Genomic DNA, 57,671 nt, shown 5'->3' with positions numbered 1-57,671 from the left:
GACGGAGACCATTCCTCCGGCCGCCCGAAAATCGTTCTCCTGTCCGAGGCGTTCGAGAACCTGATGCACAACCCAAGCATCGACGTCCGGCATTAAATCGTACGTTTCCGCCAGTGGAATGAATTGTCCGGGCATGAGCAGGCCTTTTGCATCATGGATTCGGAGCAACGCCTCGACCATCGGGGGGCGCGATTGTCCGAGGGCCTGGATCGTTTGGAATTCGAGAAAGAAGGTACCTTGCTCCAGCGCGCTGCGCACTCTGGCAAGGATCTCGAGCTCGCTGGACCCGGCGACCTCGTTTAGCTCGTCGGAATCCGTGAAGATATGGAACTGGTTACGCCCCTGGTTCTTCGCCACATAACAGGCCATATCGGCCTTTTGCAGCGCACGGTCAAGGGGCTCGGTGGCCGGCGTGAACATCGTCGCACCCACTGACACTGAAGACGAAATCGCGCCGTCGCCCCAGGGGATGCGGATGGAGGCGATATTTTGCATGAGCCGCGAAATGATGCCTGGCAGTTCCCTCCGGCCTACACCAGGCATGAACATGGCGAATTCGTCACCGCCCAGCCGCACGACCACATCGCTGCTACGTTGGTGACGGCGCAGCGCTTCACCCACCATGCGTAGCAGCTGATCGCCCGCGGCGTGGCCGGCACTGTCATTAACCAGCTTGAAGCGATCGAGGTCGAGCGCAATCAGTGCCGCCGTCTTCGGCCCGGCCGGATTACGGTGGCTGATACGCTCCTTCACAGCGCTTTCGAAGTGATGACGATTCGTCAGACCAGTCAGGTGGTCATGCGTCGCTTGATACTCGAGCTGGCGCTCATTAATTCGGTCGGCCGTGACGTCACTGAGTACATAAACGCTGCCGATTCGTACATGTTCGTCAAAATCCTTTTTTTCGATTTCGACGCTACGAATCCCTCCGTCGGCGCTTGCCAGAAGGAAAGATCCGGTGCGGATGGTGCTGGATGCGATGCGTTCCTTGAGGTCTTCCTGCGTTTGGATAAGAGAGATGTTCCGAACGTCCGCGTACACCGCCATGCAGTCATCCACCGGGCAGTCCTCGAGCGCCGCGCGGGGTAACCCAAGTATCTTGCACCCGGCGTCATTAATGAAGGTTATTTTCCCGGTAGGTGTAGTTGTGAGGACGCCTTCGCTGAGCGCTTCCAGCGTTATGCGATGGGTCTCCCTCCGTTGTTCAGCCAGATCCCGCTCGGCGCGGATCTGCTGATGTAGTGCGCGCGTCTTCTCCAGTTCTTCGTTCAGCAGGGCAAACTTGCGATCCCAGCCGGAGTCGCTCGATACCCAGACGATCACGACACCGGAACCTGCATCGTCAACGAAGGCTGTTGGGGCGCGAAAGGCCTTGCTTCTATGCCCACCGAACCGTTTAGCGTGATTCGCCAGGCGCAACGGCATAGGGACGGGTTCTGGTGTTCGCTGGGCACGAGCCAGCAGGTTCGTCACATCATCCGGGCCAAGATCCGAGCCATGTTCGAGCCAGGATGTGAGCGGTGTAGATGTGAGTTCCGCCGGTGACCGTTCGAGCCGCCTGGCGAGTGCCCGAGAGCAAGCTAAAATTGTTCCGCATGACGAAACCAGTAATGCGCATTCGTCGAGAGGGTCGTAGGCTTTCCGAAACAGGTCACTCATGTTCCGGTTGCCTCATTCGCACGGCCTGATTCACAGGCCATAGTATTCGCGACCTTGGGAACCCGCTGCGGTGCCCTCTGACAGAAAGAGTGTGACTTGGCAACCGGCGTGCCCTTGAGCGATCGATTCATCGATTCGGACCTTGCTGTACCCAAGGTTCTCCGCCGCGATGGTTCCGAAGACGTTGGAAGTCATCATGCAGAGTGAAGGACGACCCTTTACAGCGTTGCCGAAGGGACACGCGCGATTCCCAAAGATGATTTTGTCTGCGTCTATCGAGATGACGAAAAAATCGCCCTGAATGCGTCGTTTCAGATCGACGCATGCGGATGCGACCTGGACCGGATCCAACCGGAGTTGGCCGTAGGCATCCCGGTACTCCCGGTTTATCCATTCACCGATTGCCTGCCCCACGAGGCTGATGAAACCGGATGCCTCTTCCACTCCGACGGTCTTTTCCAGAGCGAAGGCTAGTTCCGATATCAATTTGCGCAGGAAAAGATCGCGCTCGAGCGATAAATCCAGCGCCTCGAGTTGTGACAGCGCGTCTGAGACTGCTTTGTGAGGCAGTTCGTCCGACATAGTGGCTCCGTCGCCTTGCATTTATCATTTGTAATGAGCGTGCAAAAGATGTGTACAAGGTTCGTTCGATCATACATAAAAAAGGGGACAAGCGTCGCTTGTCCCCGGCTGAAGCTGAAACGCCTCCAGCACAATGCTTTGCGGTTTGCTAGCCCCAGATGTCCGCAGTGATGCCGTTGTACCAGCCTTGCGTGTATCCGGCTTCGCGGGCACGGAATTCTTCGCTGGCTCCGGAGGGACTCACGCCGCCGGCACCTTCAACGCCGGACTGCGCTCCGTCCTTGTACTGGTATACCGCGGCCACGCTGATCCCGTGGTCCGGGGTCACCAAGCTATAGCAAGTATTGGCCGAGGAAGGATTCAACGGTTCCTGGTCAGCCAATTCGCGGACAACCGCCGCCGCAACGATCTTGCCCTGGTTGTTGGCTGAATGGCCGGACTTCGGCATGGCGCCGGCCACGCTGGCGTCGCCCAGGACGTAGATATTGGCGTCGGCCTCGGTCTTGAAGGTCTGCTGATTGACCGGCACCCAGCCTTCTTCGTTGACAAGCCCCGCGTCACGGACGATCTGTCCGGCCCGCTGGCGAGGAATAAAATTCATGACGTCGGCCTTGACGCGTTCAAATCCGCTGTCGGCACGGGCTGTTTTCTCGGCCACGTCTACAGTTTCGACCAGGCCGCCCTCAGACGCGGCTCGCCATTCGATCATTTCACCGTAGTGTTGAGCCCAGCCCTCTTCGAATAGCCCCTGCTTGGAGAAGCCGTCCTTGGCATCTAGCACGATGATCTTCGAGCGCGGCTTGTGCTGTTTGAAGTAGTGGGCGATCAGTGAGACCCGTTCGTAGGGTCCCGGAGGACAGCGGAAGGGGTTGGGCGGCGCGACCATTACGAACACGCCGCCATTCGGCATATCCTCCAGCTGGTCGCGCAGCAGGCGGGTCTGGTCGCCGGCCTTCCAGGCATGGGGAATCGCTTCCGCATCGGATTCGTCGATGCCCTCTACCGAATCGTAGTTGAAGTCGATGCCTGGAGACATGATCAGGCGGTCGTAGTCGACGCGGTCGCCACCTTGCAGGTGAACGCGACGGTTCTCGGCATCGACGGCCGTTACGCGGTCTGCCACCACCTCGATTCCATGATTGTTGCGCAGGCTGTCGTAGGTTTGAGCGATGTCGTCCATCGAGGCGAAACCACTGAGGACCCAATTGCTGCCGTAGCAGGTGTAATACGTGGCGTTGGGCTCGATCAGCGTAACCCGCAGGTTCGGCGAGAACTGCTTTAGGTACTTCGCGGCAGTGGCGCCGCCAGACCCGCCGCCGACCACCACCACATGGGCGCCGTTGGATGCTTGTGAATCGCCAGGTGCACAGCCAATGCCGGTGAATGTCGCGGCCCCGGTGATTCCGGCCACTTTGAGAAAACTGCGTCGCGTGAAATGACTCATGATCTATCCCCTGTTATTGATTGCCGAAGTGCGCTGCCATGGCGTCGATTTCTTCATCGGTGTACCCCTTGGCGTGACGATCCATGATCGTCCCGTCGCGCTGGCCATCCCGAAATGCGCGCATCTGGCTGGCGATCAGGTTTTCCGAAAGGGTGGACAAATTAGTGACGCCGTCGTTAGCACCTGCCGCGTTATGGCAAGCCTGACAGGAAGCGGCCATCAACTGGCCCCGAGTGATCTCGTCGTTGGCATCGGCGGCCACGGCTGGAGCCGCGCTGGTGAGCACGAGCGCGGAAAAGATGCCCGCAATGTAGGTACGTGTGTTCATGAACAGACTCCTCTGTATCGAATGGGCTGACTCATTGGGCGGCAGCTTTCGAAAACTGCCTTCATCCTCGGGTCCGGCTATATAGTCCAGACCTTTATCGCGCCGTCGGGATCAAGCCCGCTCGTTGCGCATTTCGGGAGCGTGGCCCGAGTTACCGGCGTGGACCCCCTGGCCCCCGGGAACGCGGGCGAAGCGCCCTGTATTTCGGCTTGGCAGCCATCCTGCTCTCTAAAAAGGCCTGCTCCCACGGAGCAGGCCGAAAGGAGAACAAACGTGGTAAACAGCCCTCCATTCGCTCGGAGAGCGCGGGCTTCCGGCCCGCACTGCCTTGGGCTTGTTAATCGACTTAACCGCGAAGAGCGGTTCCGACGGCACTTCCAGGCCCTGTCCATAGGTAAGACGATTCGCTGGTAGACGCGTGACCTGGAGAGAGGGGGCGCGCGGCTACCCGGGGACGAATTACCCTACGGAGGAGTAAGGCAATTAACATGCCATGTACGGCGGAGCGTGTGTGGCCGCGGGTCTCCATTCATAAATCTCTTTTTTAACGTGGATTTTCGTTGCAACGCTTTCGCAACAACAGCGCGCAACAGTGCAACGTATCGGGCCTCGCTCCGGCAGCCGGCAAAGTCCCTCACAGATGTCTGCAAATAGTTGCGGTGAAATAAATTCTGCATGTACCGTCCTGCTCGTCCCCACCAACGTCTTGTGGGGCGGGAGGCGACATGACCGGAACGGAATTGGCGAAGATATGCATTCGACACAGTCGAGACCCGCACATCATCGTCGACGATCAAGACAACGTAGTTTTCGGTAACCCTGCCTTCCACACCCTCTTCAATCTCCCGGAAAACGCCTCTCTTACCCTGGCCCAGTTGGGGCCCCTCGATCTGCGCCGAGCGCTGGATGATGCGAGTACGAACGCGCATGCCGGACCCATGGCGAACGTGGATTTCACGCTGTCCGTCGACCTTGACGGGGAGTCCCTGCCGTTGCGAGTTATCGAGCAGTCGGTGCGTATGCAGGGCGACGAGCGGCTGCGCTTGATCACCCTGCAGCCTTTGCGACGGCGGAGCGAAGAGTCGGAGACGGTGACCACGGCCCGGGCCTGGCCGTCGGAGACCTTGCGCTCGCTGGACAGCGAGTGCCGCAAGGCACTCGCGTTTGCGCGCAAGGTGGCCGGCAGTGACGTGCGAGTAGTCATTCTGGGCGAGTCCGGCACGGGCAAGACGCGTGTCGCCCGCGCCCTGCATCGGCACAGCCCGCGGGCGGGCAAACCCTTCGTCGAGGTGAACTGCGCCGCCATCCCGGAAGAACTCCTGGAATCCGAATTGTTCGGCCACGTTCGTGGGGCCTTCTCCGGAGCCGTGAATGACCGCGAGGGGCGGTTCGAGGCCGCCCACGCGGGTACATTGTTCTTGGACGAGATTGGGGAGATGAGCCCGAAGCTGCAGGCCAAGCTGCTGCGAGCGGTTCAGGACGGCACGTTCGAGCGAGTGGGTGAGAATCAGTCGCGGATCGTTGATGTGCGCGTCGTGGGCGCATCGAACAAGGATCTGCGGGCGCTCGTTGTTTCTGGTGAGTTTCGCAGCGACCTCTACTACCGCCTGGCCGTAGCGACGGTTTCCCTTCCGCCGCTGCGCGAACGCCCTCTTGACCTGCAGCAGGCGCTTGATCAGTTCGAGTCGGCCAATGAACTCCGTCTCGCGCCCGATCTGCGGAGCAAGCTGATGGCGTACTCTTGGCCCGGAAACTTTCGCGAGCTCGAGAACGCCTTCCAGTGCATGTGCCTGCGCTCACGCAACGGCGAGATTCGTGACTTCGAACTGTCCGATCCACTGGTGCAAGCGACCTCCGGTATCCAGTCGGCGGCCGCCAACCTGCCGTCGAATGATGGCGAAGGTGCCGACGCGATGAACTCGCCCGATGCGGTTTCCGGGGGCAGCCTGGCTCGTGCCTCTGAAGATGCAGAAGCCCGTCGCCTGCGCGAGGCCCTGATCGCGAACGCCGGAAATCGTACCCGCACTGCTCAGGAACTCGGGATGGATCGCTCGACCCTTTGGCGCAAGATGCATCGCCACAACCTGGCGTGAACCCTGCAGAAGCCGGTTGCCAAGGGGATTAGTTCGCCTTTCGGGTGTAGCGGTCGGTGAAGGCACAGCGGCCCTCCGGCAGCCAGGCCGGGAAGTCGTAGTAGCGCTCGAGTATCGGTTGGAGGACCTGCTCGTGGTAGGCGGTGAAGTCGAAGCCGTGGCCCTCGGCGAGCGACCATTCGACCCCGCGGATCGTGATCTCTTTGACCCGGACCTCGTCGAAGAAGGGCTCGACATGGTCCAGGTCCAGTTCGCCGCGCGTGGGCAGGTAGAGGAGGTTGGCGCCGTCCAGGGCGCGGAAGTCGGTGAGCAGATCGTCCTGGCGCCCGTAATGGGAGCCGGGCCCGAACACGCCAACCTCGCGCCCGGCGTAGTAGGCCAGTACCGCGGAGCGGGAGTAGCTGCGGGTGAACAGGTGCCAGTCGTCGTCATACCCGGCCACGGCCTCGGCGACGGATTCCGGCGCCAGGTAGAACACCGCGTCGGCGTAGCGGACCTGGCTCTTCAGCCATTCCACCGGCATCAGCGCGATGGTCAGGATGACCACGCCATGCAGAAGCGCGAGGGCACCCGAGAGCCAGGCACTGATGTTCAGCGCGCGTCCTGTCAGGAACAGCGCGGGTAGCAGCAGGAAGGGGGCGAAGGCGGCCAGCCAGTGCAACCCGATGCTCTTGAACGGGGCCAGCAGGGCGAAGACCAGCAGTGGGATCAGCCCGGCGGAGAGGAAGACGCCGAAGCGGTGCTCGCGGATGCCGATACCGAGGGCGCGCCACTGGCGAGCGTAGAACCACAGCAGCCAGGGCGTGAACAGATAAACCAGCAGCACCGCGTAGGTGAGCCAGTTGCCGGGATCGAAGCCGCCTTCGCCATGCCGGTTCACGACGTTGAACATCACGTTGTACCAGCAGTTGCCCCAGTTCCAGTACAGATTGACCGCGACCGCCGGGACCACGCCCAGGATGATCAGCAGCAGCCCGCGCCAGTGACGCGGCGCGAACAACAGGATGTGCAGCCCCAGCGCGATCCCTAGCAACACCGCGAAATACTTGGACAGGAACGCGAGCCCCAGCGCGAAGCCGGCCAGCAGGAACCACGCCGCACGCCCCGAGCGCAGGGCCTGCCAGGTCAGTGCGGTGGCCAGCAGGCTGAACAGGATCAGCGGGGTGTCGGTGGCGGTGATCACTGCGATGAAGAACAGCGGCATGAACAGCGCCAGCAGCGAGACCAGGCGTGCCCGAACCGGATCGGTATGCCGCCACCAGGCGAAGATCGCCAGGGCCGGGGCCATGGAGACGAAGATGCCCAGGGCCCGGATCGCCAGTGGGTGATCCGACAGTGGCAGGATCGCGCTGAGCCACCAGCCGATCATCGGTGGGTGGTCGTAGTAGCCGAGATCCGGGTTGCGTCCCCAGACCAGGAAATAGGCCTCGTCGCCGGTGATCGGCACCCACCAGGCCATCAGAATCTTCACCAGGAGGACGGCCAGCAGGATCGCGCCGTAGTGGCGAGCCAGCCAGGGCCAGGTGGGGCTTGGGTTGGTCACGCGGGGTGTTTCTCCGTGTCGGCTCCGTGGGCTGCGCGGAATTGACCCAGGCGCAGGAGATAGCCGCTGCGGGCCAGTTCGAGCATCGGCCGATCCGCCGTACTGTCGCCATACGCGGCGGTGATGTCCACGGTTTCCTCCGGTGGCAGGGTGGCGAGCCAGGCGGCCACGGCGGCCGGTTTGGCCGCGCCGCGGCAGTTGGTTCCATCCAGACGGCCCGTAACCCGCCCGGCGTCATCCACGGCGAGCCGCGAACTGACCACACCCTGGATGCCATGGCGTTCGGCCCATGGCCGCAACCAGACGTCCAGCGAGGCGGAGACGAGTACGCACTCGTCCCCGGCCGCCTGATGGGCCTGCAGAGCGCGCAAGCCGGCGGGCCGTAGCAGGCGATCCAGCTTGCGATCGGCGAACTCGCGCCCCTTGGCCTGCAGATGGGCCAGGGTCTCGCCGGCGAGCATTCGGGTTAGCACGGCCTCCTTGGCGTCCTGGTTGGACAGGCGCTTCAGCGCGAGGCCGGTCAGGGCCGGGACACAGGCGGGCAGGCGACGCAGGAATTCGCCGGTCCCCAGGGCATGGCGCAGGAACGGGAAGAGGCTGTCCCGCCGGGTCAGCGTGCCATCGAAATCGAACAGCACGATGCGCCGCGCGGGCCCGGATTGGTTGGGTGTGGAGCTCACGACTACAGCTTGAGGCGTTTGAACAGGTACTCGGGGATCAGGCGGATGATCGTCATGATGACCCACCACTTCCGGGGCAGGTAGGCGACCTCACGTCCGCGTCGCATGGCGCGGATGATGCCGCGGGCAACGGTCTCCGGTTCCGCCCACAGGGCCCCGGCACGGTTGAGGCCCTCGGTCATCGGCGTGCGCACGAAGCCCGGTTTGATGGTGACCACGTCCACGCCGCTGAAGAACAGGCGGTTGCGCAGGCCCTGCAGGTAGGTGGCCAGCATTCCCTTGGCGGTGCCGTAGGTGTAATTGCTCTGGCGTCCGCGATCGCCGGCGACCGAACCGATGGCGGCGATCACGCCACGCCCGCGCGCCTCGAAGTCCGGCGCGATACGGGCGAGCAGGGCGATGGCACTGGTGCCGTTCACATGGATCGCCTGCAGAGTCTCGTCCACGGAGGCGGCGCAGGCCGCCTGATCGGGCAGGGTGCCCCAGGCCAGCAGCACGCTGTCCACCTCGCCCAGGCCCTCCTGCGCCTGCTGCCAGAGGGCCGCGTGGCCGTCGCTGTCGGCCAGATCCGCAGTGGCGCCCAGGATGCGGGCGCCATCCGGGTCGTCGGCACGCACGCGCAGATCGGCGAGCAGGGCCTCCAGGGCCTCGGCGTCGCGGGCGACGCAGAACAGCCGCGCCCCCTGCTCCGCGAGATCGCGGGCGACCGCGCTGGCGATGGCCGAGGTGGCACCAAAGAGGACAACGTTTTTCATCGGGTTCATGCAGTCATCCTGCGCCAGAAGCCGGAGGAGAATTCGGGGTCTACATACTCGGCAAAGGTCTCCCAGTCGGGGAAGCCCTGACGGAAGACGGCCGCCGGCATGCGTGCGTCCTTCGCAGGGTACAGGGCACCGCCGGCCTCTTGCACGATCGCGTCGAGGCGCGCGAACAGGCGCTCGGTATCGCGGCCCTTCTCCGGGAAGTCCAGTGCCAGCGTGGCGCCCGGGCGCGGGAACGACAGCATGCCCGGCGCGGCGCTTGCGCCGAAGGTCTTGAGGACCGCAAGAAACGACCCCTGGCCGCTGGCGGCGATCGCGTCCAGCAGGGCTTGTACGCCGTCCTTCGCGGTATGAGGTGGCAGGACGCACTGGTACTGATAGAAGCCTTTGTGGCCGTAGATGCGGTTCCAGTGGCGGATCGCATCCAGCGGGAACAACCAGGGCAGATGATGGGCTGCACGCGGAGTGGCGTGCACCGGCTGTCGGTAATAGAGGTGATTGAAGGCGCGCAGCGTCAGGCGATTCACCAGAGAAACCGGCGGATCCAGCGGAATGCTGCGGCGGCGTTCACGATATTCGCTGCGCGAAGGCACGGTGGTGGCGTGGCGGGCGGCGCTATAGATACCCCGTCCGACGCGGCCATCCGGGCCCGGGTTCAGGCAGTCGATCCAGGCGACGGTGTAGGGCCACTCGCGTTCGGCTCGGGCGTTCAGTTCCCAGAAGGCGTCCAGGCTGTCGAAGCGCTGTGACCAGGCGCGCATCCAGGCCGTGCGTACCGGCATCAGTTGCAGGGTTACGGTCTCGATCAGTCCCGTCAGGCCCAGCCCGCCGACCGTGGCGGCGAACCAGTCGGGGGTGGCCTCTGGCGTGACTTCCATGACCTGGCCGTCCGAGCGCCGCAGGGTCAGCGCCCGCACGTGGTCACCAAAGCTCCCAGCCTGGTGATGATTCTTGCCGTGCACGTCATTGGCGACCGCGCCGCCCAGCGTCACGAAGCGGGTGCCGGGGACCACGGGGGGGAACCAGCCACGTGGAGCGGCAAAGCGCAGCAGCGCATCCAGAGACAGCCCGGCTTCGGCCGTGAGCTGTCCGGTGGTCGCGTCGAAGGCGATGAAGCGGTCCAGCCCCGGCGTGTGCAGCAACGAGGCCCCCGGGTTCAGGCAGACGTCTCCGTAGCTGCGCCCGAGGCCATGGGCGAGCAATGGGCGCGGAATGTCCAGGGGAAGCGGCTGGCCGCGGCGTGCAAGCGCGACCTCGGCGGCATGCTCGACCCGCGGGATGCGGTTCCAGCTGGCAGTCATGCAAGGCCTCCGGCGCCTTTCCCGTACCCGTCATTGCGAGGCCCCGCAGGGGCCGCGGCAATCTCCCGAAGCTGTTCCCGGCATCGGGGGATAACTCGCTGCACTCGCCCTTCGGGCCGGCCTGCGACCGTTCGACGCGCTACGCGCTTTTGTGCCCCGGCCCCCGCGGGGCCTCGCAATGACGGGGCTGTGGAATGTCGGTTGCGCACGACGATGTTGGGATGGCACCAGGAGAATCTTGCGGCCTCTGCGGCTCTGTGGCTTCGAACCTGTAGGAGCCCGGCCCTCCGGACGATTGGGGCATTGGTTGCACCCCATCGGCCAGCGGGCTGGCCTCCTACAGGGCTTCGCCATGACGTGGTGAGAGCGAGGCGCCTACGCATGGTGCTCGTCCGGGCGCTCGCGGCCGTGGGCCTCGGGGTTGGTAGCGAGCGCGATCAGGCCGAGGATCACCGCGAACCACAGGGTGGTGAAGCGGATCAGCATGGTGGCCGCGACCGCGTCGGCCGGCGGTATGTCGGCCCACAGCAGCAGGGCGACCATCACCGCTTCGGTCCCGCCCAGCCCCCCCGGCAGGAAGCTCAGCGCGCCGGCCAGCATGGCCAGAGCGAATACGAAGGCGGCGAAGGCGAAGCTGACCTCGAAGCCCATCGCATTGAGGATCCACCAGAACGCGAGGGCCTCGGCGCTCCAGGCAATTACGCTGAGGGCCGTGGCTCCGGCCAGCAGTCCGGGCCGATGGCAGCGCCGGGCCTGTAACAGGATCGTCGCGATATGGTGGAGGCTGCGCCATAGGCGCTGGCCCGGGCGGTCGCTGATGCGCTGCAGCCAGGCCAGCGGCCGCCGCCAGGACAGCACGATCAGCGCCGCGAGGATGAAGGCCGCGCCGGCCGCGATCAGCCAGGTGCCCTGGGCCACCAGGGTCAGCCCCAGCATCGACAGCAGCACCACCGCGATCAGGTCCGACAGGCGCTCGGAGACAAAGGCCGCGAAGCTGTCGGGATAGGGCAGCCCCCGGCGCTTGAGGAGGACGCCGCGCAGGGCCTCGCCAGCCTTGCCGGGGGTCGTGGTCAGGGCAAATCCGGAGATGTAAATGTGCAGGCTGGCGATCCAGGGCACCCGGTGATGCAGGGTGTGCAGGTAGAGCTGCCAGCGGGTGAAGCGCAACGAATAGTTCACCAGCGACAGCGCCAATGCCAGGGCCAGGCCGCCGATCCCGACCATTTTCAGGGCCCGCCAGACCTCGTCGGCCCCGGCCCACAGGGCAACCACCAGATAAAGCGCCACAGCCAGGATGATGGAGGCCATCACCGCGCGCAGGCGCCAGCCGGAGAGCAGGACGGCGCTCATGCGAGCACGGCGATAGTCACGCCCATCCAGACCGCGACCGTGGCCAGCAGGTGGGGATCGGTGACCAGGTCACGCGAGGTGTCGTTGCCGGCCCCCCGCGCATGCAGCAGGAACAGGTAGCGGAAGATCCCGTAGATCACGAACGGCAGGGTATAGATCAGCCCGTCCGTGCCGTGCAGGGCGATGGTCTCGGCGCTGACCGTGTAGAGCCCGTAGGCAAGCACGGTGCAGGCAGCGCTGATGGCAATGAACTGATCCAGCAGGCTGACGCTGTAGTCGTCGAGTACGCGGCGCGTACTTTCCTCATCCGGCACTCGCTCGATCGCAGCATCGGCGAGCTCCGCGCGGCGCTTGGAGAAGCCCAGAAACAGCGTCAGCATCAGGCCGCACAGCAACAGCCACTGCGAGGGATCGATGCCCAGGCCCAGGGTCCCGGCGAGGATGCGCAGCATGAAGCCGGCGGCGATGCTGAATACATCCAGGATCACGATGTGCTTGAGCGACCAGGAGTAGGCCACGTTCAGCACCAGGTAGGTCAGGATCAGTCCGATCACCCAGGTGCTGACCATCGCCGCGAGGATCAGCGCAATAACGGCTGCCGTCGCGAAGATGGCCCAGGCGGAAGAGATCGGGATCTTGCCGCTGGCGATCGGCCGATCGCGCTTGGTCGGGTGGCGGCGATCGGCCTCGACGTCCACGATGTCGTTCAGCACGTACACCGCGCTGGCGATGGCGCAGAACGCCAGAAAGGTGATGCTGGCCGCGAGCACGGTATCCGGCTCGCCCCACTCGTGCGCGAACACCACGCCGAGGAACACGAACCCGTTTTTGATGTACTGGTGCGGGCGCAGCAGTTTGATCAGCGAATGCAGCATACGGGCGGTCGTCCGTGAAGGTGATTGCAGTCTACTGACGCGTTCGATGCGTTACCATCGGCGGCGCTTCCATGCCGACGCGAATGCGCGGCCGACCCATTTGTCGAGTGACTGGAGAATCCCCATGTCCCGTGTTTCCCGATTCGTTTTTCCGGCCGTTCTTCTGGCCTCGCTTGTGCTGGTGAGCGGCTGCATGTCGGGCGGAGGCCCGGAGCCCGAGTTTGCCGAGGGTCAGCCGTTCCCCGAGCGCACCCTGAATGACCAGCACGGCAACCCGGTGGAGCTGCCGGGCAATGCCCGTGTCATCCTGAAGACTGTGGAGATGGCGCCCGCCGATATTGCCAATGCGGTGCTGGGCGAAATGAATGCCGAGGAACGTGAAGGCATCGTCTATATCGCCGATATCCACGAGATGCCGCCGCAGCCCATGCAGAACGTCGTTCTGCCGCGCATGCAGGCGCGCGACTACTCCATCGTGGTCACCAACAGTGAGGCCGATGCCGGCTTCCTGCCGCATGAGCGCGAACAGGTCACCGTGATCCTGCTGGATGACGAGGGCGTGGTCACCGGTGTCGGCCATGCCGGTAGTGAAGAGGCCCTGAAGGACATGCTCGCCAACGCCGGTGAATAGGCGTCGTCGCCTGACCGACCGGGTCCGGTTGCGGGTCTGACATGGCCTTCTTCCTGGGCCTGCTGACGGCCCTCGGGTTTGGTGCCGGCGACTTCTTCGGTGGGCTGGCCTCCCGGCGCATCCCGGCGCTGGTGGTCGCCTGCTACTCGCAGATCCTTGCAACCGCGGCCCTGCTGGTGATCGCCCTCCCGTTGGCCGGGCTGCCCGGAACGCAGGCCCTGGTCTGGGGTGGGGCCGCGGGGCTGGCTCTGGCGCTGGGCCTGCTGGCGTACTACCACGGGCTGGCCCAGGGTTCGATGGGTCTGGTGGCCGCCGTGACGGGTGTGATCTCGGCACTGGTGCCGCTGCTGGTCGGGCTTGCACTGGGCGAGGAGCCGGGTCTGCTTGCACTCGTTGGCATTGCCGCCATCGTGATCGCCATCGGGATGATTTCCGGCGGTTCGCGCAAGGCGAGCCCGCGGCGTCTGGATGAACCGGTACGTGGCCTGATGGCGCTGGCCCGGGGCCAGCACCCGGTACGCGGGCTGGTGGACGCGACGATCGCCGGGGTCTGCTTCGGTCTGATATTCGTGTTTCTGAACGAGGCGGAGGCCGGTTCGCCGCTGTGGCCGGTGGTGGCCACCTCGGCGGTGGGTGCGGTGACCCTGCTGGGGGTGATGCTGATCCGCCGCCCGCAGACCGGCATGAGTCGCTCGACCCTCGTGCTGCTGTCGCTGGCGGGTCTGCTTCAGGCCGCCGCGACCCTGGCCTTCGTAGTGGCCGTGCGCATGGGGCTTCTGTCCATCATCGCCGTCGCCGGGGCCTTGTCGCCGGCGCCGACCGCGCTGATGGCACGCTTCTTCCAGGCCGAACGTATGTCGCGGGTGCAGCTCGCCGGTTTTGTCTTTGCTCTCGCCGGCATCGTCCTGATCGTGCTGGGCGGTCCCGGATAGTCAGCGGTAGAGTCTGATAATCTCGGGGCGCGTGTCGTGATCCCCCACAGGAGGTGCAAGGTGTCTGAAGATCCGAAACCGGAAGTCGTGCGCAGTGATGTCAGTGAGCCTGCAGTGGGTCCGCGCAAGGACACCACCATGGTGACCGTGGTGTACGTCCTCTACCTGGTAAGTTTTCTGACCGCGCTTACGGCGATTGCCGGGATTATCATTGCCTATATCAAACGGGGCGAGAGTGATGCCGTCAGCGTCTCCCACTTCACCTACCAGATCCGCACCTTCTGGATCGGGCTGCTGTTCGCAGTCCTCGGTGTGATTACGTCCCCGATCGGGATCGGCTTCCTGATTCTGTTGGCCCTGCTCATCTGGATGCTGGTGCGCTGCATCAAGGGGCTGCTAGCGAACAACGACAACCGCGCCATCGAGCAGCCCGAAACCTGGCTCTGGTAAACGATCCCTGGCGTTCCTGAACGGCCTGCGTCGATGCGGGAGCGCCTGGAGCAGTACCAGGTACTGATCTACCTGGTCACAATTGCCCTGGGACTTATTCTGGGGCTGGCCGCCCCGGAGGCGAGTGCCTGGCTGGATGTCGTGCTCTGGCCGGTGCTGGGGTTGCTGCTGTACGCCACGTTCACGCAGACGCCGCTCGTCCGCCTGAGCGAGGCCTTCCGCGAGCTGCGCCTGCTGGTCGCCGCGGTTATTGGCAACTTCGTCGTCATCCCATTGCTGGTCTGGGCGATCCTCCAGGTGGCCCCGGGCGATGCGGCGATCCTGCTGGGCATCGCACTGGTCCTGCTGGTGCCCTGCACCGACTGGTTCATCACCTTTACCCATCTGGGGGGCGGCGATACCCGTCGGGCCATCGCCTTCTCCCCGATCTCGCTGCTTCTGCAGCTGGCGCTTTTGCCGCTCTACCTGTGGCTGTTCTTTGGCGGGGAATTCACCGAAACACTCGCCGGTGGCGACGTGCTCAAGGCGTTTGTGGGCCTGATCCTGGTGCCGTTGGTCGCGGCCTGGTTCACCGAACGTTGGGCGGGCGACGCCCCCGTCCGCGAGCGCCTGATTGCGGGATTGGCCTGGTTCCCGGTTCCACTGCTGGCGCTGGTGGTGTTCATTATCGCCGCCTCGCAGGTCCATACGGTGCTGGATGGGGCCGGTGTCCTTCTGCCCCTGTTGATGATCTTTGGCGGCTTCCTGGTACTGGCGCCACTTTTTGCATGGATGCTGGCCCGAGCGTTCCGTCTGCCGGTGGCGCAGGGCCGCGTTCTCGCCTTTAGCTTCGGTTCGCGCAACTCGTTCGTGATATTGCCCATCGCCCTGGCTTTGCCGCAGGGACTGGAGCTCGCCGTGGTTGTGGTGGTGTTCCAGTCCCTGGTCGAACTGGTGGGTATGGCGCTGTACCTGTGGTGGGTACCACGCCACCTGTTCCCCGAACCGATCCGGCCGGTTTCGGTTAAGGGGCGCTAGTTCCTTTACTCGTACGCGGAAGTGGAAGGCGTCGGAAATTCGACGCTGTCTCGTTGGCAGTTGTATTTCAGTTGTCACGGGTTTTTGACGAATCCGTTCTATACTCCAAAACGTGATGAGGGTCTCCCCGGGACCGGGGAGCCAGGGATTATTGCGGGCACTGGGAGAAGACCATGTCCGGATCAGGAAAGATCAACGGGGCCCTGTGGCCGGCACTGCCCAGCGCGATGTTCCGCGCTGGCGGAGAGGCACGGGATCTGAGTGCGGAGGTGTTCCGCTTCTGCTCCACGGGCGCGCCGCGTGACGTCGCCTGGCTGGAGGCGGGCGGCCACGCCTGGGAGGCCCTGCGGTCCCTTTCCAGTGCTTGGCAGTTGCGTCGTGTGAGCCTTCCGTTGTCCGAGCCGTGGCCCGATCTAAACGGGGTGCGGGTGGGGCTGCTGGATCTTGGCCATCCCCTTCCCTCGCAACTCATCGATTTTGTGCATGCACACCAGCACGTCAAATGGATCGCCCTGGTCCATCCCGGCCTGCTGCCGAGTCCGGTGTTCCGCGACTTGATCCGTGAAAGCTGCTACGACTTCCACACCCTTCCCCTGGATCAGGCGCGCCTGGAGGTCACCCTGGGCCGTGCCTGTGGCATGGCTGTCCTGGAGACACCCAGCGACCCCGCAGGGACACCGCCCCTGGTGGTGGAAGGGCGGCCCATCATCGGCCACAGCGCCCCTATGCTGGCGCTTGCGCGGCAATTGAAACGCGTCGCGGGGTCGGATGCTTCGGTGCTCTTCCAGGGCGAAAGCGGGACCGGAAAGGAGCTGGCGGCTCAGACGGTACACCGCCAATCGCGCCGGGCGGATGGCCCGTTTGTGGCTGTCAATTGCGGGGCGTTGCCAGCCCAGTTGATCCAGTCCGAGCTGTTTGGTCACGAGGCGGGGGCGTTTACCGGTGCCGCCCGACGCAAGATCGGGCAGCTGGAATTGGCCAACGGTGGGACCCTGTTGCTCGACGAGATCGGTGATCTCGGGCTCGAGTTGCAGGTGAATCTGCTGCGCTTCCTGCAGGAGGGGACATTGTTGCGGGTGGGTGGGCTGCAGCCGATTCAGGTCGATGTGCGGGTGCTGGCCGCGACCCACATCGACTTGCTGAAGGCCGTGGAGGCTGGGCGTTTCCGTGAAGATCTCTACTACCGCCTCAACGTGATCCAGCTGGATGTACCCCCGCTGCGGGATCGCGGGACGGACCTCATGGAACTGGCCCGTTTCTATTTCGAACGATTCCGGGGCCAGAACGCGCGCTTGCGTGGTTTCACCCAGGCTGCGGTTCGCGCGTTGTATGCCCATCGCTGGCCGGGAAATGTGCGGGAGCTGGTCAATCGCATTCAGCGGGCCGTGACCATGGCGGATGGGCGCCTGATTCGGCCGGAGGATCTCGGGTTTTCGTCCCAGTTGGGTGCGGATTCCCAGGAGACGTTGGCGCAGGCGCGGGCACGTGCGGAGCGCGACACGGTGATGCGGGCGCTGGGGCAGTGCGACAACAACGTGTCGCGGGCCGCACGCCAGTTGGGAGTGGGACGAGTGACGCTTTATCGCTTGCTCGACAAGTACGGGGTACGTCCACAGAAGGGCTGAACCCGGAGTTCGTCGGAACACCGGGTTCGGTTGGAGTGGAGGTGGTCCGGTTTCGGGGGGCACATGCGGCCGCGCCGTTGGGCGCGTTCGCTGCTGTGTTTCCGGATGGGTGGCCCCGCGGGGGCATGGAGAACGCGCGTGAACAGGATCTGGGTTGGGATGAAGGGGGCGGGATGGGTCCCGCTGTTGCTGGGGTTGTCGGTCCCTGTGTTTGCTCAGGAAACCCGCGAGGAGGTCGGCGATGCGCCGCGGGATCAAGGGCCGCAGGTAACGGTGTTCGAGGAGCGCGGCATGCTCACGCCGCAGGGCCAGTGGGTGTTTGAACCGTCGCTGTCCTATGTACACAGCAGCGCACTGGATGTCTCGATTGAAGGCTTTACGATCATTCCGGCGTTGGCGATCGGACTGATCGACGTCAGCGAGACGGAACGCGACACGCTGACGGCTGCGGTGGCTCTGCGTTACGGGCTGACAGACCGGTTGGAGGTCGGAGTCAAGATCCCATGGGTCTACCGCGAACAGCAGGTACGGCGACGCGACATTCTGGAAGGGACCGAACTGGAGCGGGTGACCGGGTCCACTGGCAGTGGCCTGGGGGATATCGAATTCGGGCTGTCCTACCAGTTCAACACGGCGGACCGTGGGCGGCCGTTCTTCATTGGTAACCTGAAGGCCAAGAGCCGCACCGGGACGGACCCGTTCTCGGTCGATCGGCGGCGGATCGTGGACGAGGACGGCAATCGCCTGGGCGAGATCTTCCTGGAACAGCCGACCGGGTCCGGTTTCTGGGCAGTACAGCCGAGTGTCACGATGATCTATCCAACCGATCCGGCGGTGCTGTTCGCCAATGTCAGCTACCTGTGGAACATCGAGCGCGATGTGGGTCCGGACTACGGCAAGGTCGACCCTGGCGATGCCTTTGGTGCCAGCCTGGGGGCGGCCATCAGCCTGAACGACCGCACCTCGATGAGTTTTGGCTACGACCACAGCGTGGTGTTTCGCACGCGCGTGGAGAATGACCCAGGCCTGGAGCCGGTATTCGGGCGGCGTCAGGTCGGGACCCTCCTGTGGGGCGTATCGCACCGCCTCACCGAGCGCACCAGCCTGAATTTCTCCCTTGGGGTGGGCGTGACGGAGTCGGCACCCGATGTACAGATGACCGTCCGATTGCCTATGCGATTCTGACGTCGTGGCCGTGCGAGGGCGGTCGTGTCGGGGGCGCTACCAGCCGCGACCGCCATCCAGAAGCTGTTGCTCCAGGGCGCGCCCGAGGTCGCTGCGGGGCATCGGTAGATTGCGCATTTCCAGTTGCATGATCGTCTGATGATGGATGGCCTGGCCATCCAGCTCATTCTGGATGCTGGTGACCCAGCCCTGGCCGCTGGGTAGCTCCGTCACGAGCGCCTGGGGCCGAAGCGTCTCCGATCCGTTGATGATCGTGATGCGATTACTGGCGTATGCGCTGTTCGCGGCGTGGCCCAGGGGCGCCAGTGGCTGCAGCGTGGTCTGGTTCAGGATCTCGCCATTCAGGGAGGTGATCTGTTCCAGGCCGAAGGTGATCTCCAGGCCATTGGGCCCGAAGAATCCTCCACGCTGTTGTGCCAGCACATGATCCGGAACGACACGGGCATCATCGGTGTCGGGCAAGGCATCCAGGGCCTGGCCGGTCGCCGGCAGGGCCACGGCCATGGCCATCAGCGCCACCCGCAGTAGGGCCGTCCATCGAGCCCGTCGGTGGTGCCACGGGGCGCGCGTTGGGTACCGAGTGGTCGGGATGGACGGGGTTACCATTCGCGTGCCCGCGGCAGATTCAGGGTGAAGCGGGAAAGATCGCTGCGAACCACGCCATCGCCGACAGGGGCGCGGGTGATGGCGGCCCAGGTCTGAGGGGGGTTGAAGCTCTGGCGCGCGCGTTCCACATCGTCGCGAATGATGAACAGGATGTCGTTGACCCAGACGTCCTCGAACTCGCCACGGCGGTAGCTCTTGAGTCCCAGGGCGGGATCCCCCACCAGCACCTCGCGATCGCGCAGGCCCTTGATCACCACAAAATGGCGGTAGCCCCGCGTCTCGATCATCGCGATCGCGGGCACCCCGAGGTTCTCCAGGTCGTCCAGGCCGATGCGGAAACCGTCGGCCGCCAGACCCACTTCGGATTCGAGGTAGGTCTTCATGTCCAGTAACGAGAAGCCCTGGGTGCGGATCAGATCCTGGTCACCCCGGCGGAACATGCCGTCAAAGGTGGTGGTTTCCTCGGTGGGTCGGTCGTAGTGATAGCTCAGCAGGGTGGCCAGAGCCGCGGAGCCACAGCTGAAATCGTATTGCTGGGGCACGACCGAACGAAATCGCAGGGTCTTCATGCTCTCGACCGGTATGTTCATGCTCCCGATGACACCGGGAATCTGGGCGCCGCCCATCTGGGCCATCAGCAGAGAAGGTGTCTGCAGGGCGATGACCACTGCGGCCAGCACCCGAAAAATAAGGCGGCGGGTCATGTTCAGGGGTTGATCGTGACGTTCACGATCATGGATTCCTGGATGGCCACGTTGTGGCCCGTGTTCTGGATAACCGTGGAGAAGCCGCGGGCATTGTCGAAGGCGCCATTGGCGATCAGGTTGGTACCGCCATGGCCGCCCAGAACGACGTTGTCATGCAGCGCAATCTGGGAGTGAACCTGGCCCAGTTGTACATTACTGACGCCCTGCCGTGCGCGTTGCAGGTTAAGGGTTTCGGTATCGACCGCTGTCAGGGTCTGCATAGGCAGTAAGGATGATGATCCGGGATCGACTGGGTTCTCGTTGGTATCCGCCGCAATGGCGGAGCCCGTCATCAGGACCAGTCCAGCGAGTATCGCGGGTGCGAGGCCTCGGGGACGCTTCAGGGTAGGGGACATGGCCGCAATCTCCGTGGTGGGCCGCGGCGCGACGGATCCGGAGATCCGCCGCGCGACGAAGGCTAGTTGCCCAGGTTGAGGTGCGCCTGCACCGATACCTGCTGTTGCGTCAGGCTGTTGGCCCCGCTGTTCTGCGAGACCTGGGTGATGCCGGCCGGTGCCACGAACGAATCGGAGCCGATCGTGTTGTAAGCCGTGTTGCGCGACTTTTCACCGATGTCCACGTAGTTGCCGGTGACCGTGCCGGACAGCTCGTTCTGGCTGACCACCGCGTTGACCTGCAGCATGGTGTTGAAGCTGTCGGTCGCGGTGTTATTGCCGGAATCCATGACCGCGAGGCTGTTATCGGAGTGGTCGCTCTGATCGCGGTTCACGGTGGCGGTGGAGCCGTTGTTGGCGGCCGCACTGTTGTCGTCGGCGTTGGCGGAGCTGTTGTCGGAGCTGTCGTTACCCGAATCGGAGATGTTCAGGCTGTTGTCCGAACTGTCGTTGCCGGAATCGGCGATGTTCAGGCTGTTGTCGGAGTTGTCGTTCCCCGAGTCGGAGATGTTCAGACTGTTGTCCGAGTTGTCGTTGCCGGAATCGGCGATATTCAAGCTGTTGTCGGAGCTGTCATTACCCGAGTCAGCGATGTTCAGGCTGTTGTCCGAACTGTCGTTACCCGAATCCGAGACCGTGGTATTACCGGAGTCGGCAATGTTCGTGCTGTTGTCGGAGCTGTTATTGCCCGAGTCGGCGATGTTCAGGCTGTTGTCCGAGCTGTCATTGCCCGAATCCGAGACCGTGGTGTTGCCGGAGTCGGTGACGTGCGTGCTGTTGTCCGAGCTGTTGGACAGATCGGAGTCATTGATCGCGAACGCCTGGGAATACTCGTTCGCCGAGGCGCCGCCGCCGTCGGCCGAGGAGGTGGCAGTAGCGGTCTGATCGCCGACCTCGCCATCGGCGGTGTTGGTGGGGTTGGCCAGTGCCAGGCCGGAGCTCAGGCCAAAGGCCAGGGCGACAGCGGATGCAATCAGGGTCTTTTTGAAGTTCATGGTCGAATCTCCTTGTAGGTGATATCCGGTTACCCGGGAACGCAGTGACCATGACGAAACCGTCTGGCTACTGCGCCCTGATGCATTGCAGGACTCGGGCCACCTCTCGATTTGTAAGGATTAACAAGGGGTTGCAGGAATGGCACGCGGCACCGCCGCGAACAAATTGTTTCGTTCGCGATACAGGCGCTGTGCGCATTCGCGACCTTCGTCACGTAACCAAATGAAAAATCAAGGAAACTTCTGGGAAAGCGACTGCATCGTTCGGGAGACAGCCGCGGAATGGCCGAAGAAATGGCCCGATCAGGGGCCTTGTGGCCGGACGGGAGGGCGAGCCGGGATGGTGTTGCGGGGCTGGGGACGAAGCCCTCTCGGGCTACCGGTCATGCGGCAATAGGCGTTAGTGCCGCGAGGCCGCCGACTGGGCGCTCACGGTAGGATTGGGCCCCCCCGCGTGAGCGCCTGGATTCGTTCGAGTTGACCCGAGCGGGTCACTGAATCAGCGGTTCTCCTAGGGAGTTCTCCCTAGCGTTCCAGGTACTGCAGCTTGTTCTCGACGCCATCCCATTCTTCGGCATCGTCCGGCGGGTCCTTGCGTGCGGTGATCACCGGCCAGGTCCGGGCGAGTTCGGCATTCAGCTCGATGAAATGCATCTGGTCCTCTGGCACGTCATCCTCTGGCAGTATCGCCTCGGCTGGGCATTCCGGTTCGCACAGGGTGCAGTCGATGCACTCGTCCGGATCGATCGTCAGGAAGTTGGGGCCTTCATGGAAGCAGTCGACCGGGCAGACCTCGACGCAGTCGGTGTACTTGCACTTGATGCAGTTATCGATAACGACGAACGTCATGCTGTTTCTCCCTTGAAATTCACTCTTGTGACCGGTCGCTTCCTCGGACCGGTCGGCCTGTTGCGCCGCTATCCGGCAGGATTTCGCCGCATTGTAACGCCTCGGGACCACCGTTCGGGAATCCCCGGAGAAGCCTGTTCACTTTTCCCCGTTTTCTGGCGTAAAGCGACGCGGCGAGCGCCCGAGACAAAACCGACGTCGGCGTGCCGCGGCTAATCCGGGCTGCGCAGGGCCTCTTTCATCCGGTACAGGGCGTCCAGGGCCTCGCGCGGGGACATCTCGTCCGGGTCCAGGGTGTCGAACAGGGCCTTCAGCGCGCGTTCTTCCGGGGCCGGCGCGGGGTGCATGTCCGGTTCCGGCTCGACGGGCGGCTCGCTCGGCGTCGGGGTGAACAGGCCCAGCTGTGGTGACTCGGCAGTGGCCGCGCGGTCCTCTAGCTCGCGCAGGTGGTGGCGAGCCAGCTTCAGCACGTCGGCCGGCACACCCGCCAGATGGGCGACCTGCAGGCCATAGCTCTGATTGGCGGGGCCTTCGCGCACCTGATGCAGGAACACGATGCTGTGTTCGTGCTCCATGGCATCGGTGTGCACGTTGGCCACCGCCGACTCGCGCTCGGCCAGGGCGGTTAGCTCGAAGTAATGCGTCGCGAATAGCGTCAAGGCCTGGTTGTGGCGCGCCAGGCGTTCGGCGCAGGCCAGTGCCAGGGCAAGACCGTCGAAGGTGCTGGTACCGCGACCGATCTCGTCCATTAATACAAGGCTCTCCGGACCGGCGTTGTGCAGGATATTCGCCGCCTCGGTCATCTCCACCATGAAAGTGGAGCGTCCGGAGGTCAGGTCGTCGGAGGCCCCGATACGAGTGAAAATGCGATCCACCGGCCCGATCCGCGCGCGCGTCGCCGGGACGAAGCTGCCCATGCAGGCGAGCAGCACGATCAGCGCGGTCTGACGCATGTAGGTGGACTTGCCGCCCATGTTGGGGCCGGTGATGACCAGCAGGCGGCGGCTCTCCGGGTCCAGTTCGGTATCGTTGGCGACGAACGGGGCGTCCAGCCCCGCTTCCACTACCGGGTGGCGGCCCTGCTCGATCTGGATGCCGGGCTCCGACACCAGCTCCGGGCAGTGCCAGTCCAGGCGCTGGGCGCGCTCCGCCAAACAGGTGAGGGCGTCCAGTTCGGACAGGGCCTCGGCAATCGCCCGCAGACGCGGTATACGGCCCTGAAGCTCGGTGATCAGGCCATCGAACAGGGCGCGTTCACGCGCCATCGCCTGCTCCCGGGCGGAGAGGATCTCGTCTTCGAAACGCTTGAGCTCCTCGGTGGTATAGCGCTCGGCGTTCTTCAGGGTTTGGCGGCGCATGAAACGTCCGGGCAGCTCGGCCGAACGGCTGCGCGAGACCTCGATGTAATACCCGTGGACCCGGTTATAGGCGACCTTGAGCGTAGGGATGTCGGTCGCCTCGCGCTCGCGCGCCTCGATCTCGCGCAGAAAGCTGTCGGCGTCGTTCTCCAGTGCGCGCAGGCGGTCCAGTTCGGCATCGAAACCGGTGCGGATCATGCCGCCGTCGGTGACCCGAAGCGGCGGCTCTTCCACCAGTGCGGCGGCCAGCGTCGCGCTTAGCTCGTGCTCGGGGGTGAGCGTCGCGTGCAGGGCCTCGAGACGTCCGCTGGCCGTCTGCAGGGGCTCCAGGGCCTGGTGCAGGGGCGGCAGCCGTTCGAGGCTGGCGAGCAGGGCGGTCAGGTCGCGCGGCCGGGCGCTGCCCAGGGCAATGCGCGACAGGATGCGCTCGACGTCCGCGCTTCCGGACAGAGCCTCGCGCAGCGCCTCCCAGGCGTCCTTCTCCAAGAGTGCGGTGATCGCGGTCTGGCGTTCGCGCAGCAGGGTGCGATCGCGCAGGGGCTGGTGCAGCCATTGCAGCAGCTGGCGCGAGCCCATCGCGGAGCGGGTGGTGTCCAGCAGCTCCAGCAACGAGCCACGACGCTCGCCGGACAGGGTGCGGGTCAGTTCGAGGTTGCGACGGGTGGCTGGGTCCAGCACCAGCATGTGGCTGCGCAGTTCATGCGCCAGGCCGGTGATGTGGGCCAGATCCCCGCGGTAGCGACTCTGCACGTAGGCGAGCAGGGCGCCGGCCGCGGCCACGCCGAGATCCAGGCCCTCGCAGCCGAACCCGGAGAGGTCGCGGGTGCCGAAATGGGTGGTCAGTACCCGCCGGGCGGAAATGCCATCGAAGTGCCAGTCCGCGTGGCGTTGCGGGGCGAAGCTTGCGATCCCCGGGATCGGTCCGGCCTGATCCGGGATCAGGCATTCCACCGGATCCAGGCGGGCCAGCTCGGCCGCCAGTTCCGTCGCGTCGCGCACCTCCAGCAAGCGGAACTGGCCGCTGGCGAACTCCAGGCTGGCGATGCCGAAGCCCTCCTTGCGGCCCTTGATCGCCGCCGAGCCGGCCGGGCAGACCGCCACCATGCGGTTGATGCTGCGGGCCTCCAGCAGGGCCTCTTCGGTCACCGTCCCGGGGGTGACAACGCGCACGACCTCGCGCTTGACCGGACCTTTCTGTGCGCCGACCGCGCCGGTCTGCTCGCAGATCGCGACGCTCTCGCCCAGCTTCAGCAGGCGCGAGAGGTAGCTCTCCAGGGTGTGCACCGGGATACCGGCCATCGGGATCGGTTGCTCGGCCGACTCACCGCGCCGGGTCAGGGTGATGTCGAGCAGGCCCGCGGCGCGCTCGGCGTCGCCGTAGAACAGCTCGTAGAAATCGCCCATGCGGTAGAGCAGCAGTGTATCCGGGTACTCGGCCTTGATCCCGAGGTACTGCTGCATCATTGGCGTATGGGCAGAGAGGGCTTCGGCGGTGCTCATCGGTTCGGCGACGCTCGATCCGGGCAAACGCGCAGTATACGGATGCGGGGCGCGACATGGCAGGTGGGGGTGTCCGAGTGAGTTGTGCCACACTCGGGGCAGCGCAAGCGACGCTATATCAGGGAGGGGGGCCATGATCGGGGAAGAGGACCGGCGCGATCACCGAAGGATGCAGGTGTCGGCCGCGGCGCGCATGATCTGGCGCTCCAGCGGAGAATCCGTTGATGTGCAGCTGGAAGACCTTTCCGCCACCGGCTGCAGTTTCGTCGTGCAGCGGGAGACCGACCCGGGTGTGAAGGTCAGCATCACGGTACCGAGCCCGGACGGTCGCTTGCAGGGGCTTGAGCGTCATGGTCGGGTCGTGCGCTGTGAGCCCGTGGATGAGGCTGGTGGTGGCTGGCGGGTGGCCATTGCCTTTGATCCCGAAGGAGAGTCCTGACATGGAAGCAGAATCCACCACCACGATCCTGACGCTGCGCGAGGCCGATGCCCCGAGCCTTTCGGCTCTGGTGTACGACCTGGGCGAGCGCCTGATGGCGCGCGGCCAGCGCCTGTGTACCGTGGAATCCTGTACCGGGGGTGGCATCGCCCAGGCGTTGACCGATATCCCCGGGAGTTCGCAATGGTTCGAATGCGGCTGGGTTGCCTATTCCAACGCCGCCAAGGCCCACATGCTCGATGTGCCCCCCGAGCTGATCGAGGCCGAGGGCGCGGTCAGCGAGGCCGTGGCGCGGGCCATGGTCGAGGGTGGTTTGGCCCGCAGTGATGCCGACTTCGCGCTCTCCGTGACCGGGGTCGCCGGGCCTTCCGGCGGCACCCCGGAGAAGCCGGTGGGCACCGTTTGCTTCGGTTGGCAGGCGCGCGGCCAGGAAGCGCGCGTGCACACCATCCACTTCGAGGGTGAGCGTCACGAGGTCCGCCTGCAGGCCATGCTACACGCCCTGGGCGAGTTGCTGGCCCACGAGGCGGCCTGACGCGGCGTTGCGTTGTTGGGGGTGTTCGCCTGCCCCATCGTCCCTGAACTTCATCATGGCCGTACTAGGACTCGCGCGGGTTGGGTCGTCTCCCTCCCTGTGGGATACTGCGGCCCCGCACCCGCCGGCCGTTACCCGGACCCGGGTCGGCAACCATCGCTGTACGTATCGGGAGGCATACCGTGGACGAGAATCGCAAGAAGGCCCTGACCGCCGCACTGGGACAGATCGAGCGCCAATTCGGCAAGGGCGCCGTGATGCGCATGGGCGATCAGGAGGCGGTGGACGTTCCGGCGATCTCCACGGGCTCCCTGGCGTTGGACATCGCGCTGGGCATCGGTGGCGTGCCACGTGGCCGCGTGGTCGAGATCTACGGGCCGGAGTCCTCGGGCAAGACCACCCTGACCCTGCAGGTGGTGGCCGAGGCGCAGAAGGCAGGTGGGACGGCCGCCTTCGTCGACGCCGAGCACGCGCTGGACCCGACGTATGCCGAGAAGCTGGGCGTGAACGTCGACGATCTGCTGGTCTCGCAGCCGGATACCGGCGAGCAGGCGCTGGAGATCGCCGATATGCTGGTGCGCTCCGGCGCGGTGGATGTGGTGATCGTCGACTCCGTGGCCGCGCTGACGCCCAAGGCGGAGATCGAGGGCGAGATGGGCGACTCCCACGTCGGCCTGCAGGCGCGTCTGATGTCGCAGGCGCTGCGCAAGCTGACCGCCAACATCAAGCGCTCCAACACCCTGGTGATCTTCATCAACCAGATCCGTATGAAGATCGGCGTGATGTTCGGCAGCCCCGAGACCACCACCGGCGGCAACGCGCTCAAGTTCTACTCCTCCGTGCGCATGGACATCCGCCGTATCGGCGCGATCAAGAAGGGCGACGAGGTGATCGGCAACGAGACCCGCGTGAAGGTCGTGAAGAACAAGATGGCGCCCCCGTTCCGCGAGGCCTATTTCGAGATCCTCTACGGCGAGGGCATCTCGCGGGTCGGCGAGATCATCGAGATGGGCGTGAAGGAAGGCCTGATCGACAAGGCCGGCGCCTGGTACAGCTACAACGGCGAGCGCATTGGTCAGGGCAAAGAGAACGCCCGCCAGTACCTGAAGGACAACCCGCATATCGCCGAGGAAGTCGAAAAGACCCTGCGCGAACGCCTGTTGCCCAAGCGCAAGAAGGCCTCGGACGAGGACGCCCCGGTCGATGCCCCGATCGAGGAGCAAGGCTGACCCAGCCGACCCCGAGGCCGCGCTTGAAGCCGGCCTGCGGTTGCTGGTTCGACGCGAACACTCCGCGCTGGAGCTGAGCCGCAAGCTGGCCGAGCGCGGCTTCGAGCGGGATGCGGTCGACGCCGCGCTGGAGCGCGCGCGCGAGCTGGACTACCTGAGCGATACCCGTTACGCCGATTTCATGGCCAGGCACCGGACGGAGCAGGGCTACGGCGAACAGCGGATTCGCGCCGAACTTGCCCACAACGGCATCGGCAACGACACCGTCAACGCCGCCCTTGAGGTGCTCGAGGTCGACTGGCTCGACCAGGCCCGTGGCCAGCTCGAACGCCACTTCCGTAATCCCCCCGAGACCCGCGAGGACGAGGCCCGCATGCTCCGCCACCTCGCTGGCCGCGGGTTCCCCGGTGGCATCGCCCACCAGGCCCTGGCCGCCTGGAAGGACGACGCAGGCGACTCCTGACGGATTGCTTCGTCGCTTCGTTCCTCGCAATGACGGGTTTGGAGGAACGTCATTGCGAGGAGCGAAGCGACGAAGCAATCTCCGAGAGAACCACCAGATCCGGGGTCTGGCCGACGACCCAACCGATTGCCACAGCCCCTTTGGGGCCTCGCAATGACGTATTTCTGACCCCGTCATTGCGAGGAGCCCTGCGACGAAGCAATCTGTGTCCAGAGCCACCCGACCCAGACGCCGAGTGATCCACCAGCGATTGCCACGGCCCCTGCGGGGCCTCGCAATGACGTCCTTGTGCTGCGGACACGCTAGCGTCCCGCTGGTCAATGGCCGAAAGGATTCTCGGCCGCTGAGTACCAATGTGCAGTCGCCCAGGGAGGGAGCGATGAAACGACCCTGTGTCTACATGATGAGCAACCGTCGTGACGGGACTCTCTACGTCGGTGTGACCAGTAACCTGGTGCAGCGGGTCTGGCAGCATCGCTCGGGAACGATATCCGGGTTCACCAGCCGCTACGGTCTGCATCGGCTTGTCTGGTTCGAGCAATGCGTGGAGATGGAATCTGCGATTGAACGCGAAAAGCAGCTGAAGGCGGGCCCGCGGCGCAGGAAGGTTGCGCTGATCGAGCAGGTGAACCCCGAGTGGCGGGATCTGTTCGACGACATTGTGGGTTGAACGCGACTGGGGAGGTCCTTGCCGATTGCTTCGTCGCCACGCTCCTCGCAATGACCGCGATCATGGTGCGTCATTGCGAGGCGTTGGAGGGGCCGTGGCAGTCGTTGGTGGGTCACTCGGCGCTTGGATCAGGTGGCCGTGGATGCCGATTGCTTCGTCGCGTTGCTCCTCGCAATGACGTCGTTTTTGTCCCGTCATTGCGAGCGCAGCGAAGCAATCGCTCTACGGAACCACCTGATCCCGATTCTGGTCAGGCTCAGCCGATTGCCACACCCTCTTCGGAGCCTGGTGATGATAGGCAACATGGCCCGAAGGCGGGGGCGGCAATACGCGGGTTGGGGGCTTGCGTGATAGGATTCCGGTTTTGACCCCATATTCAATCGGAACCGCATGAAAAGCGCCGACATTCGCCGGAGTTTCCTCGAATTCTTTGAAGGGCACGGCCACAGCATCGTGCCGTCCAGCCCGCTGGTACCCGCCAACGACCCCACGTTGCTGTTCACCAACGCGGGCATGGTCCAGTTCAAGGACGTGTTTCTCGGTCGCGAGAAGCGCCCGTATACCCGTGCCGTGTCCACTCAGCGCTGCGTGCGTGCCGGTGGCAAGCACAACGATCTCGAGAACGTCGGCTATACCGCACGGCACCATACTTTCTTCGAGATGCTGGGCAACTTCAGCTTTGGCGACTACTTCAAGCGCGATGCGATTCACTACTGCTGGCAATTCCTGACCGAGACCATCGGTCTGCCGCCGGAAAAGCTCTGGATTACGGTCTACGAGACCGACGAGGACGCCTACAACGTCTGGGCGAACGAGATCCAGGTCCCGGCCGAGCGCATCATCCGCATCGGCGACGACCCGGATGGCGGCTCCGACAACTTCTGGCAGATGGGCGACACCGGTCCCTGCGGCCCCTGCACCGAGGTCTTCTATGACCACGGCCCCGCCGTCGAGGGCGGCCCGCCCGGTTCCCCGGACGAGGACGGGGATCGCTACATCGAGATCTGGAACCTTGTGTTCATGCAGTACGACCGCGACGCGGACGGCACGCTGAACCCGCTGCCGCGCCCGTCGGTGGACACCGGCATGGGCCTGGAACGCCTGGCCGCTGTGCTGCAGGGCGTGCACTCCAACTACGAGATTGACCTGTTCCAGGAGCTGATCGCGGCCGCTGCCCGCGTGACGGGAGCCAAGGAAAAGGATTCCGCCTCGCTGCGCGTGATTGCCGATCACATCCGCTCCATCGCGTTCCTGATTACCGATGGTGTGCTGCCCTCCAACGAGGGCCGTGGCTACGTGCTGCGCCGCATCATCCGCCGCGCCGCCCGTCACGGTTTCAAGGTGGGGGCGCAGGACGCCTTCCTCTACCAGATCGTTGGCGATCTGGTGCGCGTGATGGGCGCGGCCTTCCCGGAGCTGGCCGAGGCACAAGGCCAGGTTGAGACGGTACTGGAGAAGGAAGAACGCAAGTTCCTGGAAACCTTGGACAAGGGCATGAAGATCCTGGAAGACGATCTGCGTGACCTGAAGGGCACGGTGATCCCCGGCGAGACGATCTTCCTGCTCTATGACACCTATGGCTTCCCGGTGGACCTGACCGGCGACATCGCCCGCGAGCGGGGCCTGGAACTGGACATGGAAGGTTTCGAGGCCGCCATGGGCGACCAGCGCGCCCGCGCGCGGGCCGCGAGTCACTTCTCCATGGAGGGCGGTGGTCTGCCCCAGGTCGATGTGGAGACCACGTTCTCCGGGTATGACACGGTGGACGACGAGGGCCGTGTGGTTGCCCTGTACCAGAACGGCGAGCCCGTGGAGCGGCTTGAGGTCGGGGCCGAGGGTCTGGTCGTGCTCGACCGCACCCCGTTCTACGGCGAATCCGGTGGTCAGGTCGGCGATGTCGGGACGCTGTCTGGTTCCGGCGTGCGTTTTCAGGTCTCGGACACCCGCAAGCAGGGCGCCGCGCACATCCATATTGGTCAGGTGCGAGCCGGTACGCTGGAGCGTGACCAGACGCTGCAGGCTGCAGTGGAAGGCCCGCGCCGCGAGAATATCCGCCGCCACCACTCCGCCACCCACCTGCTGCACAAGGCCCTGCGTGACCAGCTGGGCGATCACGTGCAGCAGAAGGGCTCCCTGGTGGACCCGGACCGCTTGCGTTTCGACTTTACCCATATGGAGCCGCTAACCGCCGAGCAGCTGCGGTCCATCGAGACCCAGGTGAATGCCGAAATCCTGGCCAACGAGGCAACCGATACCCGCGTGATGGACATCGAGTCCGCGATGGAGTCCGGTGCGGTCGCTCTGTTCGGTGAGAAATACGGCGACCAGGTGCGCGTGCTGAAGATCGGTACGTCCGTCGAGCTGTGTGGCGGCACCCATGTCAATCGCACCGGCGATATTGGCCTGTTCCGCGTCACCTCCGAGGGTGGTGTCGCCGCCGGTATCCGCCGTATCGAGGCGGTCGCTGGCGAGGTCGCGCTGCGCTGGGTCGACCAGCAGCTGGGGCACCTCGACGCGATCGCCGACCGCCTGCGTGCCGGGCGCGGCGAGGCGGCCGAGAAGGTCGGCCAGTTGCAGGAGCGTACCCGCGAACTGGAAAAGCAGGTCACACGGCTCAAGGGCAAGCTGGCCAGCCAGGCAGGGGACGATCTCGGTTCTCAGGCGAAGGACATTGGTGGCATCCAGGTGCTGGCGGCGAAGGTCGAGGGCGTGGAGCCCAAGGCCCTGCGCGACATGGTGGACCAGCTCAAGCAGAAGCTGGGCCAGGCCGTGGTGGTGCTGGGCACCTCGACCGGCGAGGGCAAGGTCAGTCTGGTGGCGGGCGTGACCAAGGCCGAGACCGAGCGCTTCAAGGCCGGCGACCTGGTGGGTCATGTTGCCTCGCAGGTAGATGGCAAGGGCGGTGGCCGCCCGGACATGGCGATGGCCGGCGGCCAGAGCCCGGACAAACTGGATGCCGCACTGGCCTCGGTCGAGGACTGGGTGCGCGAACGCGCCTGACCGGCCCAATACATGCCAACACCGTCATCGCGAGGCGCGCAGCGCCGCGGCGACCTCCGGGGGTGGCCCCGGGCCTGGAAGGCAGAAGATGGATCCGGTGGCTTCGGATGGCGATTGCCACGGCCCCGGTCGGGGCCTCGCAATGACGAGGCCTTGTCATCGCGAGGCGCGCCGCGCCGTGGCGATCTCCGGGGTTGGCCTCGGCGCTGGAAGGCAGAAGATGGATCCGGTGGCTTCGGATGGCGATTGCCGCGGCCCCTGACGGGGCCTCGCAATGACGATGGTCTTGTCATCGCGAGGCGCGCAGCGCCGCGGCGATCTCCGGGGGCAGGCCCCGGTGTTGGAGCCATCAACGATGTCGATGGTTTTGGGCGTAGGTTGCTACGGCGCCTCACGGGGCCTCGCAACGAGGGGACGAATAGTGTTTAATGCGCCGCCTTCCCAGGCGGCGGTGAATGGAATCTTCAAATGGCGTTGCTGGTACTCAAATTTGGTGGCACCTCGGTGGGTTCGCCGGAACGTATCCAGGCGGTGGCCGACCGCGCGCTAAAACTGCGCGAGGAAGGCCATCAGCTGGTGATCGTGGTCTCCGCGATGAGCGGCGAAACCGACCGTCTGCTGGGGCTGGCCCATGCCCTCAACCCGCGCGCCGACGGCCGCGAGCTGGACGTGCTGCTGTCCACGGGTGAACAAGTCACCATTGCATTGCTGTCCATGGCGTTGGAGGCGCAGGGTTGCCCGGCGCGGTCCTATACCGGGGCGCAGGTCACCATCCGCACCGATAGCGCCCACAACAAGGCGCGCATCCGCAGCATCGACGACGCCCGCGTGCGCGCGGACCTGGACGCTGGGCGTGTGGTGGTCGTGGCGGGCTTCCAGGGTGTGGACGAGCATGGCGCCATCACGACCCTGGGTCGTGGCGGTTCGGACACTACGGCCGTGGCGTTGGCGGCGGCGCTAAAGGCCGACGAGTGCCGTATCTACACCGATGTCGATGGTGTCTACACCACGGATCCGCGTCTGGTGCCGCATGCCCGCCGCCTGCACAGCATCACCTTCGAAGAGATGCTGGAGATGGCGAGCCTGGGTTCCAAAGTGCTGCAGATCCGCGCGGTGGAATTTGCCGGCAAGTACAACGTCCCTCTTAGAGTGCTGTCCTCGTTCGAGGAAGGACCGGGGACCCTGATTACCACGGAGGAGGATGCGCAGGTGGAACAGGCGCTGGTTGCGGGTATCGCGTTCAATCAGAACGAGGCCCAATTGACGGTTCAGGGCGTCCCCGATCAGCCGGGGGTCGCGCATCGCATCCTCGGGCCGATCGCGGAGGCCAACATTGAGGTGGACATGATTGTGCAGAACGTCGGTGCCGATCAGACCACCGACTTCACGTTCACGGTCCACCGGAACGACTACGACAAGGCCCTGGAGATCCTGCAGGCGGCCGCGAAGGCGCTTGGTGCACGCGAAGTCTCCGGCGATACTCATATCGTGAAGATCTCGGTAGTGGGCGTGGGTATGCGCTCGCATGCCGGGATCGCAAGCAAGATGTTCGAGGCCTTGTCACACGAAACCATCAACATCCGGATGATCTCCACCTCCGAAATTAAGATCTCCGTGGTCGTGGATGAGAAGTACCTCGAACTTGCAGTACGTGCTCTGCATGATGCCTTTGAACTTGAGCAGGAACCTGTCGGTCAACAGGAGGACGGTTAAGGATGACAGACCGTAAAACGGTTACCGGACGACCGACTGCGTCCGACACAGGCACTGCGGAGAAGAGCATGCTCATTTTGACTCGACGTGTGGGCGAGACCCTCATGATCGGCGAAGACGTATCCGTCACCGTCCTGGGGGTCAAGGGCAATCAGGTTCGTATCGGCATCAACGCGCCCCAGGACGTCGCCGTCCACCGCGAGGAGATCTTCCAGCGCATTCAGCGGGAATCGAACGTGGCGGATAGCGATGAGGGTAGCGGAACCTCCAGCGGTGGAAACACCGGCGCTGGCGGTGCTGCGGCAGCCGCACGCGAAGACTGAACCTACCGCAGGGGTAGTAGACGGCCCGGAGGCCCGAATCGGCCTGCCGGGCCTTTCATTTGGCGGCCCAAGGCCTTATCCTGTGCCCCGTTTCCGGAGAGTTGGCCGAGTGGTCGAAGGCGCTCCCCTGCTAAGGGAGTATGGGTCAAAAGCCCATCGAGGGTTCGAATCCCTCACTCTCCGCCAAATCCTGCAAAGGGGGCCCGAGTGGCCCCTTTCGCATGTCTGGCCCCCGAGATTTCCGGGATTCGAACCCGAGATATGAGCACGATGGTTCGACTTCGGTGAATCGCTGGCCTTTCCCAATGAGCCAGGCCTAGCCCCAATCCTGTAGGAGCGCGCTCGCGCGCGAAGCCCCGCCAGCGCCGGTGGCGGGCAACACTGACGGTGCTACCCGCTCGGTTGGCAGTGGGGCCTACCGCCCCAGCCCCGTCAGACGGCTGGGTTCGAGGATCTCGATCCAGTAGCCGTCAAGGTCCTTCACGAAGGCGATGTCCTTCAGGCCGCCCTCGTCGGGGCGTTTCACGAACTCCACATTGTTGTCGTCGAACCAGCGCACGGCCGCGTCCAGGTCGGGCACAGAGAAGCAAATGTGGCCGAAGCCCTGGGGTTCTTCGTTGCCGTCGTGGTAGTGGAAGTCCGCGTCTTTCTCGGTGCCGTAGTTATAGGTCAGCTCAAGGATGCCGCGCTGGCTGAACATCCAGCGGGTGGCCTCGCCTTCGTCCTTCGGCGGCTGTGGCTCGTCCTCGCCGATTTTCGCCAGGAAGTAGAGCGTGAACTCGAACTCGGGGAAATCGAGGGTCTTGACCAGTTGCATGCCGAAGACGCGCTGGTAGAAATCCAGGGCCTTCTGCGGGTCCTTCACGCGCAGCATGGTGTGGTTGATGCGGAAGCCGGTGGTCGGTTGCTCGCTCATGGTTCGTCCTTGTATTCCGAAAAAGGGTAATCCGAAGACTGGAACACGATGGGGCAGGTTCCCTCAAGTACGGCCGTCACGCCTTCGGGCCCGGGTTTCGTCACTGCGAGGAGGCAAAGCCGACGTGGCAGTCGGTTGGGGGTTATCCCGGCGCCGAGGATTGCATTGGGAGATTGCTTCGCGCTGCTCGCAATGACGGGATGGTGGATTGGCCGGGAACCCATATGCCCGTCACTGCGAGGCGGCGCAGCCGACGTGGCAGTCGGGCGGGGTTGCCCCGATGTTGGGGTTCCCCGAGAGATTGCTTCGCGGCGCTCGCAATGACCGGGTGTTGGAGCCCTCGTGAATATGCCCCTCGGTCACTGCGAGGAGGCAAAGCCGACGTGGCAGTCGGTCGGGGTTGCCCCGACGTTGGGGTTCCCCGGTAGACCGCGTAGCGGTCCTCGCGATGACGATCTGTTAAACGACTCTGGAGGCGGTTTCGGCTACTGTCGACAGAACGGCCAGATCTGGTAGAAGCGTCGGCATTGGAACTCGGATTCGCAGCTGGAGAGCTGGGACTCGTAGCGGCTTGCGCGTTGGGCGACCTGTTGGGCTGCGGATCGCACCTGCGGTTTATTCTGGTAACTCCCGCGGCTGTAGCCGCCCTGGCCTTCGTGGTAAGCGAGGTACAGGTGCTCGGGGTTGTTCAGCGAGACGCCGGTCATGCGCTGGGTCCGGGCGTTGTACCAGCCGATGAAGTCGGTGGCGTGCTTCATGTGCGTGCGCCGCGCGAAGCGGCTGCCCGCCTGTTCCTGGTATTCACCCCAGACCGGGTCCTGCGCCTGGGCATAGCCATAGGCGGACGAGGGGCGGCTCCAGGGGATGAAGCCCAGCACGCGTTCGCGATCCGGGCGCACATGGCTGCGGAACGAGGACTCCTGCTGGATGAAGGACATCTGGGTCGCGATGGGCGTGCCCCATTCTTGTTCGGAATCGCGGGCGTAGTCGTACCAGCGCGGCTGTTCGCGGAAGATCTCGCAGATATTGCTCTGATCCTGGGGCGGGGAGGGCGCGAGCATCGCACACCCTGCCGTGATCGCGGCCAGAGCCAGCAGCAAGCCCGCGCGCAGGCCGTTGAGCGCTATGGTCCGCCATTCCCCCTGATATGCCTTGCCCACCCGAATCTCCCGTTCGGTTCCCCGATGGCCGGGAGTATAAAGCACCCTCGGCCGGAGCAAAGGGCTGGAGGTGGGGGCTCCCGGTTGCTCCACCATCCCGTCATTGCGATCAGCGCGAAGCAATCTCCCAATGCAGTCCTCGGCGCTGGGATACCCCCAACCGACTGCCACGTCGGCTGCGCCTCCTCGCAGTGACGGGGGCGGGGGCGAGTGGGGAGGGAGCTCTGTGGCGGGGCTGCGGCAGTGGCCTGTGGGAAAGGTCTGTGGGAAAGGTCTGTGGGAAAGGTCTGTGGGAGAGGTCTGTGGGAGCGGGCTTGCCCGCGAAGCCCCCGCCCGCGGCGAAACTGGGCAAGACCCATTCGCGGGCAAGCCCGCTCCCACAAAGGGCATGGGCGCCGCTGCTGTTATGCGGCGGTGTTCCAGCCGATATCCAGGGGGCTCAAGGCGGGATCGGTTTGCCAGGGGCCTGGCGGGATGGGCGCGTCGGCGATCTCGCGGATGCGCGCCAGGAATTCGTGGCGGGGCAGGCGTTCGGCGCCCAGGTTCAGCAGGTGGGGGGTTTCCATCTGCACGTCGATCAGCGGCCAGTCCCAGGCGACCAGGTGGCGGCATAGCCAGGCCAGGGCGATCTTGGAGGCGTCCCGCTCGCGCGAGAACATCGACTCGCCGCAGAACAGCCGCCCCACGCTCACCCCGTACAGTCCCCCAATCAGGCGCGGGCCGTCCCACACCTCCACCGAGTGCGCGTGTCCCGTGCGATGCAGTGCGATATACGCCTGCTGCATGCTGGAGGTGATCCAGGTCCCTTCGGCGTATTCGCGCGGCGCCGCGCAGCCCTGGATGACCGCCTCGAAGGCGCAGTCGAAACTGACGCGGTAACCACGATTGCGGATCGCCTTCTTCAGGCTGCGGTGCAGGTGGAACCGGCTCGGTTCCAGCACCGCGCGCGGGTCCGGGCTCCACCACAGGATCGGTTGCCCGGCCTCGAACCAGGGGAAGATCCCGTGGCGGTAGGCGTTCAGCAGCCGCGGCACGGAGAGGTCGCCCCCGGCCGCGAGCAGGCCGTTGGGCTCGGGCAGGGCATGCGCCGGGTCCGGGAACGGCGCCTCTGGGTGCTCGGGGTCCAGCCAGGGCAGCGTGATCTGTGGGCCGGAGTTCATGGGGTGGCTCCTGTTGGCGCAGGAGATGGGAGACCTGTGTTCCGTGGGAGCCTGCTTGCAGGCGAATGGTCTGTGGCGGGCTCCAGCGCGGGCAGGGGCTTCGCGGGCAAGCCCGCTCCCACAGGTGGGGGTTGGTCAGGTGTTGGGGGCATCGTCGGGTTGGGGCTGGCGGTAGGGCGAGTGTTCGTGCAGGCGTTCGCACTGGGCGCGCATCATGGCCGCCTCGCGTTCGCAGAAGTCGCGTACCGGCTGTTCGAAGCCCTCGGTCAGGATCATGTGGGCGGAGTAGGTGGGCGTCGGCAGGAAGCCGCGCGGGATCTTGTGCTCGCCCTGGGCGCCGGGCTCGAAGCGAGTGAGCCCCTCGCGAATGCAGAACTCGATGCCCTGGTAATAGCAGGTCTCGAAGTGCAGGTCGGCCAGCTCCTCGGTGCAGCCCCAGAAGCGCCCGTAAAGGGTGTCGTGGCTGCGGTAGCAAAGCGCCGCGGCGATGGTTTCGCCTTCGTCGGTCGCGTCTGATCCCGTCCCCGTTGGCCGTCGTGCCTCGAACAGCACGACCTGATCACCAAGCTCGGTGGCGGTCTCTACAAAGAAGGCCTCCGACAGGGTCGGGATGCCCATGTGCTTCTCGAAGGTGTCGACGTAGAAGCGGTGGAAGCGCGCCCAGTCCTCGGGCGATCCGGTGGCCCCGGTCAGCGTGCGGAACTCGATGCCGGCCTCGTTGACGCGGCGACGTTCGCGCTTGATGTTCTTGCGCTTCTTCGAGCTAAGCGCGGCCAGGAAGTCATCGAAGCCTGCGTAGTCGGCATTGGTCCAGTGGTACTGGCAGCCCATGCGCTCGGGCAGCCCCATCTCGCGGGTCACCTCTAGATCGTCCTGGGTCGGGAACAGGACGTTCACGCCCGAGGCGTTCAGCTCGCGCCCATGGGTGACCAGGGCGCGCACGAGCAGGGTGCGCAGGTGGTCGAAGTCCGGCGCCTCCGGATGCACCAGCAGGCGCGGCCCGGTGGCCGGGGTGTAGGGCACGGAGACGACCAGCTTGGGGTAGTAGTTCAGCCCGTGGCGGTTCCACGCGCCTTCCCAGGCGAAGTCGAACACGAACTCGCCGTAGTTGTTGGTCTTGGCATAGGCGGGTGCGGCCGCGACGAGCTGGTCGTCGCGGAAGATCAGCACATGCTGCGGGAACCAGCCGAACTGGCGGCCCAGGCACTCGTGGCGCTCCAGGCCCTCCAGAAAGGCATGACGCAGGAACGGCTCGGTGCCGCCGGTCAGGGCATCCCAGGCGGCCGGGTCGACGTCCGCCAGGCCATCACGCAACTCGATGCGCTCCGCCGGTTCCTCCGCCGGTGGGCTCGGTGCCCCGGTGTCGCCCTCGGCGTTCACGGCCTAGCCGTTCTCTTCGAGGTATTTCTCCGCGTCCAATGCGGCCATGCAGCCCGTGCCGGCGGAGGTCACCGCCTGGCGATAAACATGGTCCATCACGTCGCCGGCGGCGAACACGCCCGGTACCGAAGTGGCGGTGGCGTTGCCCTCCAGCCCGCTTTGCACCTTGATGTAGCCCCCGGCCATGTCCAGCTGGCCCTGGAAGATATCGGTGTTCGGCTTGTGGCCGATCGCGATAAACACGCCCATCAGCTCGACATCCTTCGTCTCGCCGCTTTGCGCGTGCTTGATGCGCATGCCGGTCACTCCGGAGTCGTCGCCCAGGATCTCGTCCAGGGTGTGGTTCCACTCGATAGTCACGTTGCCGTTCTTTTCCTTCTCGAACAGCTTGTCCTGCAGGATCTTCTCCGCGCGCAGGGAATCGCGACGGTGGACCAGGGTCACCTCGGAGGCGATGTTGGACAGGTACAGCGCTTCTTCGACCGCGGTATTACCGCCGCCGATCACCGCCACCTTCTGGTTGCGATAGAAGAAGCCATCGCAGGTGGCGCAGGCGGACACACCCTTGCCGGCGAAGGTGGTCTCGGACTCCAGCCCCAGATACTGGGCGGAGGCGCCGGTGCAAATGATCAGCGCATCGCAGGTGTACTCGCCGCTGTCGCCGGTCAGCCGGTAGGGCTTGTCCTTCAGTTGCACCGTGTGGATGTGGTCGAAGATGACCTCGGTGTCGAAGCGCTCGGCGTGCTTCTTCATCCGTTCCATCAGCTCGGGGCCCTGCACGCCGTCGTTGTCGCCGGGCCAGTTGTCCACGTCGGTGGTGGTCATCAGCTGGCCGCCCTGTTCCAGGCCGGTGATCACGACCGGGTTCAGGTTGGCGCGCGCGGCATACACGGCGGCGGTCCAGCCGGCCGGGCCGGAGCCCAGGATCAGCAGCGGGCGGTGGCGGGCTTCCTTCCCGCTATCCTTCCCCTTGCTGTCGGACTTGGCCTCGGATGGCCCGCCCAGCTGCACGGCGCCGGCGGCGGACTGCATGGCCCCGGTGGCAGTGGCCATCTTCGGTGCCTTGTCTTGGGCCTGGGCGGCTTCGCTCTTTTTGTTCTTCTTGTCCTTTTTGGATTTCTTGCCGTCGCTCATCGCGCTTTCCTTCTGAAGTCACATTGAATTCGGTGGCAGTGGCGGTCGGGCCGTCACTGCGGGTGTTGCACACGATACCTGATCACGGCGCAGTGTCCGGGTTCCGGGGGCTGCCGGCGTGAGTCGCGTTGTGGCCCATGGCCCACGTGGAGGCCGGCGGCGCGCCCCGAGCTCGTGGGGGTGGCCGGGTTCGGATCTAGGGAAACACTGATTAATGCACGCGCTCGCGCTCGAGTCACTTTTGCGTGCGAACAAGGCGCGGCGACTGCCGTGCAGTCATTCTGCACAAGGGAACCGCAACGCCGTGCGCGCGCCCGTTTTTGATCAACAACGGGCGGCCGATCCCCGTCTTTCAATAGCTTGTGGGGGTTGGCACCCCAGGTTCCCCGATCCTGCGTTGCGCCGCTTGCGGGTAGAACCACTACCCGCTGCACGACGCGCCTTGTCTCGGAAAACCTGGGGTGCCAACGCGAGCGCGTGCATTAATCAGTGTTTCCCTAGGGCCTCGAATGCCGGGAATTATTGGGACGGCGCGGGGCTTTGTCCAACGGGGTCACAGGCATCGCGGGAACGGCGGGATCGCTGTCGGCATCCAACGGTCAGGGCCCTCGATTTCAGTAATCGCGGACCATAAGACATTTTCATGACTGCGCCGCCCGGAGAGACCGGCCCGTGAGTCACTACATCAGGGTTTGGTGGATAACTCGGGTGCTCGCCCGGGAATGGCGACAGGACGGGCAATGGCCGTTTTTATCCACAGCTTGCCCACGGCTTGTCCGCCTGTTGTTCTTTCTCGGGATACAATATGTAGTGGCTATGAAGTTCCCGATCCCCGATCTATAGTATTCCACGTTCGATCCAACACCAGCGCACGAGGCCCGTCATGAACAGCGAACCCTACACCGCCGAAGCCCAGGAGGGCACCCAGTACCCGCCGCAAGCCGAACCGTCGGCCGAGGTCCTGGCGACCAGCCCGGGCCAGCATCAGGTGATTCGCCGTAATGGCAAGGTCACCGGCTTCGATGCGTCCAAGATCGAGGTGGCGGTGACCAAGGCCTTCCTCGCGGTGGAGGGCGGCAATGCCGCGGCCAGCCGTCGCATCCACGAGATCTCCAAGGAGGTCGCCGGCCAGGTGGTCGACAGCCTGTTCCGCCGTGCCGGTACCCAGGGCATGACGGTGCACATCGAGGACATCCAGGACCAGGTGGAACTGGCCCTGATGCGCGGCGGCCACCACAAGGTCGCGCGGGCCTACGTGATCTACCGCGAACAGCAGGCGCAGAAGCGCGCCGCCGAGGCCGCGGAGCTGGGTGAAGACGAGCAGGCCGCCGCCGTCGTGCTGAACGTAACCCGGGCCGACGGCACCCAGGCCCCGCTGGACGAGGCGCGTCTGCAGGCGGTGGTGGCCGAGGCCTGTGACGGCATCGAGCAGGTCGATGGCGAGAAGATCCTGACCGAGGCGCGCCGCAACCTGTTCGACGGCGTGGCCGAGAAGGACGTGGCCACCGCGCTGGTGATGGCTGCACGCGTGATGATCGAGCAGGAGCCGAACTACTCCGAGGTCACCGCCCGGTTGCTGATGGACGCGCTGCGCCGCGAGGCCCTGAGCTTCGTGCATGGCCGTCCGGAAGAGGCCACCCAGGCCCAGCTGGCCGAGCGCTACGCCGAATACTTCGGCGCCTACATCAAGCGCGCCGCCGATCTGGAGCTGGTCGACAGCGAGCTGACCCGCTACGACCTCGACAAGCTGGGCGCGGCGATCAAGCCGGAGCGCGACCTGCAGTTCACCTACCTCGGCCTGCAGACCCTGTACGACCGCTACTTCATCCACAGCGATGGCACCCGCTTCGAGCTGCCGCAGGCGTTCTTCATGCGCGTGGCGATGGGCCTGGCGATCAACGAGATCGACCGCGAGGCGCGCGCGATCGAGTTCTACAACCTGCTGAGCTCGTTCGACTTCATGAGCTCCACGCCGACCCTGTTCAACTCCGGCACCCTGCGCCCGCAGCTCTCCAGCTGCTACCTGACCAGCGTCCCGGACGACCTGGACGGCATCTACAGCGCCATCCGCGACAACGCGCTGCTGTCCAAGTTTGCCGGTGGCCTGGGCAACGACTGGACCCGCGTGCGCGGTATGGGCGCCCACATCAAGGGCACCAACGGCAAGTCGCAGGGCGTGGTCCCGTTCCTGAAGGTCGCCAACGACACCGCCGTGGCGGTGAACCAGGGCGGCAAGCGCAAGGGCGCCGTGTGCGCCTACCTCGAGAGCTGGCACATCGATGTCGAGGAGTTCATCGAGCTGCGCAAGAACACCGGCGACGACCGTCGCCGCACCCACGACATGAACAGCGCCAACTGGATACCGGACCTGTTCATGAAGCGGATCGCCGAGGACGGCGACTGGACCCTGTTCTCCCCGAACGAGACCCCGGACCTGCACGACCTGGTCGGCGCCGAGTTCGAAAAGCGCTACTGCGAATACGAAGAGAAGGCCGCGCGCGGCGAGCTGCGCGTGCACAAGACCATGAAGGCCGTGGACCTGTGGCGGAAGATGCTCGGCATGCTGTTCGAGACCGGCCATCCGTGGATGACCTTCAAGGACCCGTGCAACCTGCGCAGCCCGCAGCAACACACCGGCGTGGTCCACAGCTCGAACCTGTGCACCGAGATCACCCTGAACACCTCGGATGACGAGATCGCGGTGTGCAACCTGGGCTCGATCAACCTGGCCGCGCATGTGAACGAGGCCGGCGAGCTGGACCTGCCCAAGCTGGAGCAGACGGTGAACACCGCCATGCGCATGCTCGACAACGTGATCGACTACAACTACTACTCCGTGCCGCAGGCGCGGCGCTCCAACCTGCGCCACCGCCCGGTGGGGCTGGGGGTCATGGGCTTCCAGGACGCGCTGTACAAGCTGCGCGTGCCGTATGCCTCCGAGGCGGCGGTGGAGTTTGCCGACACCTCCATGGAGGCGGTGTCCTACTACGCCATCAAGGCCTCGACCGATCTCGCCGAAGAGCGTGGCCGCTACGAGAGCTTCCCGGGCAGCCTGTGGAGCCAGGGCATCCTGCCGATCGACTCCATCGACAAGCTGGCCGAGACCCGTGGCGAGTACCTGCAGATGGACACCACCCAGCGCCTGGAGTGGGACAAGCTGCGCAAGCGGGTGAAGAAGGTCGGCATGCGCAACTCCAACACCATGGCGATCGCGCCGACCGCGACCATCTCCAACATCTGCGGGGTCAGCCAGTCGATCGAGCCGACCTACCAGAACCTGTTCGTCAAATCGAACCTGTCCGGCGAGTTCACCGTGATCAACCCGTACCTGGTGCGCGACCTGAAAGACCGCGAGCTGTGGGACGAGGTCATGGTCAACGACCTCAAGTACTACGACGGCTCCGTGCAGCCGCTGGACCGCGTACCGGAGGACATCAAGGCCCTGTACGCCACCGCGTTCGAGCTGGACACCCGCTGGCTGGTCGAGGCCGCCTCGCGCCGGCAGAAGTGGATCGACCAGGCGCAGAGCCTGAACCTCTACATGGCCGAGCCCTCCGGGCCCAAGCTGGACGCCCTGTACAAGCTGGCCTGGGTGCGCGGCCTGAAGACGACCTACTACCTGCGCTCCATGGGCGCGACCCACGTGGAAAAGAGCACCGTGGCCGACTCCTCGCGCGCCAACAAGCTGAACGCCGTCTCCGGCGGCCAGCAGGCAGCCGAGCCCGAGGCCCCGAAAGCCTGTTCCATCCTCGACCCGGACTGCGAGGCCTGCCAGTAAGGCGGCCCCGCCCACGGGCACCGAATACACAGCACGCACCGATCACAACGCACTGAACAAAAGGCCCGGCCACCGCGCCGGGCCGCCACCGAACAGAAGAGGGGACACTATGCTTTCCTGGGACGATCCGATCGCAGCCATCAAAGGCGAAGGCCAGAAAGAACCCGCCGTCCGCCCCGGCATGGGCTTTCAGGAGAACGAAGCCCTGATGAGCACCGCTGGCGCCGCACCCAGCGTCTCGCCGGACCCGGAAAACGCCGGCCAGCCGCTGGCCGAGCCGAACGAAGACGCCCTGACCGGCACCGGTCTGGAAGACATCGAGATGGGTGCCGAGCGCATCCGCGTGGATGACAAGAAGATCATCAACTGCCACGCGGACCTCAACCAGCTCGTGCCCTTCAAGTACAAGTGGGCCTGGCAGAAGTACCTGGACGGCTGCGCCAACCACTGGATGCCGCAGGAAATCAACATGAACGCGGACATCGCCCTGTGGAAGGACCCGAATGGTCTGACCGAGGACGAGCGCACCATCGTCAAGCGCAACCTCGGCTTCTTCTCCACCGCCGACTCGCTGGTGGCGAACAACCTGGTGCTGGCCGTGTACCGCCACATCACCAACCCCGAGTGCCGCCAGTACCTGCTGCGCCAGGCCTTCGAGGAGGCGCTGCACACCCACGCCTACCAGTACTGCGTGGAATCCCTCGGCCTGGACGAAGGCGAGATCTTCAACATGTACCGCGAGGTGCCCTCCGTGGCCACCAAGGCGGAGTGGGCGCTGCCGTTCACCAAGCACCTGGCGGACCCGAACTTCCGCACCGGCACCCCGGAGGCGGACCAGAAGCTGCTGCGCGAGCTGATCGCCTTCTACGTCGTGTTCGAAGGGATCTTCTTCTACGTCGGCTTTGTGCAGATCCTCTCCATGGGCCGGCGCAACAAGATGACGGGCGTGGCCGAGCAGTTCCAGTACATCCTGCGCGACGAATCCATGCACATGAACTTCGGGATCGACGTGATCAACCAGATCAAGCTCGAGAACCCGCACCTGTGGACCGAAGACTTCAAGAACGAGATGCGTACGCTGATCTCGGATGCCGTCGAGCTGGAGGCGCAGTACGCGCGCGACACCATGCCGCGTGGCGTGCTCGGCATGAACGCCCAGATGTTCGAGGAATACCTGCACTTCATCGCCAACCGCCGCTGCGCCCAGATCGGCCTGGCCGAGCTGTACCCGGGGGCCGATAACCCGTTCCCGTGGATGAGCGAGGTGCTGGATCTGAAGAAGGAGAAGAACTTCTTTGAGACGCGGGTTACGGAGTATCAGACGGGTGGGGCGTTGAGCTGGGACTGACCCGGCGACGCAAGCCCAACCGAACGGAGCCAGGGAAATGGCTATGCAGAAACAAAAAAGGGCGCCGAAAGTCGGCGCCCTTTTTTGTGAGCTCGCTTCGGACATGAGAGGCAATGGGCAAGCTTTGACCCCGGTCCCGCCTTGCGGATTCTGTCCAATCCACTGTTATGCAGATATGGGATAGCTAGATGGAAAATCTGATTGCGTTCCTCAACCAAAACTCCGGTGCACTCACGGTCGCCTTTACCGGTGTTGTAACCTTCGCCACGGTAGTTTACGCGGTGCTCACGGCAATATTAGTTGCTGAAACCCGAAAGCTTCGGCAAGCGCAAACAGAGCCTCGAATAGAAATCACCGTTGACGCACTCGACTTCGCGGTGAATATAGTCCGCTTGTGCGTTCGAAACATCGGCGAGGGACCGGCGAAGAACGTCAAGTTCGAGCCCACGGTGGTCGAGGGAGGCGAGGTCGCAGAGGGCCTGCTAGAAGAATTTCTTTCTCCCAATTTTTTCAAAACGGGTCTTAGATATTTCGGCCCAGGCCAATCCCGCTTATCGGGGTACACCCAGACAAACAAACACTTCGAGGCTAAAGCAAGCTCTTCGCTATGTTTTAAAGTTGCGTACGAGAGCGTCACAAGCCAAAAATATGTGGAAGAGATAGTCGTCGACATGGCTGAGTTGCGCGGACGTTATCAGCTTGGTAAGCCGCACCTTTATTCTATTGCGAAAAGCATCGATAAGATCCAGAGAGACGTTCATCACATTACGACCGGCTTTAAGCGAATTGAAGTGGATAACTATGACCGGGATGATCGAGAGTGGGAGAGAAAGGAGTGGGAGGCATGGAAGCGCCAGGCAGTCGCCGAGATGGAACGCAATAAGGGTAACTAAATCGGAGGCTTGTGATCTCGCGTCGCGCACTTAGGCGTAGGGAAATCTGGAGATACAATAAGAGGAGACTATGATTTTTTGTATTAGGAGGCAATGTGCCTAGGCTTGAAAAAAATTTGATCATTGACAGGTGCCCGCATTGCTCTTTGGCTCATCCTAATTTATTTAAGAAAAGCGATGAGGTTACTAAGGATCACGCTGGCCAAATTGAAAGGCATTGGTTTTTTTATAGCTGTGGTGGATGTGGCGGAATAGTGATAGCGTGGGCGTTTGGGTCTGGCCAAGAAATTATAGAAATATTTCCTGAACCACAGAAGGTAGATGAGGATATACCCGAAAGACCTAGAGCATTTTTGGAGCAAGCCATCGCAAGCATTCATGCTCCGGCCGGCGCGATAATGCTTGCTGCGAGCGCCGTAGACTCAATGTTGAAAATTAAAGGGTATAAAGATTCCACCCTTAACGAGCGAATTGTACAAGCGGCTGATGATCATCTGATAACGAAGGAAATGGCATCTTGGGCGCATGAGGTTCGTTTAGACGCGAATGACCAGCGTCATGCCGATGACAATGCATTGCTCCCTACAGGAGACGATGCCAAGCGGGCTATTGAATTTACAAAAGCACTTGCGGAGTTTCTTTTTGTTCTTCCAGCTAAAGTGCAACGCGGAATGGAGCAAGCATCTAATAAATAAATCTTCAAGAGGTAAGAAGAAGACGCGCATTATCATCTAAATAAGGGGAGCAAGAAGACAAGGAAAGCGAGATGAGGACAACCATGATTTCTTGACGGTCTGAGGCGGGCTGTCTAGGTTTCAGGGGAGTGCATGGACCAGGGAGGGTCCGGAGAAAGAAAAAAGAAGATGACACCCATGATTTCTTGCTACGAAAAGGCACAGGGCCAATACGTGATTTATCATGTTCAGTATCGAGATGGATCAGATGTACATATTGCCTAACAAAGAGCTTCTGGCGGACAAATTTTCCGCTACGCTCCGAATTTGCCGCAGAGCTCGACGTTAGTCAATCAAAGGGAGATCGCTCTTTTGCTTGAAAACATCGGACTCATAGTCGCGTCATTCACCGCTATATACGGGGTCAACGAATGGCGGCGGCAATTGAAGGGGCGCCGCGAATACGAGCTGGCAGAAGAAGTCCTTACTTTGGTGTATGACTGCAGAGATCGCTTGCGGTCTATTAGAAGCCCGTTCTCCCATACAGGAGAGGGTTCAACTCGAAAGGCCGATAACAATGAAACACCCGAGCAGACGGAATTGCTAAACCGGGCCTACATAGTTTTTGAACGCTACGAACAACATAGAGACGTGTTTGCAGAGCTTTTTGCGCTTCGCTATCGATTCATGGCCGTGTTCGGCAAGGAGGCCGCAGAACCGTTAGAGAAATTCAGGCAATCACTGAACGAGGTTTTCGTTTCCGCAAATATGCTTCCTACCTATTGGTTGCGTCAGGGGCGTGTACAAATGGGGGAGGAGGAGTTTGAACGGCATCTCAAGGAGATGCATGAACATGAATCTGTATTTTGGGGTACTTTTTCAGAAAGGGATCACTTCAATGAAAAGATCGAGGGATTGGTTTCTGAAATTGAGAGTGTTTGTTCCAAGATAATTCGCCCTGACCCTGTTTTGCAAAGGTGTCGGAACCTTATGGCCAGGCGAGACAATGGCTAACCAAACGCGGCACTCGGATGCCCTTGCCTTCGGTTCGCTACCCCAAGGGCACCGGCGCGCTCCGCGTTAGGTGCTTTGAATCATGATCCATATCAGTACATGAAATAACGGGCTCGGACCACGGTAAGCCTCGGAAAGATCGAAGGAAAATGGTCTAGAAGGGGTGTAATTCGAGCTTATCGCGGGCATTTGGGCCAGGAAATGGGCCTTCCAGGGAGGGAAGCCATGCCACGGGCGAATCGCCATCACTTGCCGGGCCATGTCTGGCATATCACCCAGCGGTGCCATAAGCAGGGGTTTCTGCTGAAGTTCGCGCGCGACCGCCGGTTGTGGCGGTACTGGTTGTATCAGGCTCGGCGGCGCTACCAAATAGCGGGGTCGGACCACGGTAACCCACGGAAAGATCGAAGGAAAATGGTCTAGAACGGGTGTAATTGGAGCTTATCGCGGCCATTTTGGCGAGGAAATGGGTCTTCCAGGGAGGGAAGCCATGCCACGGGCGAATCGCCATCACTTGCCGGGCCATGTCTGGCATATCACGCACCGGTGCCATAAGCAGGAGTTTCTGCTGAAGTTCGCGCGCGACCGTCGGTTGTGGATCAACCGACCTCCTTGTTTATCCATGATTCGTTCATGGGTATGCTGCAGGAACAGCGGCTGCCAGAGCAAAGAATGGCGCCGCGAGAATCAGGTGCTATACAGATTCTGCATATCACCAATATGACAGATTCTGTCTAATCTACTGTTATGCATCAAGGAGGAAGATTGAAATTTAAGCGTATTCTTCAAAGTGTCACTGGTATTTCGGCCCCTATATTCGGGATACAGTGGACACCCCCACAATGGGCCAGCGATCTAGCAGAGGAAACGTTAGTTTACTTGTCCGACAAACGAGTTCTGTTCAATCGCTTTGACATGGAAGATGCCGGGCACTGTATCCAGAGTGTCATCAACATTCGCAATCATTTGGGCAGTCAAAGACAGAAACTCCAGGGGAATAAAGAGCTTGATAAGTCTCTAGCGGCGATGCAACGAGCATGTAGACGGTTTGTCGACTACGTAGGCCATCCCAAGTTTTCAGGGTTCGAAAAGCCGATCCAAGACAGCGTCCTTGAGAATGAACTACAAAGACTACGTTCTTCAATTGGTAAGCAGGTGGCTACTTTGAGCATATCTTTTGGCGTCGATGTCGAAGATGAACTTGCTTCTACTATTACGTTCAACAATCTCGATAATGCATAACAAGTCGCTCAAGTTCGTTCCACGCTTCGCGCTCCACCGGACGCGGTTAACGCCGCGCCGCTTAGCTTAGACGTTAGGCATAGCGAGGTAATCAGTCGAAGTGGAAACTAAAAAGCGTGAGTGGCATGGTGCTCATCACAATTGGAGTTATCACCCTCAAGCGTTTCGCTGGTCGGGCGAGATGATTGGCGGTATTAATTTACTTCCGATCGCAACAGATATGCGTGCCTGGATGCAGCAGCGAGGGCATTTGCCTCTTATGCCCGCTCAAGAATCACCAGAGAGAAGTGGCTTTACAAATCCCTATACGAAAAGTGGAGTTACTTTATCACTTCTTATGAGTAGAGTTATTAACTGCTCTTATGACTATGCGCACGGAGCTGATCCTAGCCATGATGAAGTAGATTCAGAAATCGAAAGGCTCCGTCTTTACAACGAAATACTTTTGTATTCTGCAAGGCTCTGTGAAGTTGCAATCAAGCAGCTTCTCTACTGCACACAGATACCTGAATCAAGATACGGAAGAATGACATTAGGTCAATTACTAGAAGCACCATGCCCAACCTGTAAACGAGAAAATGGTAAAGAACCTCATCTTGTTTCATTAGTTGGAACTTTGGCACATCCATATCATTTGTGCTTAGAGTTCGAGCATTGCGCGATGGACCATATGGATCTCGTGAATAAATTGAGAAACTCCCAAGCGGCTCACTCGGGCGTTCAAGAATTGAATATTAGAACGTCAGACGTTTCTAGATCGAAATTGCTGGAAGAGAGTAGCGACATACTTAACGGGTTTCTACATATGCTTTCTCACGTTGAGGGTCTTGAGCAAAATATGTTGCGGGACTTGGATGATAAAGCCATGGCCATCAATCGCCTTAAGATTAATGGCCTTAAACCCGAGGACTGTAACTTTAATTTGGTTCCGGGTGAAAAATTTGTATTTCATCCAGAGCAATAATATGCCTAACAATCGCAGGCACGGGGACATAATTTCTGCTGCGCTACAATTTGGAAATAACGGGGTGGGACCACGGTAACGCACGGAAGAACCATTGACGGAAGAACGGGACACCCATGATTTCTTGACGGTTCAAGATCCGTTCTGCCGCTTCGCCAGCAGGTCCATCATCGCGCGCACCAGCTGCCACTGGCCGAGGAATCCCACGCCGTGCGGGTCGATGTGGAGACGCAATAACGGGGTTGGACCACGGTAACCCTCGGAAATATAGAAGGAACATGGTCGAGAAAGGGTGTAATAGCAGCTTATCGCGGCCATTTTGGCCAGGAAATGGGCCTTCCAGGGAGGGAAGCCTTGCCACGGGCGAATGGTTATTGTTTGTTCACTTTTGTGCAGAGCGCGGCGTTGGGCCGTATGAGGGTGAGCAGTGATCTCCGAAGCGAAAAACGCGGACCTGATCGGCAAGTGGTTGCGACACATTCAGTCGGAAGAGACCGAAGAGGCGTTCGTCTTTCTGGTTGGGCGGAGTGCAGCACTTGTCGGCTACGAATGTTTTCCGGAGGCAAAGGGCGATGTTCGAGACTTCCGGTTCTACCGAGACGGGACAAGAGAGCAGCCATTCGCGTTCATCGTCAATAGAAAATGGCTTTTGTTCTACTTCCGGGCGCCCGCCGTACAAGGAGGAGCATACGGTTTTAAGCATCTTCAGGCCGAGTTCGATTCGGCGGCTGAGAACACTGCCGGGGAGTGGACCGTGAAAATCCGCAGCCTCTGTGACGCGAAGCGTCTGTGGAGGCTCCTTGCTCTGCAGTAGCCGGATGGAAGAAGAGGACACCCATGATTTCTTGACGGTCTGAGTCGGGCTGTCTAGGTTTGTGGGGGAGTGCATGGACCAGGGAGGGTCCGGAGATGACGCGAGCCAGGAAGGAGCTCGTCTCGGTCGAGACGACGCCGTATCGGATGGAAGAAGAGGACACCCATGATTTCTTGACGGTCTGAGTCGGGCTGTCTAGGTTTGTGGGGGAGTGCATGGACCAGGGAGGGTCCGGAGATGACGCGAGCCAGGAAGGAGCTCGTCTCGGTCGAGACGACGCCGTATTACCACTGTATTTGTCGCTGTGTGCGCCGCGCGTTCCTGTGCGGCGAGGATTCCTATTCGGGCAAGAACTACGAGCACCGGCGCGGCTGGGTGCTGGAGCGCCTGCGCGAGCTGCAGGGCGTGTTCGCGGTGGGTTTGTGCGCGTACGCGGTGATGTCGAACCACTACCACCTGGTGGTGCGGCTGGATTCGGATCGCGCGGCGGGATGGAGCGAAGGCGAGGTGATGGAGCGCTGGGCGCGGCTGTTCTCGCTGCCGGTTCTGGTAGCCCGGTATCGGGCGGGGCAGACGAAGACGGTCGCGGAGCGCGAGCGGGCGCAGGTGCAGATTGCCGAGTGGCGGGATCGGCTGCAAGACCTGTCCTGGTTCATGCGCAGCCTGAACGAACATCTGGCGCGGCGGGCGAATGCGGAGGATGGCTGCAAGGGCCGCTTCTGGGAAGGCCGCTACAAGAGCCAGGCGCTGCTGGACGACGCGGCCGTGCTGACCTGCATGAGCTACGTGGATCTGAACCCAGTGCGCGCGGGGATGGCGGATACGCCGGAGGCCTCCGATTTCACCTCGATCCAGCAGCGCATCCGGGCACTGGCTCGTAAGGATCAGGGGCATGAAGGTCCGGCGGGTGAGGGAGACGAGCCTCGCCTGACCGTATTGGGGCGGGAAGGCGACGATCCACATGGCAATGCGGTGGCCTTTACTACGGAGGACTACCTGGAACTGGTGGACTGGACCGGGCGCGCGATCCGCGAGGACAAGCCCGGGGCGATCCCGGAATCCATTCCGCCGATCCTGGAACGTCTGCGAATCGATCCAGTGCATTTCCTGCGGCATGTCGGAAGGGGGAAAAGGTCGCACCATGTAGCGGCCCTGGGCCACGTGGATCGTTTTCGCGAGGCGGTGAAGCAGCTCGGCCGTTGCAGCATCAAGGGTGTGGGGATATCGGGCCGCATGTTTCTGGCGCCAGCCGGTTGTCGCTGAACCATTGCGGTTTCAGGGGAGGTGTGGAGCCAAGAAGGGGACACCCCTGATTTCTTGACGGTCTGAGGCGGGCTGTGTAGGTGTGTGATGTTTATTGTAGGATTTCTTTTGCAAGCGTACGTTGCGACCAGGGTGCTTGATGCGGCTATGAAGTGAAGAAAAGAAATAGAGAGGAGAAAGGAGCGACGAGGACGCCTAAGATATCTCTTGTCGTCGTTAGGAGTTAGTCGATCAAAGGATAGGGAGGTCGAGTATGAAAGGGAGTATTTCGCAAGCGAGCAGCGACTTGGTGAAGGAGTTAAAGAAGGATTGGATTCTCTTTGGTTTGTTTGGGCTTTCGGTAGGGGCTCTCTATGCGCTGCATGATCCGTTACAACGTCTGGGAGCAATGGGAGGTAATGCCTTAGCGCAGGATCTTTTCGAAGGAGTATTTTCGTTCGTCCCATTTTCCGTGTTGTTCTTCTTCTTTCTGGCTTTGGGATCGTTCAGTAGTTTTCTTATCTCGATTGGTTTTGGTCGGTTCAGATTAGATGGTGCTGTCGATCACGTTCGAGATCGCCTGACTCAGATTATGAGTTCGATGTTGGCATTTTCCGTTGGACTGGGAGGCGTTGCTTTAACTCATTCGATCTTTAGTGTTAGTCCGTCGGGGCTAGTTCTGGTCGCCGCATTAGGTGTCCTGATCGCGATTATGTTATGCGCGTATTTTCTTTCTGTGGTGGTTTCACGGCGTGAGAAGCCGTTTGATACTTGGTGGGGCGCTGTTATATTGTTTGTGGTTGCGCTCTGGGCGATTGGATTTATTGTTTATAACAAATGACAGGTAAAAGGGAAAGAAGCACGTCTGAGCAGTAAATAGCGGGGTCGGACCACGGTAATCCGCGGAAATATCGAAGGAAAATGGTCGAGAAAGGGTGTAATTCGAGCTTATAGCGGCCATTTCGGCTAGGAAATGGGTCTTCCAGGGAGGGAAGCCATGCCACGGGCGAATCGCCATCACTTGCCGGGCCATGTCTGGCATATCACGCACCGGTGCCATAAGCAGGAGTTTCTGCTGAAGTTCGCTCGCGACCGCCGGTTGTGGCGGTACTGGCTGTATCAGGCTCGGCGGCGCTACGGGCTGTGTGTGTTGAACTACATCGTGACGTCCAACCACGTGCATCTGCTGGTGCGGGATGAGGGCCGTAGCGAGATCCCGCGGGCCATGCAGTTGATCGCGGGGCGGGTCGGGCAAGCGTACAACCGGCGCAAGGGCCGGAAGGGCGCGTTTTGGGAGGACCGCTACCACGCCACGGCGGTAGAGACTGGCACCCATCTGGCGCGTTGTCTGGTGTACATCGACCTGAACATGGTCCGGGCGGGGGTGGTGCAGCATCCGCGCGAGTGGGAGGCCAGCGGTTATCGAGAGATCCAGGACCCTCCGGATCGGTACCGCGTGATTGACCAGCAAGCGCTACAGGAGTCACTGGAGATCGGTTCATTGCCAGAGCTGAGGCAATGTCATCGAATGTGGGTAGACGATGCGCTTGCGTCGGATTGTCCCAGTCGGGACAACCGCTGGACCACGTCGGTAGCCGTGGGTAGTCGGCCGTATGTGGAAGAAGTGCAGAAGGCATTGGGGATACGCTCGCCGGGGCGCGAGGTGAAAGAGTTGGGGGATACGGCGTGCGTTCGGGAGGATGCTGCGGGTTATGCCATGGACGGGCGGTTTTGACCATGAAAATGGCCGATAAGGTGTCCATGGACGGGTTCTGGATTGACAATACGATTTGAAACAGTTACGTAGCGAGGTCCGACCCCGATCTTTCAGGTCTGCTGGTCTTTCTGATCCTCGAGGCCGACGTCATGCTGTAGTCTCGCCCCCGACGATGACTCCCGCCACGCGCCGCTTTGACCCCGTCCACGGCTTCGCCTAATCTCCCGATTGGGTGGCGATCCTTCGGGATCGGTGGCGAACATACCGGAATGGATCCGAATGGGCCGCGACCACCCGAAAGGGAGGAACCCGCCCCATGCCGCTGCGCATGCCCGGCTTGATCGCCAGACTCGGCCCATGGCTTCGCCCCGGCCTGCTCGGACTGGGGGGCCTGCTTTGCCTGCCCGCCGTGGCCTCCGTGGCCCCGGAGCCGCTGCCCGACAACCGGGGCGCCTATCTCTCGCCCTATACGGCTCAGGGGGATCTCGCCGGCTGGGTCGACGAGGCCGTGGGCGAATCCTCCCGCGACATCGCGGGTCTCGCCGGGCGGCTGCTGCAGACCGCCGCAACGGCCTATGGCGCGCAGCAGACGCATCGCATGAGCGGCCTGCTGGATCACGCCAGCCGCACCTCCGGTGTCCGGGCGATGGATTTCGGCAGCGCCCTGGCCGCCGCCACCGAGCCCGGCCGTACCCCCGCCGGCGGGCTGGAACAGGTCACCGCGATCCTCGGCGAGCTGGGCCGGCACGGGCTGGTGGGCGAGCGTGCCGGGCATCAGGTGCGCCAGCTCGAGCGCGTGCTGGAGGACCCGGAAGCCGCCGTGCGCGACGAGCTCGAACGCCTGCAGATCGGATCGCGCGATGTCGCCGGGGTCTTGCGGGATCTCGAGCGCCTGCCACACGGACAGCGCCAGGACGTCCTGCGTGCGCTGGGCGACGACACCGCCCCGGCGCTCGAACTCCTGCTGGACGCGGGGTATCAGCGCCTGGACCGCGAGATCCGCGAGCTCGCCCGGCCTCGTGGCGCCTCGGCCAGTGCCACCGGCAGCCTCTTTGGCCTGCTGGCGCGCGATGGCAATGCCGGCCTGTTCGGCGCCGGCGAGGTCCTGCAGCGCCAGTTGGGCGATCACGCCCTGCGTCAGGGGGCCGACCTGGGGATGGGCTTCTTCGCCCTGTTCGACGGCCTGTCGCAGACCCACCGCCAGCTCGAGCTGACCCCGGAGCGCATGGTGCGCTACCGCCAGGCCGCCGACCGCTCCTTCGACGATCTCGACAGCCTGCTGGTGCACACCATGGTGCACTACCGCACCCGGCGCGACTTCGCCCGCGCCAGCGAGGCCGTGATGCTCCTCTACCCCGAGGCGCGCCCGCGCATGGACGCCGCCCATCGCGTGGCGGGCGACATCATCACCGCCGAATGGCACCGCATGCAGCAACGCATGGACCTGCAATGGCAGTAAACCCACGGAGAACCGACTGATGCGCACCCACCCGACACGCACCCACTTCCTTGCTCTGGGCCTGGCCCTGACCCTCGGCATGGCCACCTCGGCCGCCCACGCCACCCCGGGCGCCGACCGCCAGTTCGACCGCAACATCCAGGCGGTGGACACGGCCCTGCTGGAGCCCGGCACCCGCGCGCTGCTGGATACCTATGGCAGCGAACGCGGCTCGCGCGAGACGCGGCAGATCAGCCGCGAGGCCCTGCCGGGACGCGGGGCCACGCAATGCGCCTGGGACGACCGCTACCGCGCCATGGCCAACCTCGAAACGCCGGCCGAGGTCATCTTTACCCGCGCCCTGGTCACCAACAAGGGACGCGGCTCGGTGGACCTGGGCTTTGACCGCTTCGAACTGCATGCTGACGGCGCCTGCCCGGATGCGGTCGAAAACGGCCCCGTCAGCTTCTGGATGACCTGGTACCAGAACCACCAGGCCATGGAGCCGGCGGCCGTCTCCAGCATCGAGGAGGCGCGCCGGTTGTACGCCGCCTCCGCCATGGACAGCAGCATGAAGATGGTCATGCGCCTCGACGGCGAGATGCAGGATGGCCAGCCCCACGGTCGCTTCCGGCTGATCCAGACCAATCACACCCCCGAGATGCAGGGCATGCGCGGCGGTAATGTCAGCAGCCATGCGCTGGGTTATGTCGAGTTCGAGGCCGGCGAGCGGATCCGGCGGCTGATCGTGACCGAGATGGCCCACGGCGCCACCCTGGTCTACCTGGAACAACCCCACGGCGACGCGCACACGCTCAACTACTGGGTCCTGCACGGGGCCGGCATGCACATGGGCGACCATTACCCGACCAACGCCGCGGGCGAGATCGACGGCCGCTTCGTCCGCCTGCGCAGCAACGAGAATCCGGCGGAGACCAGCACCTGTGTGCGCGGCAATCTGCCCGCCGCCGCCACCGCCTGCGACTAGCCCGTCGAACCCGGTGTGGGCAGCCGGCCCGCACCGGACACCCGCAGAAGAAGAGACAAGAAGGGGACGAAAGCGGGAAAGGAGAGGGCATCCATGATTTCTTCTTCTAGACTCCGTGGGGGGACCATTTGGTCTCGAGGCAAGCCCGTTGCAGGACGGGAAGGAGGCAGGTCATGCGCATGGCGAAGTCCGAAGTGCCCGAGGTGTTCAGCGCACCGGGGGCAGTCGCGCGTCAGGCCCTGGAGTTCGGCGACGCAACCGATTACACGCAGATGACGGGGGAGTACTTCTCGCTGGAGGCGGGCACCGACATCACCCCGCTGCTCCACGGCTTGAAGGAGGACCTCTGCCAGTCACCCCACTGGGGTTACATGATTCAGGGCCGCCTGATCATGACGTACGGGGATGGTAGCGAGGAGGCCGTATCCGGTGAGGATCTCTTCTACTGGCCTCCCGGGCACACCCTCCGGGTGGAAGAGGACGCCGAGATCATACTCTTCAGTCCGCAGCATGAGCACTGCGAGACCCTGAACCACCTGAAGAAGCAGCTCGAAAGCTGATCTTCCCTTACCGGTGGCAAAGCAGAAGAGGACAAAGCAGAAGAGCAAGCAGAAGAGGACACCCAAGATTTCTAGGCGGGCTGTCTAGGTGTGTTGGGGGTGCATGGACCAGGGAAGGTCCGGAGATGACGCGCGCCAGAATGGAGCGCGTCTCGGTCGAGATGACGCCGTATTACCCCTGGATCTGTCGCTGTGTACGCCGTGCGTTGCTGTACGGCGTGGCTTTCTGGTGAGGTTAGAACGATGAGCACTGGCGTGGCTGATCTCGGTGCGGGGGGTTGTAGCCTGGTACCGAGCGGGCCAGGTTGCCAGGTGGCAGGCACGCTTGCACAGGCTGTGCTGGTTAATGCGCAGGCCTGAACGAACAAATGGCGCGGAGGAGGAATACGGAGGATGGTTGCGGGGCCGCTTCTGGGAAAGCCGTTACAAGAGCCAGAGCCGACGAAGAGGACCCCGCATGACCTTTGAGCTCCCGTTAAGTCTCCCGCGCGGGTTCAATGTGGTTGTTTCTCCTCGGTCGCCCGCGAAACATGTAGGCAGCGGAGAACATGGCCATCAGACCCGCAATCATGAGGGCCAGGCTACCAGGGAGCGGGACCGCCACAGGATCATCCTCGGTGAGGTCCCAGAAAGTCGTTGTCATCCCCCATTCCGAGCTTGGCACTCCGGGGTCGTCATCATCGCGAGTTCGTCCCCGCCACATGTGTTCGGTGCTTTCTTCGTGCGCCGTTGACTGAAAGTTGGCCCAATCCCCCTCATGGGTGAGCTCGCCATCGGCACGGATATCGATCAGTAGGTTGCCGTCGCTGGGGTCGTAGTAGAACGTTTCGCCACTGATGGTAAATGGGTGATCGTTACTGCCATCCAGAGTCAGATCGGTAAAGTAATGGTCCACTTCTCCGAAATTGTCTTCCAGCGGAAGGTTGGTATCGGCGGGGTCGGCGTCGGTGATCGAGAAACGTATGTCGAACGATCCGCTGACCAGATTGCCCTGTCCTGCCACCGACCAGAATCCGAACGCATCGATGTTAAGGGGCTCGGAGAACAGTTCCGCTCCGTAGATGTATTGCGTCTGTTGCGCCAGATCGCAGCCGAAAGGAATGCAATTCAGTCCGTCGAGCTCTTCGCCAACATTAATCGGTGCGGCAGAGGCGGTACTCGACAGGAACGCACCCGGTACGGAGAGCGCTATCGCGAACAGTGTGGGTGCCTTCCAGCGTTTCATTGAGATCATCTTGGGAACCCCGCTACATTTCTACCGTAAGCCTATGTTTCTCAGAGCAAATGATGTGCCATTTAGTGGGGGTGTCGCTGAGAGGCGCCCATGACGGGTGTTTGGCGGTGCTTACGTGTCTCGTGACCGGAGCGGCCAAGATGGGCATCGAGGTAAGTGTAAATCCAGCTTTACGCCGATCGGCCTTCATCAGCCTTGGTCCCGGCGAGCGCGTAAAAAATATTGACACCCGGCGCGCCCGGCGCGGAAGGAACAGGGTGAGAAAAAGGAGAAAAGGGCACCCATGATCTCGTTGCGGCAAACTCGGGCGCATTTCCTTTCCCTCGAGGACTCCATGACCCGAACACTGTTGCTGATCGTCCTCTTCTATACGTCGTCGGTATGGGCGGAGTCGCCGGAGCCGATGGTCCCGGCTGACTATTACGATTTCGTGTTCGCGACCGAGCCTAGGTGTGGAGTCTCACAAGGTTGTCCTCAGGTAGCCCGAGGACGCTGATGGGTGGCTGTTTGTTCAGGCTACCGTGTGGGCGGTGCCAGTTGTAGTCATGGATCCACCGGGGCAGGTGGCGTTTGCGCTCCTCCGAGGTGGCATAGGTGAAGGCGTAGGCCCACTCGCGCAGGGCGGTCTGGATGAAGCGCTCCGCCTTGCCGTTGGTTCGCGGCGTATAGGGCCGTGTCCGGCGATGACGGATGCCCAGCCGACGGCAGGCCTGGCTGAACGCCCGGGCGTGATAGCAG

52 protein-coding genes, 1 tRNA gene and 1 pseudogene (1 of these 54 running past the window's edge) are annotated in these 57,671 nt (G+C 63.0%); 31 read left to right on the top strand and 23 right to left on the bottom strand.

Annotated features, from left to right (window positions below; all coding sequences use genetic code 11):
- From D002_RS0108945 to D002_RS0108930, 4 genes are all read right to left on the bottom strand, one after another.
- A protein-coding gene (locus tag D002_RS0108945; RefSeq protein ID WP_231362940.1) for a bifunctional diguanylate cyclase/phosphodiesterase crosses the window boundary here: on the bottom strand, window positions 1-1,659 show its 5' portion. The gene continues 576 nt to the left of window position 1, outside the view; only the first 1,659 of its 2,235 coding nucleotides appear in the window; the start codon lies at window positions 1,657-1,659; its stop codon lies beyond the left edge, outside the window.
- Window positions 1,660-1,689: 30 nt separating this feature from the next.
- Window positions 1,690-2,241 carry a methanogen output domain 1-containing protein gene (locus D002_RS0108940; protein WP_018141578.1) on the bottom strand — a complete coding sequence of 184 codons (552 nt, stop codon included), beginning with the start codon at window positions 2,239-2,241 and terminating at the stop codon, window positions 1,690-1,692.
- Window positions 2,242-2,389: 148 nt separating this feature from the next.
- Complete coding sequence (locus tag D002_RS0108935; RefSeq protein WP_018141577.1) at window positions 2,390-3,685, bottom strand: NAD(P)/FAD-dependent oxidoreductase; 1,296 nt, start codon at window positions 3,683-3,685, stop codon at window positions 2,390-2,392.
- A gap of 13 nt (window positions 3,686-3,698) precedes the next feature.
- The gene (locus tag D002_RS0108930; RefSeq protein WP_018141576.1) at window positions 3,699-4,013 is read right to left on the bottom strand and encodes a c-type cytochrome; all 315 of its coding nucleotides are present in this window, start codon (window positions 4,011-4,013) and stop codon (window positions 3,699-3,701) included.
- Window positions 4,014-4,738: 725 nt separating this feature from the next.
- Here D002_RS0108930 and D002_RS0108925 point away from each other — a divergent pair.
- Window positions 4,739-6,106 carry a sigma-54-dependent Fis family transcriptional regulator gene (locus D002_RS0108925; protein ID WP_018141575.1) on the top strand — a complete coding sequence of 456 codons (1,368 nt, stop codon included), beginning with the start codon at window positions 4,739-4,741 and terminating at the stop codon, window positions 6,104-6,106.
- Window positions 6,107-6,134: 28 nt separating this feature from the next.
- On the opposite strand, the gene D002_RS0108920 is transcribed toward D002_RS0108925, so the two are convergent.
- The 6 genes from D002_RS0108920 to D002_RS0108895 all read right to left on the bottom strand — a co-directional run bounded on the left by D002_RS0108920 (window position 6,135) and on the right by D002_RS0108895 (window position 12,646).
- Window positions 6,135-7,649, bottom strand: a complete 1,515-nt coding sequence (locus D002_RS0108920) for a glycosyltransferase family 39 protein (protein ID WP_018141574.1) — start codon at window positions 7,647-7,649, stop codon at window positions 6,135-6,137.
- Window positions 7,646-8,329, bottom strand: a complete 684-nt coding sequence (locus D002_RS0108915; protein WP_018141573.1) for an HAD-IB family hydrolase — start codon at window positions 8,327-8,329, stop codon at window positions 7,646-7,648. Before D002_RS0108915 ends, D002_RS0108920 begins: the two co-directional genes overlap by 4 nt.
- Window positions 8,330-8,331: 2 nt before the next feature.
- The gene (locus D002_RS0108910; RefSeq protein WP_369772099.1) at window positions 8,332-9,084 is read right to left on the bottom strand and encodes an SDR family oxidoreductase; all 753 of its coding nucleotides are present in this window, start codon (window positions 9,082-9,084) and stop codon (window positions 8,332-8,334) included.
- 5 nt (window positions 9,085-9,089) lie between these two features.
- Entirely contained in the window at window positions 9,090-10,391 is a 1,302-nt protein-coding gene (locus D002_RS0108905) for an FAD-binding oxidoreductase (protein WP_018141571.1), read from the bottom strand.
- A 375-nt stretch (window positions 10,392-10,766) separates the two neighbouring features.
- Window positions 10,767-11,741 (bottom strand): lysylphosphatidylglycerol synthase transmembrane domain-containing protein, encoded by a 975-nt coding sequence (locus D002_RS0108900; RefSeq protein ID WP_018141570.1) that lies wholly within the window; start codon window positions 11,739-11,741, stop codon window positions 10,767-10,769.
- On the bottom strand, window positions 11,738-12,646 hold the full coding sequence (locus D002_RS0108895; protein ID WP_255349321.1) for a decaprenyl-phosphate phosphoribosyltransferase: 909 nt from the start codon (window positions 12,644-12,646) through the stop codon (window positions 11,738-11,740). The genes D002_RS0108900 and D002_RS0108895 overlap by 4 nt, the downstream gene beginning before the upstream one ends.
- Window positions 12,647-12,740: 94 nt before the next feature.
- Here D002_RS0108895 and D002_RS0108890 point away from each other — a divergent pair, with 94 nt between their 5' ends.
- From D002_RS0108890 to D002_RS0108865, 6 genes are all read left to right on the top strand, one after another.
- Window positions 12,741-13,247 carry a hypothetical protein gene (locus tag D002_RS0108890; protein ID WP_018141568.1) on the top strand — a complete coding sequence of 169 codons (507 nt, stop codon included), beginning with the start codon at window positions 12,741-12,743 and terminating at the stop codon, window positions 13,245-13,247.
- Between the two features lie 41 nt (window positions 13,248-13,288).
- Window positions 13,289-14,179 carry a DMT family transporter gene (locus D002_RS0108885; RefSeq protein ID WP_018141567.1) on the top strand — a complete coding sequence of 297 codons (891 nt, stop codon included), beginning with the start codon at window positions 13,289-13,291 and terminating at the stop codon, window positions 14,177-14,179.
- Window positions 14,180-14,239: 60 nt separating this feature from the next.
- Complete coding sequence (locus D002_RS0108880) at window positions 14,240-14,629, top strand: hypothetical protein (RefSeq protein WP_018141566.1); 390 nt, start codon at window positions 14,240-14,242, stop codon at window positions 14,627-14,629.
- A 33-nt stretch (window positions 14,630-14,662) separates the two neighbouring features.
- Complete coding sequence (locus D002_RS0108875) at window positions 14,663-15,646, top strand: arsenic resistance protein (RefSeq protein ID WP_018141565.1); 984 nt, start codon at window positions 14,663-14,665, stop codon at window positions 15,644-15,646.
- A 173-nt stretch (window positions 15,647-15,819) separates the two neighbouring features.
- Window positions 15,820-17,271, top strand: coding sequence for a sigma-54 dependent transcriptional regulator (locus tag D002_RS0108870; RefSeq protein WP_018141564.1), 1,452 nt, complete (start codon window positions 15,820-15,822; stop codon window positions 17,269-17,271).
- A gap of 159 nt (window positions 17,272-17,430) precedes the next feature.
- Window positions 17,431-18,456, top strand: a complete 1,026-nt coding sequence (locus D002_RS0108865) for a transporter (protein WP_018141563.1) — start codon at window positions 17,431-17,433, stop codon at window positions 18,454-18,456.
- 36 nt (window positions 18,457-18,492) lie between these two features.
- Here D002_RS0108865 and D002_RS0108860 read toward each other — a convergent pair whose 3' ends face one another.
- The 6 genes from D002_RS0108860 to mutS form a co-directional block, all read right to left on the bottom strand.
- Entirely contained in the window at window positions 18,493-18,966 is a 474-nt protein-coding gene (locus D002_RS0108860) for a hypothetical protein (RefSeq protein ID WP_231362939.1), read from the bottom strand.
- 89 nt (window positions 18,967-19,055) lie between these two features.
- A complete protein-coding gene (locus D002_RS0108855) occupies window positions 19,056-19,697 on the bottom strand; it encodes a C39 family peptidase (protein ID WP_231362947.1) in 642 nt (213 codons plus the stop codon).
- 71 nt (window positions 19,698-19,768) lie between these two features.
- On the bottom strand, window positions 19,769-20,122 hold the full coding sequence (locus tag D002_RS13135; protein WP_026181623.1) for a hypothetical protein: 354 nt from the start codon (window positions 20,120-20,122) through the stop codon (window positions 19,769-19,771).
- 104 nt (window positions 20,123-20,226) lie between these two features.
- Window positions 20,227-21,198, bottom strand: a complete 972-nt coding sequence (locus D002_RS0108845; protein WP_018141559.1) for a hypothetical protein — start codon at window positions 21,196-21,198, stop codon at window positions 20,227-20,229.
- A 525-nt stretch (window positions 21,199-21,723) separates the two neighbouring features.
- The gene (fdxA, locus tag D002_RS0108840; protein ID WP_018141558.1) at window positions 21,724-22,047 is read right to left on the bottom strand and encodes a ferredoxin FdxA; all 324 of its coding nucleotides are present in this window, start codon (window positions 22,045-22,047) and stop codon (window positions 21,724-21,726) included.
- 212 nt (window positions 22,048-22,259) lie between these two features.
- A complete protein-coding gene (mutS, locus tag D002_RS0108835; RefSeq protein WP_051068451.1) occupies window positions 22,260-24,905 on the bottom strand; it encodes a DNA mismatch repair protein MutS in 2,646 nt (881 codons plus the stop codon).
- A 133-nt stretch (window positions 24,906-25,038) separates the two neighbouring features.
- On the opposite strand from mutS, the gene D002_RS0108830 reads away from it, so the two are divergent.
- From D002_RS0108830 to D002_RS0108790, 9 genes are all read left to right on the top strand, one after another.
- Complete coding sequence (locus D002_RS0108830; protein ID WP_018141556.1) at window positions 25,039-25,344, top strand: PilZ domain-containing protein; 306 nt, start codon at window positions 25,039-25,041, stop codon at window positions 25,342-25,344.
- 1 nt (window position 25,345) lies between these two features.
- Window positions 25,346-25,879 carry a CinA family protein gene (locus D002_RS0108825; RefSeq protein ID WP_018141555.1) on the top strand — a complete coding sequence of 178 codons (534 nt, stop codon included), beginning with the start codon at window positions 25,346-25,348 and terminating at the stop codon, window positions 25,877-25,879.
- A gap of 182 nt (window positions 25,880-26,061) precedes the next feature.
- A complete protein-coding gene (recA, locus tag D002_RS0108820; protein WP_018141554.1) occupies window positions 26,062-27,108 on the top strand; it encodes a recombinase RecA in 1,047 nt (348 codons plus the stop codon).
- Window positions 27,083-27,571 carry a regulatory protein RecX gene (locus D002_RS0108815; RefSeq protein ID WP_018874524.1) on the top strand — a complete coding sequence of 163 codons (489 nt, stop codon included), beginning with the start codon at window positions 27,083-27,085 and terminating at the stop codon, window positions 27,569-27,571. Before recA ends, D002_RS0108815 begins: the two co-directional genes overlap by 26 nt.
- A 379-nt stretch (window positions 27,572-27,950) precedes the next feature.
- On the top strand, window positions 27,951-28,241 hold the full coding sequence (locus D002_RS0108810) for a GIY-YIG nuclease family protein (RefSeq protein ID WP_018141552.1): 291 nt from the start codon (window positions 27,951-27,953) through the stop codon (window positions 28,239-28,241).
- Window positions 28,242-28,631: 390 nt separating this feature from the next.
- Window positions 28,632-31,241, top strand: a complete 2,610-nt coding sequence (gene alaS / locus D002_RS0108805) for an alanine--tRNA ligase (RefSeq protein ID WP_018141551.1) — start codon at window positions 28,632-28,634, stop codon at window positions 31,239-31,241.
- Between the two features lie 468 nt (window positions 31,242-31,709).
- Window positions 31,710-32,954: an aspartate kinase gene (locus tag D002_RS0108800; RefSeq protein WP_018141550.1), complete on the top strand. Its 1,245-nt coding sequence runs from the start codon at window positions 31,710-31,712 to the stop codon at window positions 32,952-32,954.
- A 68-nt stretch (window positions 32,955-33,022) separates the two neighbouring features.
- The gene (gene csrA / locus D002_RS0108795; protein WP_018141549.1) at window positions 33,023-33,277 is read left to right on the top strand and encodes a carbon storage regulator CsrA; all 255 of its coding nucleotides are present in this window, start codon (window positions 33,023-33,025) and stop codon (window positions 33,275-33,277) included.
- A 95-nt stretch (window positions 33,278-33,372) separates the two neighbouring features.
- A tRNA-Ser gene (locus D002_RS0108790) sits at window positions 33,373-33,463 on the top strand.
- 229 nt (window positions 33,464-33,692) lie between these two features.
- Here D002_RS0108790 and gloA read toward each other — a convergent pair.
- The 5 genes from gloA to trxB form a co-directional block, all read right to left on the bottom strand.
- Window positions 33,693-34,193: a lactoylglutathione lyase gene (gloA, locus tag D002_RS0108785; RefSeq protein WP_018141548.1), complete on the bottom strand. Its 501-nt coding sequence runs from the start codon at window positions 34,191-34,193 to the stop codon at window positions 33,693-33,695.
- Between the two features lie 485 nt (window positions 34,194-34,678).
- Window positions 34,679-35,353 (bottom strand): hypothetical protein, encoded by a 675-nt coding sequence (locus D002_RS0108780; protein ID WP_018141547.1) that lies wholly within the window; start codon window positions 35,351-35,353, stop codon window positions 34,679-34,681.
- 404 nt (window positions 35,354-35,757) lie between these two features.
- Window positions 35,758-36,513 (bottom strand): leucyl/phenylalanyl-tRNA--protein transferase, encoded by a 756-nt coding sequence (gene aat / locus D002_RS0108775; RefSeq protein WP_018141546.1) that lies wholly within the window; start codon window positions 36,511-36,513, stop codon window positions 35,758-35,760.
- 135 nt (window positions 36,514-36,648) lie between these two features.
- On the bottom strand, window positions 36,649-37,893 hold the full coding sequence (locus tag D002_RS0108770; RefSeq protein WP_018141545.1) for a GNAT family N-acetyltransferase: 1,245 nt from the start codon (window positions 37,891-37,893) through the stop codon (window positions 36,649-36,651).
- A 3-nt stretch (window positions 37,894-37,896) separates the two neighbouring features.
- Complete coding sequence (gene trxB, locus D002_RS0108765) at window positions 37,897-39,027, bottom strand: thioredoxin-disulfide reductase (RefSeq protein ID WP_018141544.1); 1,131 nt, start codon at window positions 39,025-39,027, stop codon at window positions 37,897-37,899.
- An 883-nt stretch (window positions 39,028-39,910) separates the two neighbouring features.
- On the opposite strand from trxB, the gene D002_RS0108760 reads away from it, so the two are divergent.
- From D002_RS0108760 to D002_RS13860, 15 genes and pseudogenes are all read left to right on the top strand, one after another.
- Window positions 39,911-42,805, top strand: coding sequence for a ribonucleoside-diphosphate reductase subunit alpha (locus tag D002_RS0108760; protein WP_018141543.1), 2,895 nt, complete (start codon window positions 39,911-39,913; stop codon window positions 42,803-42,805).
- 109 nt (window positions 42,806-42,914) lie between these two features.
- Window positions 42,915-44,153: a ribonucleotide-diphosphate reductase subunit beta gene (locus D002_RS0108755; protein WP_018141542.1), complete on the top strand. Its 1,239-nt coding sequence runs from the start codon at window positions 42,915-42,917 to the stop codon at window positions 44,151-44,153.
- A 188-nt stretch (window positions 44,154-44,341) separates the two neighbouring features.
- Entirely contained in the window at window positions 44,342-45,046 is a 705-nt protein-coding gene (locus tag D002_RS0108750; RefSeq protein ID WP_018141541.1) for a hypothetical protein, read from the top strand.
- A gap of 95 nt (window positions 45,047-45,141) precedes the next feature.
- Window positions 45,142-45,741 carry a DUF4145 domain-containing protein gene (locus D002_RS13545; RefSeq protein WP_081610847.1) on the top strand — a complete coding sequence of 200 codons (600 nt, stop codon included), beginning with the start codon at window positions 45,142-45,144 and terminating at the stop codon, window positions 45,739-45,741.
- Between the two features lie 351 nt (window positions 45,742-46,092).
- Window positions 46,093-46,734: a hypothetical protein gene (locus tag D002_RS13130; RefSeq protein WP_018141539.1), complete on the top strand. Its 642-nt coding sequence runs from the start codon at window positions 46,093-46,095 to the stop codon at window positions 46,732-46,734.
- 765 nt (window positions 46,735-47,499) lie between these two features.
- Window positions 47,500-47,976: a DUF6650 family protein gene (locus tag D002_RS13750; protein ID WP_155996178.1), complete on the top strand. Its 477-nt coding sequence runs from the start codon at window positions 47,500-47,502 to the stop codon at window positions 47,974-47,976.
- 100 nt (window positions 47,977-48,076) lie between these two features.
- Window positions 48,077-48,940, top strand: a complete 864-nt coding sequence (locus D002_RS13745) for a hypothetical protein (RefSeq protein ID WP_155996175.1) — start codon at window positions 48,077-48,079, stop codon at window positions 48,938-48,940.
- Between the two features lie 427 nt (window positions 48,941-49,367).
- Window positions 49,368-49,754, top strand: coding sequence for a hypothetical protein (locus D002_RS0108730; protein WP_018141537.1), 387 nt, complete (start codon window positions 49,368-49,370; stop codon window positions 49,752-49,754).
- Between the two features lie 237 nt (window positions 49,755-49,991).
- On the top strand, window positions 49,992-51,017 hold the full coding sequence (locus tag D002_RS0108720; RefSeq protein ID WP_018141535.1) for a transposase: 1,026 nt from the start codon (window positions 49,992-49,994) through the stop codon (window positions 51,015-51,017).
- A gap of 253 nt (window positions 51,018-51,270) precedes the next feature.
- Window positions 51,271-51,837 (top strand): hypothetical protein, encoded by a 567-nt coding sequence (locus tag D002_RS0108715; RefSeq protein WP_018141534.1) that lies wholly within the window; start codon window positions 51,271-51,273, stop codon window positions 51,835-51,837.
- A 156-nt stretch (window positions 51,838-51,993) separates the two neighbouring features.
- Entirely contained in the window at window positions 51,994-52,731 is a 738-nt protein-coding gene (locus D002_RS0108710) for a transposase (RefSeq protein ID WP_018141533.1), read from the top strand.
- A 298-nt stretch (window positions 52,732-53,029) separates the two neighbouring features.
- On the top strand, window positions 53,030-54,172 hold the full coding sequence (locus tag D002_RS0108705) for a hypothetical protein (RefSeq protein WP_020404941.1): 1,143 nt from the start codon (window positions 53,030-53,032) through the stop codon (window positions 54,170-54,172).
- Window positions 54,173-54,191: 19 nt separating this feature from the next.
- Complete coding sequence (locus tag D002_RS0108700; protein ID WP_018141532.1) at window positions 54,192-55,139, top strand: hypothetical protein; 948 nt, start codon at window positions 54,192-54,194, stop codon at window positions 55,137-55,139.
- A 173-nt stretch (window positions 55,140-55,312) separates the two neighbouring features.
- Window positions 55,313-55,699 (top strand): hypothetical protein, encoded by a 387-nt coding sequence (locus D002_RS0108695; protein ID WP_018141531.1) that lies wholly within the window; start codon window positions 55,313-55,315, stop codon window positions 55,697-55,699.
- A gap of 125 nt (window positions 55,700-55,824) precedes the next feature.
- Window positions 55,825-56,138 (top strand): annotated as a pseudogene (locus D002_RS13860) (transposase); the annotation flags it as partial.
- A 36-nt stretch (window positions 56,139-56,174) separates the two neighbouring features.
- On the opposite strand, the gene D002_RS0108690 reads toward D002_RS13860, so the two are convergent.
- Both D002_RS0108690 and D002_RS0108685 read right to left on the bottom strand, forming a co-directional pair.
- A complete protein-coding gene (locus tag D002_RS0108690) occupies window positions 56,175-56,924 on the bottom strand; it encodes a hypothetical protein (RefSeq protein ID WP_018141530.1) in 750 nt (249 codons plus the stop codon).
- Window positions 56,925-57,379: 455 nt separating this feature from the next.
- A partial coding sequence (locus D002_RS0108685; protein WP_018139906.1) for an integrase core domain-containing protein occupies window positions 57,380-57,671 on the bottom strand: 292 nt, incomplete at its 5' end.

The sequence above is a fragment of the Thioalkalivibrio sp. ALJ7 genome, from assembly GCF_000376865.1.
Classification (GTDB): domain Bacteria; phylum Pseudomonadota; class Gammaproteobacteria; order Ectothiorhodospirales; family Ectothiorhodospiraceae; genus Thioalkalivibrio.
The sequence above is the reverse complement of the archived record's forward strand: the minus strand, read 5'-3'. Positions and strand labels throughout refer to the sequence as shown.

Coding starts and splice junctions, on each gene's coding strand:
- D002_RS0108940 (WP_018141578.1), bottom strand. CDS start 2,241: ATGTCGGACGAACTGCCTCACAAAGCAGTCTCAGACGCGCTGTCACAA.
- D002_RS0108935 (WP_018141577.1), bottom strand. CDS start 3,685: ATGAGTCATTTCACGCGACGCAGTTTTCTCAAAGTGGCCGGAATCACC.
- D002_RS0108930 (WP_018141576.1), bottom strand. CDS start 4,013: ATGAACACACGTACCTACATTGCGGGCATCTTTTCCGCGCTCGTGCTC.
- D002_RS0108925 (WP_018141575.1), top strand. CDS start 4,739: ATGACCGGAACGGAATTGGCGAAGATATGCATTCGACACAGTCGAGAC.
- D002_RS0108910 (WP_369772099.1), bottom strand. CDS start 9,084: ATGAAAAACGTTGTCCTCTTTGGTGCCACCTCGGCCATCGCCAGCGCG.
- D002_RS0108905 (WP_018141571.1), bottom strand. CDS start 10,391: ATGACTGCCAGCTGGAACCGCATCCCGCGGGTCGAGCATGCCGCCGAG.
- D002_RS0108900 (WP_018141570.1), bottom strand. CDS start 11,741: ATGAGCGCCGTCCTGCTCTCCGGCTGGCGCCTGCGCGCGGTGATGGCC.
- D002_RS0108890 (WP_018141568.1), top strand. CDS start 12,741: ATGTCCCGTGTTTCCCGATTCGTTTTTCCGGCCGTTCTTCTGGCCTCG.
- D002_RS0108885 (WP_018141567.1), top strand. CDS start 13,289: ATGGCCTTCTTCCTGGGCCTGCTGACGGCCCTCGGGTTTGGTGCCGGC.
- D002_RS0108875 (WP_018141565.1), top strand. CDS start 14,663: ATGCGGGAGCGCCTGGAGCAGTACCAGGTACTGATCTACCTGGTCACA.
- D002_RS0108870 (WP_018141564.1), top strand. CDS start 15,820: ATGTCCGGATCAGGAAAGATCAACGGGGCCCTGTGGCCGGCACTGCCC.
- D002_RS0108865 (WP_018141563.1), top strand. CDS start 17,431: ATGAAGGGGGCGGGATGGGTCCCGCTGTTGCTGGGGTTGTCGGTCCCT.
- D002_RS0108860 (WP_231362939.1), bottom strand. CDS start 18,966: ATGGCCATGGCCGTGGCCCTGCCGGCGACCGGCCAGGCCCTGGATGCC.
- D002_RS0108855 (WP_231362947.1), bottom strand. CDS start 19,697: ATGGCCCAGATGGGCGGCGCCCAGATTCCCGGTGTCATCGGGAGCATG.
- D002_RS0108845 (WP_018141559.1), bottom strand. CDS start 21,198: ATGAACTTCAAAAAGACCCTGATTGCATCCGCTGTCGCCCTGGCCTTT.
- fdxA (WP_018141558.1), bottom strand. CDS start 22,047: ATGACGTTCGTCGTTATCGATAACTGCATCAAGTGCAAGTACACCGAC.
- mutS (WP_051068451.1), bottom strand. CDS start 24,905: ATGAGCACCGCCGAAGCCCTCTCTGCCCATACGCCAATGATGCAGCAG.
- D002_RS0108830 (WP_018141556.1), top strand. CDS start 25,039: ATGATCGGGGAAGAGGACCGGCGCGATCACCGAAGGATGCAGGTGTCG.
- D002_RS0108825 (WP_018141555.1), top strand. CDS start 25,346: ATGGAAGCAGAATCCACCACCACGATCCTGACGCTGCGCGAGGCCGAT.
- D002_RS0108815 (WP_018874524.1), top strand. CDS start 27,083: ATGCCCCGATCGAGGAGCAAGGCTGACCCAGCCGACCCCGAGGCCGCG.
- D002_RS0108810 (WP_018141552.1), top strand. CDS start 27,951: ATGAAACGACCCTGTGTCTACATGATGAGCAACCGTCGTGACGGGACT.
- alaS (WP_018141551.1), top strand. CDS start 28,632: ATGAAAAGCGCCGACATTCGCCGGAGTTTCCTCGAATTCTTTGAAGGG.
- D002_RS0108800 (WP_018141550.1), top strand. CDS start 31,710: ATGGCGTTGCTGGTACTCAAATTTGGTGGCACCTCGGTGGGTTCGCCG.
- csrA (WP_018141549.1), top strand. CDS start 33,023: ATGCTCATTTTGACTCGACGTGTGGGCGAGACCCTCATGATCGGCGAA.
- gloA (WP_018141548.1), bottom strand. CDS start 34,193: ATGAGCGAGCAACCGACCACCGGCTTCCGCATCAACCACACCATGCTG.
- aat (WP_018141546.1), bottom strand. CDS start 36,513: ATGAACTCCGGCCCACAGATCACGCTGCCCTGGCTGGACCCCGAGCAC.
- trxB (WP_018141544.1), bottom strand. CDS start 39,027: ATGAGCGACGGCAAGAAATCCAAAAAGGACAAGAAGAACAAAAAGAGC.
- D002_RS0108760 (WP_018141543.1), top strand. CDS start 39,911: ATGAACAGCGAACCCTACACCGCCGAAGCCCAGGAGGGCACCCAGTAC.
- D002_RS0108755 (WP_018141542.1), top strand. CDS start 42,915: ATGCTTTCCTGGGACGATCCGATCGCAGCCATCAAAGGCGAAGGCCAG.
- D002_RS0108750 (WP_018141541.1), top strand. CDS start 44,342: ATGGAAAATCTGATTGCGTTCCTCAACCAAAACTCCGGTGCACTCACG.
- D002_RS0108720 (WP_018141535.1), top strand. CDS start 49,992: ATGACGCGAGCCAGGAAGGAGCTCGTCTCGGTCGAGACGACGCCGTAT.
- D002_RS0108715 (WP_018141534.1), top strand. CDS start 51,271: ATGAAAGGGAGTATTTCGCAAGCGAGCAGCGACTTGGTGAAGGAGTTA.
- D002_RS0108710 (WP_018141533.1), top strand. CDS start 51,994: ATGCCACGGGCGAATCGCCATCACTTGCCGGGCCATGTCTGGCATATC.
- D002_RS0108705 (WP_020404941.1), top strand. CDS start 53,030: ATGCCGCTGCGCATGCCCGGCTTGATCGCCAGACTCGGCCCATGGCTT.
- D002_RS0108700 (WP_018141532.1), top strand. CDS start 54,192: ATGCGCACCCACCCGACACGCACCCACTTCCTTGCTCTGGGCCTGGCC.
- D002_RS0108695 (WP_018141531.1), top strand. CDS start 55,313: ATGCGCATGGCGAAGTCCGAAGTGCCCGAGGTGTTCAGCGCACCGGGG.
- D002_RS0108690 (WP_018141530.1), bottom strand. CDS start 56,924: ATGAAACGCTGGAAGGCACCCACACTGTTCGCGATAGCGCTCTCCGTA.